We start from the raw sequence: 57,671 nt of genomic DNA, 5'->3' as shown, positions 1-57,671 counted from the left end.
GACGCCTGCCCGGGGACCCGGCCGCCGGGCGAGCCGTCACCCTGCGGACCGGTGGTACGGACCGGGCGCTCGGTCCAGACGTTCAGCTCCTCCCGGGGCTGCGGCGGAGCCTGCTGCTCCGCGCCGGCCGGCTCCTGCGCCGCCCGCAGCCGCACCGCGGCCAGCTTGGCGAGCATCGGCGCTGCCACCTCGGCCGGCACCGGCGCCACGGCCGACGCGCCGGCCTCGGGCTGCTGGGCCTGGGGCTGGGACTGTTCCACCTGAGGCTGCTGGAGCTGCTGGGCCTGCGCAGCCTGCCGAACCGGGGACTGCTGCGCCGAGGGCTGGAGCTGGGACTGCGGCTGCGGCTGCGCGGCCTCGGCGGTGGCGGCCGGCGGAATCGCGGCGGCCGCCGTCCGGTCGGCCCGCAGCTCCTTGGCCTCGCGGGCCTCGTCGTCCAGCCGGTCCAGCACCGCCGGGTCCAGCGGCACCCCGTACTTGGCCAGCTTCAGCGGCAGCAGCGCCTGGATCGGCGCCGAGCGGCGCCAGCCACGCCCGTACCGGAAGCGCAGCTGCGCCCGGTAGACCAGCCGGTTCTGCTCCAGCCGGACCACCTCGTCATAGGAGCGCAGCTCCCACAGCTTCATCCGCCGCCAGAGCCGGAAGGTCGGCACCGGGGAGAGCAGCCAGCGCATCACCCGGACCGACTCCATGTGCCGGTCGGCCGTGATCGCGGCGATCCGGCCGACGGCGTGCCGGGAGGCCTCGACGACGACCACGAAGAGCACCGGGATCACCGCGTGCATGCCCATCCCGAGCGGGTCGCCCCAGGAGGCGGCCGCGTTGAACGCGATGGTGGCGACGGTCAGCAGCCAGGCCGTCTGCCGCAGCAGCGGGAACGGGATCCGCAGCCAGGTCAGGACCAGGTCCAGCGCGAGCAGGACGACGATGCCCGCGTCCACGCCGATCGGGAAGGCGTAGGAGAAGGCGCCGAATCCTTTCTCCGAAGCCAGCTCCCGCACGGCGTTGTACGACCCCGCGAAGCCGATCCCCGAGATGAGGCAGGCTCCTGCCGCGACCAGCCCGAGCAAGCCACGATGGGCCTTGGTGAGCGATGGGCGTGCCATTACGTCTATCAACCCCTGCATGTCGGCTGCGGCCGTACGCTGCCCCGGCGTGCCGGTTCCCGCTTGTCGGGGCACCGGACGGCTGAGCGACCTCCGGGCTCGGCCCACCGGAGTTTACTCGTACACCTGTATCAGCGTTCCCGCAGCCCAGGGTGTCACTGCCTGCCCGCACCGGGGCCCGCGGCCGTGACCGGTCGGACCGTCAGCCGGCCCGCTCCACCGTGCCGTTGAGGTAGGCGAGCACGGCCAGCACCCGGCGGTTCGCGTCGTCCGCAGGGGCGAGTGCGAGCTTGGTGAAGATGTTGGCGATGTGCTTGGCCACCGCACCGTCGCTCACCACCAACCGGGCCGCGATAGCCGAGTTCGAGCAGCCCTCCGCCATCAGTTCCAGCACCTCCCGCTCGCGCGGCGACAGCCGCTGGAGCGGACCCGGGCGGCGCGCGGTGCTCTGCATCAGCTTGGCGATCACGTCCGGGTCCATCGCCGTCCCGCCGCCGGCCACCCGGCGGACCGCGTCGATGAACTGCTCGGCGTTGAACACCCGGTCCTTCAGCAGGTAGCCGACCCCGCCCGTCCCGTCCGCCAGCAGCTCCCGCGCGTACAACTGCTGCACGTGCTGCGACAGCACCAGGACCGGCAGGCCCGGGATCTCCCGTCGTGCCTGGAGCGCGGCCTGCAGCCCCTCGTCGGTGAGCGTCGGCGGCAGCCGCACGTCCACCACCGCGACGTCCGGACGGTGCGTCAGCAAGGCGTCCAGCAGGTCCGGACCGGTCTCGACCGCCGCCGCGATCGTGAAGCCGTGTGCTTCCAGCAGTCGGATCAGGCCTTCTCGAAGGAGGTAGAGGTCCTCGGCGAGGACAACTCGCACGGCAGCTCCAAGGTGATGGTGGTCGGACCGCCCGACGTGCTGTCGATGGCGAGGACACCGTCGAAGGTACCCAATCGACGCTCGATCCCGCGCAGGCCGGTACCCCTCGTCGGATCGGCCACGCCCACACCGTCGTCCGTCACCGTGACCCGCAGCATCCCGGCCCGGTACAGGATGTCCACCCAGACCTGCTCCGCGCCCGAGTGCTTCGCCGCGTTGGCCAGCAGCTCACAGATGCTGAAGTAGACGGCCGCCTCCACCGGCGCCGGCGGGCGGTCCGGCAGGCTCACGCACACCTCGGTCGGCAACGCGCTGTCCAACGCCAGCGCCCGGACGGCGTCGCCCAGCCCGCGCTCGGCGAGCACCGGGGGGTGAATGCCGCGGACCAGGTCGCGCAGCTCCTGCAAGGCCCGGGCCGAGGACTGCCGCGCCTCCGAGAGAAGCTCGCGCGCCGCTACCGGGTCGGTGTCCATCAGGTGCTCGATCGTGCCCAGCGTCATCCCGATCGCCACCAGTCGCGCCTGCGCACCGTCGTGCAAGTCCCGCTCGATCCGGCGGAGTTCGGCCGCCTGGTTGCCGACCGCGTCCGCCCGGGTCTCGGTCAGCTCCGCCACCCGCTTGGTCAGCTGCGCGCGCGAGGCCAGGCCGTCCCGGTCCAGCACCCGGCGCGCCAGCTCGGCGTACCCGCGCACCGCGAACGGCGCGACCAGCACACCGAGGGCCAGCAGCGCCAGCCCGAAGACGGCCGAGAGCAGAACGGAGGAACCACCGAACTCCATCGGGACGGGAGCCCGGGTCTCCAGCAGCGCCGCAACCGCGTAGGCCGCACCGCCCACCAGCAGACAGACCACCGGCGCCGCCAGCGCGAACGCCGCCACCGGGCTGACCACCAGCCAGGCGATCTCCGACCGCGTCGTCGTGTCCCGCGCCGCCCAGTGCAGCAGCTGCGCGAGCCGGGCGACGGAGCGGGACCGGTGGTACGAGTACCCCGTCCACCAGTGCCCGCGCTCGTCCGACTCCAGCACCGGCCGGGGCGCGTACTCGGCCGGCAGCCGAACCCCGTACCAGCGGACGAGCTGCGCACGCGTACGGTCGGCGACCCGGCGGACGAAGAGGCCGGCGGCCGCGAGGCCCGCACCGGCGCCCGCCACCAGGGCGATCAGGTCCCCTGGGTAGTAGGAGTGCAGGACCGAGGAGACCGCGCCACCGGTGAACAGCGTCACCAGCAGCGGCAGGGCCACCGCCGGGACGGCACCCAGCGCCAGCAGCGACAGCCGTGCCAGCCCGCGCACGCCCGACACGAAGGCCGCTTCGGCCTGGTCGCGCATGCTCGCGCCGCTCGTTCGACTCGCTGTTGTCACGGATGCTCCTGAGGCCGGTCCCGATCGTCCTGGTTCAGTGTTCCTGAGGCGGGCTGCAGGGGCACTGGCTGTCACACCCCATTTCCGGGGTGGACCTAGCACCACCCCGGTGGACCGGCGTGCGCCAAAAGCCATCGGGGCAGGCATAAACGCAAAGAACCCCCACCCGGATCCCGGGTGGGGGTTCTTTGTGAATGATTGTTCGGCGGCGTCCTACTCTCCCACAGGGTCCCCCCTGCAGTACCATCGGCGCTGTGAGGCTTAGCTTCCGGGTTCGGAATGTAACCGGGCGTTTCCCTCACGCTATGACCACCGAAACACTATGAAACTGTCGGCCGCACCCATACCGTGACCAGGCATGGGGGTCGTTGTTTCAGAACAACACAGTGGACGCGAGCAACTGAGGACAAGCCCTCGGCCTATTAGTACCGGTCAACTCCACCCCTCACAGGGCTTCCATATCCGGCCTATCAACCCAGTCGTCTACTGGGAGCCTTACCCTCTCAAGGAGGTGGGAGTGCTCATCTCGAAGCAGGCTTCCCGCTTAGATGCTTTCAGCGGTTATCCCTCCCGAACGTAGCCAACCAGCCATGCCCTTGGCAGGACAACTGGCACACCAGAGGTTCGTCCGTCCCGGTCCTCTCGTACTAGGGACAGCCCTTCTCAACACTCCTACGCGCACAGCGGATAGGGACCGAACTGTCTCACGACGTTCTAAACCCAGCTCGCGTACCGCTTTAATGGGCGAACAGCCCAACCCTTGGGACCTACTCCAGCCCCAGGATGCGACGAGCCGACATCGAGGTGCCAAACCATCCCGTCGATATGGACTCTTGGGGAAGATCAGCCTGTTATCCCCGGGGTACCTTTTATCCGTTGAGCGACGGCGCTTCCACAAGCCACCGCCGGATCACTAGTCCCTACTTTCGTACCTGCTCGACCCGTCAGTCTCACAGTCAAGCTCCCTTGTGCACTTACACTCAACACCTGATTGCCAACCAGGCTGAGGGAACCTTTGGGCGCCTCCGTTACCCTTTAGGAGGCAACCGCCCCAGTTAAACTACCCACCAGACACTGTCCCTGATCCGGATCACGGACCCAGGTTAGACATCCAGCACGACCAGAGTGGTATTTCAACGACGACTCCACAACAACTGGCGTTGCTGCTTCAAAGTCTCCCACCTATCCTACACAAGCCGAACCGAACACCAATATCAAGCTATAGTAAAGGTCCCGGGGTCTTTCCGTCCTGCTGCGCGAAACGAGCATCTTTACTCGTAATGCAATTTCACCGGGCCTATGGTTGAGACAGTCGAGAAGTCGTTACGCCATTCGTGCAGGTCGGAACTTACCCGACAAGGAATTTCGCTACCTTAGGATGGTTATAGTTACCACCGCCGTTTACTGGCGCTTAAGTTCTCAGCTTCGCCTGGACGAATCCAAGCTAACCGGTCCCCTTAACGTTCCAGCACCGGGCAGGCGTCAGTCCGTATACATCGCCTTACGGCTTCGCACGGACCTGTGTTTTTAGTAAACAGTCGCTTCTCGCTGGTCTCTGCGGCCACCCCCAGCTCTGGCAGCAAGTGCCGTCACCAGGAATGGCCCCCCTTCTCCCGAAGTTACGGGGGCATTTTGCCGAGTTCCTTAACCATAGTTCACCCGAACGCCTCGGTATTCTCTACCTGACCACCTGAGTCGGTTTGGGGTACGGGCCGCCATGAAACTCGCTAGAGGCTTTTCTCGACAGCATAGGATCATCCACTTCACCACAATCGGCTCGGCATCAGGTCTCAGACTATGTGAACGGCGGATTTGCCTACCGTTCGTCCTACACCCTTACCCCGGGACAACCACCGCCCGGGCTGGACTACCTTCCTGCGTCACCCCATCGCTCACCTACTGCAGACTTGGTCCGGCGGCTCCACCACGTCCCTTTGTCCGAAGACTCCGGGCCGGCTTCGCGGCCTTAGCATCACCTGGTTCAGCGTTGGCGCTTCAAAGCGGGTACGGGAATATCAACCCGTTGTCCATCGACTACGCCTGTCGGCCTCGCCTTAGGTCCCGACTTACCCTGGGCAGATCAGCTTGACCCAGGAACCCTTGGTCAATCGGCGCAAGAGTTTCTCACTCTTGTATCGCTACTCATGCCTGCATTCTCACTCGTGTACCGTCCACGACTGGTTTCCACCGCCGCTTCACCCGGCACACGACGCTCCCCTACCCATCACAGCCCCCGTTGGGGGTATTGCTGCAATGACACGACTTCGGTGATGTGCTTGAGCCCCGCTACATTGTCGGCGCGGAATCACTTGACCAGTGAGCTATTACGCACTCTTTCAAGGGTGGCTGCTTCTAAGCCAACCTCCTGGTTGTCTCTGCGACTCCACATCCTTTCCCACTTAGCACACGCTTAGGGACCTTAGTCGGTGTTCTGGGCTGTTTCCCTCTCGACCATGGAGCTTATCCCCCACAGTCTCACTGCCACGCTCTCACTTACCGGCATTCGGAGTTTGGCTAAGGTCAGTAACCCGGTGAGGCCCATCGCCTATCCAGTGCTCTACCTCCGGCAAGAAACACGTGACGCTGCACCTAAATGCATTTCGGGGAGAACCAGCTATCACGGAGTTTGATTGGCCTTTCACCCCTAACCACAGGTCATCCCCCAGGTTTTCAACCCTGGTGGGTTCGGTCCTCCACGAAGTCTTACCTCCGCTTCAACCTGCCCATGGCTAGATCACTCCGCTTCGGGTCTTGGGCGTGCAACTCAAACGCCCTATTCGGACTCGCTTTCGCTACGGCTACCCCACACGGGTTAACCTCGCTACACACCGCAAACTCGCAGGCTCATTCTTCAAAAGGCACGCAGTCACGAGACACACAGCAAGCTGCATGTCCGACGCTCCCACGGCTTGTAGGCACACGGTTTCAGGTACTATTTCACTCCGCTCCCGCGGTACTTTTCACCATTCCCTCACGGTACTATCCGCTATCGGTCACCAGGGAATATTTAGGCTTAGCGGGTGGTCCCGCCAGATTCACACGGGATTTCTCGGGCCCCGTGCTACTTGGGAGTTTCTCAAACGAGCCGCACAGATTTCGTCTACGGGGGTCTTACCCTCTACGCCGGACCTTTCGCATGTCCTTCGACTATCCATACGGTTTCTGACTCGCCGACCGGCCGGCAGACCGGTCAAGAAAAATCCCACGACCCCCAAGTGGCAACCCCTGCCGGGTCTCACACCACCTGGGTTTAGCCTCATCCGGTTTCGCTCGCCACTACTCCCGGAATCACGGTTGTTTTCTCTTCCTGCGGGTACTGAGATGTTTCACTTCCCCGCGTTCCCTCCACATACCCTATGTGTTCAGGTATGGGTGACAGCCCATGACGACTGCCGGGTTTCCCCATTCGGAAACCCCCGGATCAAAGCCTGGTTGACGGCTCCCCGGGGACTATCGTGGCCTCCCACGTCCTTCATCGGTTCCTGGTGCCAAGGCATCCACCGTGCGCCCTTAAAAACTTGGCCACAGATGCTCGCGTCCACTGTGCAGTTCTCAAACAACGACCAGTCACCCACCCCCAAGACCCGAACGGATCTCTTCAGTGGGACCGGCATCTCTGAAGCAACAGCCATACGGCCGTTCCCTCAGGACCCAACAACGTGCCCGACACAAGTCAATCGCAAGCCCGTCTTCCACGCCCGGAGGCAGTACTAACAGGTGCTCTTCACTCGTGCCGAATAGTCAACGTTCCACCCATGAGCAACCGTGCAGAACATTCGCCTGCAAGCGGCATATTGCTCCTTAGAAAGGAGGTGATCCAGCCGCACCTTCCGGTACGGCTACCTTGTTACGACTTCGTCCCAATCGCTGGTCCCACCTTCGACGGCTCCTCCCCTTACGGGTTAGGCCACCGGCTTCGGGTGTTACCGACTTTCGTGACGTGACGGGCGGTGTGTACAAGGCCCGGGAACGTATTCACCGCAGCATGCTGATCTGCGATTACTAGCAACTCCAACTTCATGGGGTCGAGTTGCAGACCCCAATCCGAACTGAGGCCGGCTTTTTGGGATTCGCTCCGCCTCGCGGCATCGCAGCCCTTTGTACCGACCATTGTAGCACGTGTGCAGCCCAAGACATAAGGGGCATGATGATTTGACGTCGTCCCCACCTTCCTCCGAGTTGACCCCGGCAGTCTCCTGTGAGTCCCCATCACCCCGAAAGGCATGCTGGCAACACAGAACAAGGGTTGCGCTCGTTGCGGGACTTAACCCAACATCTCACGACACGAGCTGACGACAACCATGCACCACCTGTATACCGACCACAAGGGGGCGACTATCTCTAGCCGTTTCCGGTATATGTCAAGCCTTGGTAAGGTTCTTCGCGTTGCGTCGAATTAAGCCACATGCTCCGCTGCTTGTGCGGGCCCCCGTCAATTCCTTTGAGTTTTAGCCTTGCGGCCGTACTCCCCAGGCGGGGAACTTAATGCGTTAGCTGCGGCACCGACGACGTGGAATGTCGCCAACACCTAGTTCCCAACGTTTACGGCGTGGACTACCAGGGTATCTAATCCTGTTCGCTCCCCACGCTTTCGCTCCTCAGCGTCAGTAATGGCCCAGAGATCCGCCTTCGCCACCGGTGTTCCTCCTGATATCTGCGCATTTCACCGCTACACCAGGAATTCCGATCTCCCCTACCACACTCTAGCCTGCCCGTATCGAATGCAGACCCGGGGTTAAGCCCCGGGCTTTCACATCCGACGCGACAGGCCGCCTACGAGCTCTTTACGCCCAATAATTCCGGACAACGCTCGCACCCTACGTATTACCGCGGCTGCTGGCACGTAGTTAGCCGGTGCTTCTTCTGCAGGTACCGTCACTTGCGCTTCTTCCCTGCTGAAAGAGGTTTACAACCCGAAGGCCGTCATCCCTCACGCGGCGTCGCTGCATCAGGCTTTCGCCCATTGTGCAATATTCCCCACTGCTGCCTCCCGTAGGAGTCTGGGCCGTGTCTCAGTCCCAGTGTGGCCGGTCGCCCTCTCAGGCCGGCTACCCGTCGTCGCCTTGGTAGGCCATTACCCCACCAACAAGCTGATAGGCCGCGGGCTCATCCTGCACCGCCGGAGCTTTACACCCAGGACCATGCGGTCCCAGGTCATATCCGGTATTAGACCCCGTTTCCAGGGCTTGTCCCAGAGTGCAGGGCAGATTGCCCACGTGTTACTCACCCGTTCGCCACTGATCCACCCCGAAGGGCTTCACCGTTCGACTTGCATGTGTTAAGCACGCCGCCAGCGTTCGTCCTGAGCCAGGATCAAACTCTCCGTGAATGTCTGCTCGTCAGTGCTCAATTAAGAGCGCGAGCCGCACTCGCGTCGAGCGGCACGGCAACCACCGGAATAGGGTGATCCCGCGCACTGCGTCCTCGCTAGTGTTTTACTTCAAAAGGAATCTCCAACCCCGGAACAAGTCCGAGGCCGGGGATGTCAACATATCTGGCGTTGACTTTTGGCACGCTGTTGAGTTCTCAAGGAACGGACACTTCCTTCGGACCGCCTTCCAGCGGGCCCTCCGGGCGCTTCGTTCTTTCGTGTTTCCAGCTTACCAGACGTTTTCCGCTCCGTTTCCGGCGCTTCATTCATCCAACTCGCTGGTGTCTTACGCGGCTTGACGCCCCGTCCGACGTTCCAAACTCTAGCCCACCCCCGCCTCGAAAGGCGAATCCGGCCGCAATCCATATAAACGGGCACGCCGAATAAGACCCGAGCCACGTCGCCGAAAACGGCAATACGCGACCCAGCCCGAACCGGGAAGTGGTGTCTCTAGGGATTGGCCGCCCCGGGACCGTCCGCGCCGATGCGTGTCCGGTGCTCCCTGCCGAGCGACTAGAGAACACTACGCCCATCTGGGGCGGGAGGCAAACCGTTGGCCCGGACGATCCGGGTGCAGAGCGAGCGGCCGGCCTTCACGTACTCGCCGTTGGGGTGATCGTTGGTGGTGACCCAGTGCCGGGCCGCGGCCTCGTCGCGGCCGCCGGCGAGGTGGCGGCGGATCAGGCGCTCCTCGCGCACGGCGTCGTCGGCGTCCACGTACCAGAGCTCGCGCAGCAGGCGGCGGGCGTCCGGCCAGGGGTGTTCGGCGGCGGCGAGGTAGTTGCCCTCGGTGATGACGAGCCGGGCGTGCGGGGGGACGACGTGACTGGCGGCGACGGGTTCGTCGAGCTCGCGGTCGAAGTCGGGGACGTAGATGTCCTGGAAACGGTCCGACGCGACCCGGCGCAGCAGGGCGACGTAGCCGTGGGTGTCGAACGTGGCGGGTGCGCCCTTGCGGTGGCCCAGGCCCACGCGGTCGAGCTGGGCGGCGGAGAGGTGGAAGCCGTCGAGCGGGAGGTAGGCGGCGCTGCCGGGGCCTTCACGGCGTTCGACCTCGGCCACCAGGTGCCGGGCAAGGGTGGACTTGCCGGCCCCGGGCGGGCCGGCAAGTCCGAGGATGGTGCGGGCGTTGCTGCCGGGGCCCCGAAGGAGACCGAGGGCGAGCGCCGCGAGATCGGAGGCGGTGAGGGTGTCCTCGTTCATGCGCGCACCCTACTGAGAAGGAGTGCCCTCCTGACCGGTTCCTCGTGCCGTCACCCCCGCGGGGCGAGTGCCGGGGTCTCCAGGGTGAGCGTGCCGGCGTCGGCGTCGAGGAGGGCTGGGACGCCGAGCGGGACGGTCAGGGTCGAGGGGCTGTGGCCGAAACCCAGCTCCCAGATCACGGGTATGCCGAGCGGGCCGAGCCGGTCGAGCATGACCTCCCTGACCCGCTCGGGCCGGCCGCAGCCCTCCCAGGAGCCGAGGGCGACGCCGGCGACGCCGTCGAGCGCGCCGGAGCGCAGGAGCTGGGTGATGAGGCGGTCGAGCTGGTACGGGTGCTCGTTGACGTCCTCCAGGACGAGGATGGTGCCGGCGTAGGAGGGCCGGGCAGACGGTGTGCCGCGCTCGGCGGTGATGACGTGGACGCAGCCGCCCGCCGTGATGCCGCGGGCGCGGCCCGGGACGAGGGTCTCGGCGGTGGCCGAGGTGAGGACCGTGGTGGCCTCGGGGTCGAAGAGGGTGCGGCGCAGGTGTTCGGCGGTCGGGCCGTCCTCGATGAAGGAGGCGCCCGCGCTCATCGGCCCGTACAGCGTGGCGATGCCGAGCCGCTGGGCGAAGGCCTCGTGCAGCGAGCTCACGTCGCTGAAACCGATCAGCACCTTGGGCGGTACGGCGCGCATGGCGTCCCAGTCGAGCAGGTCGACCATGCGGTGCACGCCGTAGCCGCCGCGGGCGCATATGACGGCGTCGACGGCGGGGTCGAGCCAGGCGGACTGGAGGTCGGCGGCCCGGTCGGCGTCGGTGCCTGCGAGGTGGCCGAGGGCGGGGTGGGTGTCGAGGACGTGGTCGCCGACCGTGACCTCCAGTCCCCAGGAGCGCAGGATCGCGGACCCGGCGGTGAGCCGCTCGGGGTCGATGGGGCTGCTGGGGGCGACCACGGCGATGCGGTCTCCGGGGAGGAGGCGGGGCGGACGGGTCAGGCCTCGGGCGGGCGCGGGAGTGCGCTGATCCATTGCCAGGTTCCTTACGGGAAGAGGTGATTCGTGTCCGGTCGGCGACGTCCGTGCGGCGCCGACCAGACAAGATATGCCCCGCAGGCTTCAGATCGACCCCATCACCGCCCTGACCTCGGCAAGGGTGGCGTCAGCGACGGCGTTGGCCCGTTCGGCACCCGCCCGCAGCACCTGCCGGACGTAGCCGCGGTCGGTGGCGAGTTCGGCGCGGCGGGCGCGGAGCGGGCGGAGGTGTTCGTTGACGGCCTCGGTCACCGTGCGCTTGAGCGCGGCGCCGCCGCCGTCGCCGATCTCCTCGGCGACCGCTTCCGGCGCGCGGTCCTGGCAGAGCGCGGCGAGCAGGACGAGGCTGGAGACCTCGGGGCGGGCGGCCGGGTCGTAGGTGATCCGGCGCTCGGTGTCGGTCTTGGCGCCCTTGATCAGCTGGGCGGTGGCGTCCTCGTCGGCGCAGAGCGAGACGGCGTTGCCGCGGCTCTTGCTCATCTTGCCGCCGTCGGTGCCGAGCAGCAGCGGGGCGGCGGAGAGGAGCGCCTCGGGGCGGGGGAAGACGCCGGAGCCGTCCGGGTGCGGGTAGCGCTCGTCGAAACGGCGGGCGACGGTCCGGGCGACTTCGAGGTGGGGCAGCTGGTCCTGGCCGACGGGGACGACGTCAGCCTTGCAGAAGAGGATGTCGGCAGCCTGGTGGACGGGGTAGGTGAACATCAGACCGTTCACCGCGGCCTGGCCCGAGTGGGCGGTCTCGTCCTTGACGGTGGGGTTGCGGCTCAGCTCGGCGACGCTGACCAGGCTGAGGAAGGGCAGCAGCAGCTGGTTGAGGGCGGGCACGGCGCTGTGGGTGAAGATCGTCGCCCGCTCGGGGTCGAGGCCGGCGGCGAGGTTGTCGAGGACGACGTTCTCGGTGTGCTCGGCGAGTCGGTCGGCGAGGTCGCGGTCGGTGATGACCTGGTAGTCGGCGACGACGACGAACATCTCGACGCCGAGGCGCTGGAGGCGGACCCGGTTCTGCAGGGTGCCGAAGTAGTGGCCGAGGTGGAGCGGGCCGGTGGGGCGGTCGCCGGTGAGGACGCGGTGGGCGCCCGGGTCCCGGCGGATGCGCTCGTCCAGGTCGGCGGCGGGAGCGGCGGTCGGATCGACGGCGGCAGCCACGGTGGGACCGGCGGCAGCGGAGACGAGAGCGGTCATGGGGTTTCTCCTCGGTACGGCGGTGGTGGCGGCCGTCCGGGGCTCGGGCCCGTCCCGTGGGGAAACGCAACAGGGCCGTCCATCCGGACGACCCTGGTCAGGCGTGACTGGTGGCCGTCCTAGGACGGCCACCAGGTGAGACCTGCGAAGCGCTTCATGCGCCGAGGATACCCGTCAGTCCTCCACGACGAGGGCCGGCGTGTCCTTGCGGAGCGTCTCGCCGCGGAAGAACTCCGGCCGGTGCGCGCCGTACCAGGTCATCAGGACGCCGCCGAGCAGCAGGATGCCGACGCCGATGACGAAGACCGAGCCGATGCCGTACTCCGGGTCCCAGGCGTCGGTGAGGGTCTGCAGGAAGACGGCGCTGAGCAGCACGCCGCCGAGGAGCGGGGCGACGCCCCGGAGGACGAGGTCGCGCAGGCTGCCCAGGATCGAGCAGGTCAAGGAGCTGGCCGTCGAGATCAGTCCGGAGCAGATCGACAAGGCCGACGCCGACTGGGTCTTCTACGGCGTCTACGGCACGCCCAGCTCCACCAACCAGGACGCCGTGCTCGACGGGCCGCTCTGGAAGACCCTCGGCGCGGTCACCTCCGGTCAGGCCCGGCCGGTTTCGGACGAGACCTGGTTCCTCGGACTCGGCGTCACCGCCGCCAACGCCGTCCTGGCCGACCTGAAGAACTTCGTCGCACCGGGTGCCTGAGGCGGACGGCGGAGCGGTGGTGAGGCGGCGGGTGGCGGCGGGCCGCGGCTGCGACCGCCTCGGGGAACGGCGGACGGGTGTCGTCGCCCACACCCGGCGGAAAGCGGCTTGGAGCTGATCACGGGGTGCGGGAGGATCGTCGGGACCGTACCCCGAAGGGCTCGTGCCGATGACCACGCTCGACCAGACCTCGACCGCTTCCGACTCACCGTCAGCCGGCCTGCCCTCCCCCGGCCTTCCCGTGGGCGACGTGTCCGGCGCCCGCCGACTCTCCGCCGACCTGTCCGCCGACCTGTCCGTCGCCCCGTCCGCCGACCTGTCCGCCTCCGCCGCTGCCCCGTCCGCCCCGGCCGCTGCCGTCTGCTCGATCGCGGTGGCGGCGTCGGAGTCCGTGGCGGCCGGCTGTGCTCGGGGCGACGCCGTTCCCCGGCCGCGAGCCGGCGACGGCGCGGAGGGGTCTGCCCAGGCCTCCGACGGGAGCCTCATACGGCTCCAGCCGCCGGTGCCGGCGACGGCGGACCAGGACGTGCCCGTTCTGAGGGCCGTGCAGGAGGACTCGCGGACCGCCCTGGCCAGGCGGCCCTCACCCTCGCGGCGGCTGCGCCGGATGCACCCCGAGGTGGCGTCGGCCGGCGAGGTCGCGGCCGCGGTCGCGGTCGCGGAGAAGCGTGGGGCGGCGGCTCCGGCGGTGTCTGCGGCCGTCCTGGTGGTCGAGCCCGCCCCGGCCGCACCCGTGATCGGAGCCGCGCCCGCCGGCGGCGCCGTGGCCTCGGTCGGAACCACGGCTTCGGTCGGAACCACGGCCGCGGTGGGAGTCGTGACCACGGCGGCCGAGACGCCGCTCGGCATCCTGATCGGCGGCAGCCCGAACCTCCCCGAGGTCGCCGGCCGCCCCGAGGAACGGCAGCCGGTCCGGGTGACGGCCGGGCTGGTGCGGATCGGCCGCGGCACCGCCCTGGTGGTGCTGCCCGCGTGGCGGCCCGCCATCGCCGTCTCGGTGCCGACCGAGCACCTGTTGGAGGCCACCGGCCTCGCCGTCGACCAGCTGGCCGGGGCGCAGCTGTCGGTGCTGATCAACCCGGGTGCGTTGCACGACCGGGAGCTGGACCTCCACGGCTGGCAATCCGGCCAGGCTGCCCGGCCGGGCCGGCGCGGCGGGCGGGCGCCGCTCCAGGATCCGGGCCGGCCGTCCACTGGGCCGGCGTGAACGCACCGCGGGTCCGACGTACCGAAGGGTCCGGTGTGCGGCGGGTTCTGCCCTGGTGCGCCTTCGGCGCCCTGTGGCCTCGGCGTGGTGCGGGGTCCGCCCGTGGTGCGGGGCCCGTGCGGTGCGGTATCGGCGGTCAGGCGGCCGGGGCCGGGGCGTTCGGGATGTAGCCCAGGTGGACGGGCACCGGTTCGCGTCGGTCGGTGAGCCAGCCGTCGCGGACATCGGCCAGCAACTCCGGGAGCCTGGGCGGCCAGAGGGCGTCGGCGTCCTCGTCGGCCAGCTCGGCCTGGGTCCACCAGCGCCAGTCGAGGATCCGGTCGACGGCGTGCACCGCGCTGACGTCGCCGACCGGGCCCCGGTGCGGCCCGCTGGTGAGATAGATGTGCTCGTGCTGGCGGACGGGCGTGCCGTGCCAGGTGAAGTCGTGCTCCCAGGTGCAGAGCAGCGGCCCGGGTTCGAGGTCCGTCCAGCCGGTCTCCTCCCAGAGCTCGCGACGGGCGCCGGCCCACGGTGTCTCACCCGCCTCGATGCCGCCGCCGGGCATCGTCCAGTGCACACCGACCTCGCTGTTGTCCGAGCGGAGCAGGAAGACGGAACCACTCCCGTCCAGCACCACCGTCCGGGCCGCTTGTCTGGGGGTCCGCCTCGCACGACGCAGCAGATTTCGCATCGGATCACTCTCGCAGGGCCGGTGCCGGGGCGTCGAGCGGATGGAGGGCGGGCTTGGCGGCGAGCGCTGAGTGCGGCCTGCCGATGTGGAGTCGGGGGTCATCGGTGCCGCACCGGCCGCGGGGCGAAGGGGTGTTGGCGGCGACGCGAACGTCCGGTGGCCGTACTCTGACGCCCATGCCCGCACCAGCGATCCTCTTCCCGGCCGACCCGCTCAACCCGCGCCGGCCCGACCCGCACTTCGCCTGGGAGGCCCGGACGCTGCGGGAGTTGGGCGGTGAGCAGCACCTGGTCGACCACGACGCGCTGCTCACCGGCGACGTCGCGGAGGCGGTACGCCGGGTGCCGAGGGACGCCGGCCCGCTCTGGTACCGGGGTTGGATGATCCCCTCCGCCGATTACGCCTCCTTCGCCCGCGCCCTGGCCGACCGCGGCGCCAACCTGCTGACCAGCGCTCCCGGTTACGCCTCGGCACACGAACTGCCCGGCTGGTACGCCGTGTTCGAGGGTGCGACACCGCCGAGCACCTGGATCCCGCTGGCGCCGGCGGCGGGCCGGCCCGGTCCCGAGCAGCTGGCGGCCGCCGTCGCCCGGCTGGGCGGGCGCGGGCCTGCGATCGTCAAGGACTACGTGAAGTCCCGCAAGCACGAGTGGCACGAGGCCTGCTACCTCCCGGAGCTCTCCGACCTGGCCGCCGTCGGGCGGGTGGTGGCGCGCTTCGTCGAGCTGCAGGGCGAGTACCTGGCGGGCGGTGTGGTGCTGCGCCGCTACGAGGAGTTCGCGCGGGCCGGGGGCGGGGGCGGCACCGGAGCGGTGGCGGAGCCGGGGGACGCGCCGGTGGACGCGCCGGTGGACGCGCCGGTGGACGGGCCTGGCGACGGACTGGGCGACGGACTGGGGGCAGGGCGTTCGGGTAGACCTTCGGGCGGGTCTTCGGATGCGCCGGGGCGCGGCGGGACCGGGGAACGGCCGATGGAGGCCCGGGTGTGGTGGCTGGACGGTGATCCCGTACTGGTCGGACCGCACCCGGACGCGCCCGGGCAGACCGCCGAACCCGATCTCACCGGGGTCCGGCCGCTGGTCCGGGCCCTCGGCTGCCGCTTCGTCACCACCGACCTCGCCAGCCGGGCCGACGGCTCCGGCTGGCGGGTGGTCGAGGTGGGCGACGGACAGGTCAGCGACCTGCCGCGCGGGATCGACGCCTCCGGGCTGCTCTCCTCGTTGCTCGCGGCGTGACCCGTTCGGCAGCCCCAGCGCGCGTTCAGCCTGAACGCCTGTGCAGTCCCGACGCACGCAGCCCCAGCGCGCGTAGCCTCAGCGCCCGTGCAGCCTCAGCGGCCGCTGGGCCACTGGTTCCGGCGCCGGGTGGCCGTCGGCGATGAACGCCTGCCAGAGCCGCGCGTAAACGCCGCCCTGTGCGACGAGTTCGGCGTGCGTGCCGTCCTCGACCACCTTGCCGTGGTCCAGGACCACGACACGGTCGGCGCGTTCGGCGGTGGTGAGGCGGTGGGCGATGACCAGCGTGGTGCGGCCCCCGCTGAGCCGGTCCGAGGCGTGGTTGACGGCCGCCTCGGTGGCGAGGTCGAGCGCGGCGGTGGCCTCGTCCAGGAGCAGGATGTCCGGATCGACCAGTTCGGCCCTGGCCAGCGCGATCAGCTGGCGCTGCCCGGCGGAGAGGTTCCGCCCCCGCCCGGTGACCTCGTGGTCGTAGCCGCCCGACAGCCGGACGATCATCTCGTGCGCGCCCACCGCCCGGGCCGCCGCCTCCACCTCGGCCGGCGAGGCCGAGGGCCGGCCGTACGCGATCGCCTCGCGCACCGTGCCCGCGAACAGGTACGCCTCCTGCGGCACCACGCCGAGCCGGTGGCGGTACCGCGCCAGGTCGTACCGGGTCAGGTCGACGCCGTCCACCCGGACGGTGCCGGCGGTCGCGTCGTAGAACCGGGCGACCAGCTTGACCAGGGTCGACTTGCCCGCCCCCGTCTCGCCGACCAGCGCCACCGTCTGGCCGGCGGGAATGTGCAGGCTGACGCCGGTGAGCACGGACGGGGCCCCGTCGGCGCCGCCGTTGTAGGCGAAGCTGACGTCCTCGAAGTCGATGTCGCCGCGGAGCCGCTTCTGCACCGGCACCGGATCGGCCGCCTCGGCGGTGGTGGTCGGCGTGCGCAGCAGCTCGCGGATCCGGCCCAGGCCCACCGCGGCCTGCTGGTAACCGTCGAAGACCTGCGAGAGCTGGTTGACCGGCGCGAAGAACAGGTCGATGTAGAGCAGGTAGGCGACCAGCGCGCCGACGGTGAGCGTCCCGGCCTCGACGCGCGAGGCGCCCACGATCAGCACCAGCGCGGCGGCGACGCTGGAGAGGAACTGCACGAACGGGAAGTACAGCGAGATGTAGAGCTGCGCCCGGACCCGGGCCTCGCGGTAGGCGATGCCCCGGGCGACGAAACGGTCGGTGTTGGCGTCCAGCCGGCGGAAGGCCTGGACGATCCGCATGCCGGCGACGTTCTCCTGGAGGTCGGCGTTGACCGTGCTGATCAGGTCGCGGGAGATCTCGTACTGCGTCTTGGACTTCTTGCGGAAGACCAGTGTCGCGACCACCAGCAGCGGCAGCACGGCGAAGACCACGAGGGCCAGGCCGGCATCGATGACCAGCAGGGCGCCGAAGATGCCGAGGAAGGTGAGCAGGCTGACCACGGCCGTGACCACGCCGGTCTGCAGGAAGGAGGTCAGCGAGTCCAGGTCGGTGGTCATCCGGGTCATGATCCGGCCGGACAGCTCGCGCTCGTAGTAGTCCAGGCCGAGCCGGTTGAGGTGGGCGAAGATCTTGAGGCGGAGCGTGTAGAGCACGCGCTCGCCGGTGCGGCCGCTGACCCGGTTCTCGGCGCCCTGCACCAGCCAGTCCAGCAGGACGATCGCCAGCGCGGTCAGGGCGGCGACGGCGACGCCCGACATCAGGGCCTTGCTCACGCCGTCGTCGATGCCGTGCCGGATCAGGATCGGCAGCACCAGGCCGGCGCCCGCGTCCAGGGCGACCAGCAGAAGGGCGAGGGCGAGCGGGCCGCGGAACGGGCGCAGCAGGCGGCGGAGGGAGAAGTCGGGGTCGCCCGCCTCGGCCTCGGCCCGGGAGATCGCCGGGTTGTCGGTGGCCGGCGGGAGGGCGGCGACCTGGGCCAGGAGGTCCGGGTCGGCGGCGCGGGCCGCCTTGGCCAGGGCCGGGGTCGGCAGCTCGGGGAGGGGCTGCGCCGCGGGGGTGTCCGCGGTGTCCGCGGTGGGCTCGCTTGGCCCGGTGGGGTCAGTGAGCTTGGTGAGCTTGGTGGGGTCGGCGTGCTGCGAGTCGGCGGGCTCGGTGGTGGTGCCCTCGGCCGGGGGGTTCTCGGCGAGCGGTCCGGTGAGCGCCTGGGCCGGTGATTCGAGGGTGGCCGGGGGCTTGGTCCTGCCGGCCTCGGGGTCGGAGATCAGGACCCGGTACTGGGGACATCGGACGTCGAGTTCCTCGTGCGTTCCGATGTCCAGCAGCCGGCCGTGGTCCAGCACGGCGATCCGGTCGGCCAGTTGGAGGGTGGAGCGGCGGTGGGCGATCAGCAGGGTGGTACGGCCGGTCATGACCGAGCGGAGGGCGTCGTGGATCTCCGCCTCGATCTGCGGGTCGACCGCCGAGGTGGCGTCGTCCAGCAGCAGGATGCTCGGGTCGGTGAGGATGGCCCGGGCCAGGGCGATGCGCTGGCGCTGGCCGCCGGAGAGCGTGAGGCCCTGCTCTCCGACCTTGGTCTCATAGCCGTTGGGCAGCTCCCGGACGAACTCGTCCGCCTGCGCCGCGCGGGCCGCCGCCACGACCTGCTCGTCGGTGGCCTCGGGCCGCCCGTACGCGATGTTGGTGCGGACCGTCTCGGAGAAGAGGAAGCTCTCCTCGGGGACGATGCCGACGGCCGCCCGGACCGAGTCGAGGGTGAGATCGCGCAGGTCGTGGCCGTAGAGGCGGACCGCTCCGGCCGCCGGGTCGTAGAAGCGGGGCACCAACTGGGCCACCGTCGACTTGCCCGAGCCGGAGGCGCCGACCAGGGCCAGCGTCTCGCCGGGGGCCAGCTTCAGGCTGAGGCCGTGCAGGACGGGTGCCGGGTGCTCGGGGTCGTAGCGGAACTCGACCTGGTCGAACTCCAGCGCCGTGTCCGGCGTGCGCGGGCCGACGGTGCGCTGCGGTCCGCCGTGCGCGGCGGTTTCGGCGGTACCTGTGGCCGCTGTGGTCTCGGGGGCCGTCGCCGTCCCGATGGCCGTCGTGCGCTCGGCGGCCGTCGGGGTCCCGGCGGCCGCGATGGCCGGGGTGGCCGTCGTGATCTCGGCAGCGGGGGAAACGGTGCCGGCGGCCGAGGCCGCGTGCCCGGCGGAGAGGTGGGCGGCGGTGAGGTCGAGGGCGACCGCGTCCGGGCGCTCCTGCACCAGCGGGCGCTCGTCGATCAGCTGGAGCACCCGCTCCACGCCCGCGCGGGCCTGCTGACCCACCGTGATGACCATGGTCAGCATCCGGACCGGACCGGTCATCTGCGCCACGTAGGTGGAGAAGGCGACGAAGGTGCCGAGCGAGACCTGGCCGTCGACCGCCAGCCAGCCGCCGAACGCCAGCACCGCGACCTGGGCCAGCGCCGGGATCGCCTGCATCGCCGGGTTGTAGCGGCTGTTGAGCCGGATCGAGCGCAGCCGGGCCGCGAAGAGGTTCCGCGAGGCCGCCTCCAGCTTGCCCAGCTCCTGGGCCTCCTGGCCGAAGCCCTTGACCACCCGGACGCCGCCGATCGCCTCGTCGACCACGCCCGCGACAGCCGCCGCCTCCTGCTGCGCCGCCCAGGTGGACGGGAACAGCCGCTTGCGGCTCAGGACCGAGACCCACCAGAGGGCCGGGCCCATGACCAGCGCGACCAGTGTGAGCGGCGGTGAGAGCCAGAGCATCACGGCCAGCGACATCACGAACATCAGCAGGTAGCCGGTCATCATCGGCAGCATCGAGAGCAGGCCGTTGATCAACTGAAGGTCGGAGGTGGCACGGCCGACCACCTGGCCGGTGTCCAGCCGGTCCTGCCGGTGCCCGTCGAGCCGCCCGAGCGAGCGGAAGAGGTCGCTGCGCATGTGGTGCTGGACGTCGAGGGCGAGCTGACCGCCGTAGTAGCGACGCACCTGGGTACAGGCGAACACCAGGGCGGCCGCCGCCAGCAGCGCCACGGCCCACGGGGCCAGCGAACGGGTGTGCTGGGTGATGACGTCGTCGATGATCAGCTTGGTGACCAGCGGGACCAGCGCGGTGACGGCCATGCCGACGAGCGACGCCCCGAAGGCCAGCAGAAGGCTGCGGCGCGAGCGCCAGCAGTAGCCGACCAGCCGCCGCAGCCAGCCCTGACCGCTGCCGTCGGGGGCCTCGGCCCCACTCGGGCTGCCGCCGCCGGCGCTCTGGTTGCCGCCGGCGCTCTGCTCGCTGTCGCTGCTCCGCGTGCCGTCGGCACCGTTCGGCGCACCCCGGGTGCCGGTTCGGGGGCCGCTCGGGGAAAGCTCCACCGTAGATCCGTGAGTCTCAGGCATATTTAGGGATGCTAACCATTCCGTCGAGTGGCCGCCATGGTTTATCCGGCCAGAGCACGCCGGGCGTCCGGCCCGGCTGAGGGGCCAACAGCCCGCAGCCAGCGGTGATTCCCGGCCGGCCGTCGGCCCGCGCCCTGCTACCAGGGTGGACGATGGCGCGCCGAACGCCCACCCTCCACCGGCGCAGCGGGCCGCCCTCCTTTGGACCTAGGCCGCCTGTCGCAGCGCACCACGAGGCAGCGCACCGGATGCCCGGCGACCGGGGGGCCGGGGCAGGAGCGCCGGAGTAGGCGCAGGGGCGCCGGGAAGGGGGGCGCCGGGACATGAACGGGCGGGCCAGGCCGGGGGCGCCGGCCGATTCAGCTGCGCGCCGCGGCGTCGGCCGCCGCGGAGAAGGCGCCGTGCGCCAGGCTGTGGAGCAGGGCGGCCATGCCGTCACGCTGCAGTGCGGCCCGGTCGCCCTGGGCGGGGTTGGGGCCGGCGCTGTGCGGGGTCGAGTTGATCAGACCGAAGACGGCGTGCACGGCGGCCCGCGCAACCGGCTCGGCGTCCGGTCCGGCCAACGGCGGGTAGGCCTGCCGGACGACATCCACCCACAGCTCGACGTAGCCGCGCTGGAGCCGGCGGACGGTCCGGCGGTCCTCCTCCTTGAGGTTCAGCAGCTCACGGTCGTGCAGGGTGATGAGGTCCCGGTCGTCGAGCGCGAAGTCGACATGCCCGCCGATCAGCGCATCGAGCGCGGCGGCCGCGCCGTCGCCCCCGCCCGCCCGGCGGCGGCCCTCCTCCAGGAGACGCTCGCTGATGCCGATCAGCAGGTCGGCGAGCATCGCGTCCTTGCCGGCGAAGTGCCGGTAGAGCCCCGGCCCGCTGATGCCGACCGCCTTGCCGATCTCGTCGACCCCCACGCCCAGGAAGCCACGCGCGGCGAACAGCCGGGCAGCCTCCTTGCGGATCTGGTCACGGCGTGGGAGCGCGGAGGCGGCTGGGACGTTCGGCATGCTGCCCATCGTAGACAGTGGGGTTATCGGCCGTTAACCTGGGCCGCACGAGTTAACGCTCATTAACGTGGGGGTCGCGGGCTCATCCGGCCCTGCTGCCCACCTGGTGCCGAGGGCAAGGGAGCTCTTGGGAATGGTCATTTCCACCGCCGGTGTACCCACCGGCGTCAACGGCAGCGCGGCAGGCGGAGCCGCGGCAGGCGCGGGCGGCTCGCCGTCCGGTACGGCCTCCGGATCCGTCGCCCCGGGAGCCGCCGCTCCCGCACCCCGGCTCGGCACCGCCGTCGACCCGGGCTCGGAGGCCTTCCGGGCCAACACCGAGGCACACCGTGCGCTTGTCGCCGAACTGCGTGAGAAGCTCGGCGCGGCCGCCCTCGGCGGCGGGGCCAAGGCCCGGGCCCGGCACACCGCGCGCGGAAAGCTGCTTCCACGCGACCGCGTCGACACCCTTCTCGACCCCGCCTCCCCCTTCCTCGAACTGGCCCCGCTGGCGGCCGACGGGATGTACGACGGGGCCGCACCGGCAGCCGGCGTGATCGCGGGCATCGGCCGGGTCGCGGGGCGCGAGGTGGTCGTCGTCGCCAACGACGCCACCGTCAAGGGCGGCACGTACTACCCGATGACGGTCAAGAAGCACCTGCGCGCCCAGGAGGTCGCGCTGGAGAACCGCCTCCCCTGCATCTATCTGGTCGACTCCGGCGGCGCCTTCCTCCCGATGCAGGACGAGGTCTTCCCGGACCGCGACCACTTCGGCCGGATCTTCTACAACCAGGCCAGGCTCTCGGCCGCCGGGATCCCGCAGATCGCCGCCGTGCTCGGCTCCTGCACGGCGGGCGGCGCGTACGTCCCGGCGATGAGCGACCAGGCCGTCATCGTCCGCAACCAGGGCACGATCTTCCTCGGCGGGCCGCCGCTGGTGAAGGCCGCCACCGGTGAGGTGGTCACCGCCGAGGAACTGGGCGGCGGTGACCTCCACTCCCGCACCTCCGGGGTGACGGACCACCTGGCCGAGGACGACGCCCACGCCCTCTCCATCGTCCGCACCATCGTCGCCGGGCTCGGCCCGCGCGCACCCCGGCCGTGGCCGCTCGCCCCGGCCGAGCCGCCCGCCGTCGACCCGGCCGGCCTGTACGGGGCCGTCCCGGTCGACCCGCGCACGCCGTACGACGTGCGCGAGGTGATCGCCCGGCTCGTCGACGGCAGCCGCTTCGCCGAGTTCAAGGCCGAGTACGGCGCGACCCTGGTGACCGGGTTCGCCCGGATCCACGGCCACCAGGTCGGCATCGTCGCCAACAACGGCGTGCTCTTCGCCGAGTCCGCGCTCAAGGGCGCCCACTTCATCGAGTTGTGCGATCAGCGGGGCATCCCCCTCCTCTTCCTCCAGAACATCACCGGGTTCATGGTCGGCCGGCAGTACGAGGCGGGCGGCATCGCCAAGCACGGCGCCAAGATGGTCAACGCCGTCGCCTGCACCCGCGTCCCGAAGCTGACCGTGGTGGTCGGCGGCTCGTACGGAGCCGGCAACTACTCGATGTGCGGACGGGCCTACTCACCCCGCTTCCTCTGGATGTGGCCGGGCGCCAAGATCTCGGTGATGGGCGGCGAGCAAGCGGCATCCGTGCTGGCCACCGTCCGCCGTGACCAGCTGGAGGCGCACGGCGAAGAGTGGCCGGCCGAGGCGGAGGACGAGTTCAAGCGCCCGGTCCGCGAACAGTACGAGCGCCAGGGCAACGCCTACTACGCCACCGCGCGCCTCTGGGACGACGGGGTGATCGACCCGATGGACACCCGCACCGTCCTCGGGCTGGCGCTCACCGCCTGCGCCAACGCCCCGCTCCCGCAGCCGGGCCCGTACGGCGTCTTCCGCATGTAGCCCCGCCGGGCGTGGCTTCCGCGCGCCGGCGGCAGGCCTGCGCCGGACGTGACCGCGCCCGGCGCCGGCCGCCCCCGCGCCGCCGTCCCGTTCCACCACCTCCTTCGTACGGCTCCCCTCGACCCGGAGGAACGCCTCCCATGTTCGACACAGTTCTGGTCGCCAACCGCGGTGAGATCGCCGTCCGGGTGATCCGCACCCTGCGGCGGCTCGGCGTGCGCTCCGTCGCCGTGTTCAGCGACGCGGACGCCGACGCACCCCACGTCCGCGAGGCCGACACCGCCGTCCGGCTCGGACCGGCCGACCGCAGCGACAGCTCCGCCGCCGAGACCTACCTGCGGACCGACCAGATCCTCGCCGCCGCCCGCCGCACCGGCGCCCAGGCCGTCCACCCCGGCTACGGCTTCCTCGCCGAGAACGCCGCCTTCGCCCGCGCCTGCGCCGACGCCGGCCTGGCCTTCATCGGACCTCCTCCCTCCGCGGTCGAGCTGATGGGCGACAAGATCAACGCCAAGGAGGCCGTCCGCGCCGCCGGCGTGCCGGTCGTCCCGGGCAGCCGGGCGACCGCGCCCACCGACGGGGAACTCGTCGCGGCCGCCGAGGAGATCGGCTACCCGGTGCTGCTCAAGCCGTCCGCCGGCGGCGGCGGCAAGGGCATGCGCCTCGTGCGGGACCCCGCCGATCTGCCGACCGAGATCGCCGCCGCACGGCGGGTCGCCCGGACCGCCTTCGGCGACGACACGCTCCTGCTGGAGCGCTGGATCGACCGGCCCCGCCACATCGAGGTGCAGGTGCTGGCCGACGCCCACGGCACCACCGTCCACCTCGGCGAGCGCGAGTGCAGTCTGCAGCGCCGCCACCAGAAGCTGATCGAAGAGGCACCCTCCGTTCTGCTCAATGCCGAGACCCGCGCCGCGATGGGCGCCGCGGCCGTCCGCGCCGCGGAGTCCTGCGGCTACACCGGGGCCGGCACCGTGGAGTTCATCGTCCCCGGCATCGCCCCGGACTCCCCCGCCCCCGCCGAGGGGGTACGGGACTTCTTCTTCATGGAGATGAACACCCGTCTCCAGGTGGAGCACCCCGTCACCGAACTCGCCGTCGCCGTCACCACCCCGGCCGCCGGACCGGCCGCCGCCCAGACCGGGCGACTGGACCTGGTCGAGTGGCAGGTGCGGATCGCCTCGGGCGAAAGCCTCAGCTTCTCCCAGCCGGACATCTCCTTCCTGGGCCACGCCATCGAGGCCCGTATCTGTGCCGAGGACCCGGAGCGCGACTTCCTGCCCACCGGCGGACGCATCCTGGTCCTGGACGAGCCGCAGGGCGAAGGCATCCGGGTGGACTCCGGTGTCACCGCAGGCACCGTCATCACCAGCGCCTACGACCCCATGCTCGCCAAGGTCATCGCGTACGGGCCCGACCGCCCGACCGCGCTGCGCCGCCTCCGTGCCGCGCTGGCCGACACCCGGATCCTCGGCGTGACCACCAACACCGGCTTCCTGCGGCGACTGCTCGCACACCCCGAGGTCACCGCAGGCCGACTCGACACCGGACTGGTGGAACAGACGGCCCAGCAGCAACCCGCTCTGCTCGCCTCGCCCTACTCGCCTGCGGGCCCCGACTCCCCCGCCGCCCACCCGGCGGAGACCGCGGACATCACCGGCTCCCGGCCCGCCGAAGCTCCGACACCCACCCACCTCCTCTACTACGCGGCCGCACTGGCGCGGCAGCTGGACCTCACCCCCGCCACCGACGGCGGCGGCTGGACCGACCCCTTCTCCCTTCCCTCCGGGTGGCGCCTGGGCGGCGAAGCCGCCTGGACCACCCACCGACTCCGCGCCCCCGGCCAGGACCCGGTGTCGGTGCGCATCCGCCCGATCACTGCGAGCAACGTAGCCGAGGGCACTGACATTCCCCCGGGCGTCACTCCCGAGGTGGACATCCGACTCGGCTCCGGACCGGCCCACCGCGCCCGGGCCGTGCGGACCGGCGACCGCCTGCACCTCACCGTCGACGGCCTGCAGACGACCTTCGCCCTGACCACCGACGACGCTCCGGGCCGGCCCGGCGGGCCCCTCGGCGGCCCGGTCACCTGGCTCGGGATCGACGGCGATGCGTGGCCGGTGCACGCCTACGACCCCGTCGGCGAGAGCACCGCCGTCGGCGCCGCCCATCACGGCGGCCTCACCGCCCCGATGCCCGGCACCGTCACGGTCGTGAAGACCACGCTCGGCGAACAGGTCCGCCGGGGCCAACCCCTGCTCGTCCTGGAGGCCATGAAGATGGAACACGTGATCGCCGCCCCGCACGACGGCACCGTGAGCGAGCTGCGGGTCGCCGCCGGGGCCACCGTGGCGATGGAGGAGCTGCTGGTCGTGGTGGCCCCGGCCGAGGACGGCCCGGCGGACGGGTCGGCCGACGGCGGGGCGGCCGGCGGGGCGCTCGGCGCGGTCGCCGCCGAGGTGCGGTCATGAGCACCGCCGCCTCCCCCGCGCACGAGCCCGACGCGCTCGACCTGGGCCTGCCGGACCCCGTCCGCTCCCCGGGCCTGCCCGCGGAGGTCCGGATCCACGAGGTCGGACCGCGCGACGGACTGCAGAACGAGAGCGCACTCGTCCCCGTCGAGGTCAAGGCCGAGTTCATCGCCCGGCTCGCGGCCGCCGGGCTGCGCACCGTCGAGACGACCAGCTTCGTTCACCCGAAATGGGTACCCCAGCTCGCCGACGCCGAGGAGTTGGTGCCCCGGCTCGCCGGACTGCCGGAGCGTCACCCTGGGCTGCGCCTGCCGGTACTGGTGCCCAACGAGCGCGGGCTGGACCGCGCGCTCGCCCACCACGCCGCCGACATCGCGGTGTTCGCCAGCGCCACCGAGACCTTCGCCCGCCGCAACCTCAACCGCTCGGCGGACGAGGCGATGGCGATGTTCCGGCCGGTGGTGGAACGGGCCACGGCGGACGGGGTCCGGGTGCGCGGCTACCTCTCGATGTGCTTCGGCGACCCGTGGGAGGGCCCCGTGCCCGCCGATCAGGTCGTCGGCTTCGGCGTGCGGCTGCTGGAGATGGGCTGCACCGAGCTGAGCCTCGGCGACACCATCGGGGTGGCCACCCCGGGCCAGGTCACGGCGCTGCTGGACGGCTTCGCCAAGGCCGGCGTGCCGGTCGGCAGGCTCGCGGTGCACTTCCACGACACCTACGGCCAGGCGCTCAGCAACACGCTCGCCGCGCTCCGCAGCGGCGTCACCACGGTCGACGCCTCGGCGGGCGGCCTCGGCGGTTGCCCCTACGCCAAGAGCGCCACCGGCAACCTGGCCACCGAGGACCTGGTGTGGATGCTGCACGGCCTCGGCATCCGGACCGGCGTCGACCTCCGCGCCCTGGTCGCCACCAGTGGCTGGATGGCCGAGCGGCTCGGCCGCCCCAGCCCGTCCCGCACCGTCCAGGCACTGCTCGGCGCGAACCGGGGCTGACGCGCCGGCGGCCCGGCTCCCAGCGCCCCCTCGTAACTCCACGCGCCCCTCTGCGACTTCCGTTGTCCCCGCGACGGTCCGGCGCCGGCCGGAGCCTTGCCCGGCCGGCGCCCGCCCCGCACCACCCCTTCTCTCTCCGCGCTCCGTACGCCGGTCACACCATCCGACCGGCGCGCGGTCATCCCGATCACGCCCGCGGCCAACCGGCCGGGGCCACAGGAGGATCACCATGCTCGATCACCGGCTGAACAGCGAGTACGAGGAACTGCGGCGCACGGTCGCCGAGTTCGCCCAGGACGTCGTCGCGCCGAAGATCGGCGAGTTCTACGAGCAGGGCGAGTTCCCCTACGAGATCGTCCGGGAGATGGGGCGGATGGGCCTCTTCGGCCTGCCGTTCTCCGAGGAGTACGGGGGCATGGGCGGCGACTACTTCGCGCTCTGCCTCGCCCTGGAGGAGCTCGCCCGGGTCGATTCCTCGGTCGCGATCACCCTGGAGGCCGCGGTCTCGCTCGGCGCGATGCCGATCTACCGGTTCGGGACCGAGGAGCAGAAGCGCGAGTGGCTGCCCCGGCTGACCTCCGGCGAGATGCTCGGGGCGTTCGGCCTGACCGAGCCCGAGGGCGGCTCCGACGCCGGCGCGACCCGCACCACGGCGCGGTACGACGAGGCCACCGACGAGTGGGTCATCAACGGCACCAAGTGCTTCATCACCAACTCCGGCACCGAGATCACCGGCCTGGTCACCGTCACCGCCCTCACCGAACCGCTCGCTCGTTCGAGTGAAGAGGGCGAATTCTCCTCGCCGCAGCGCGAAATCTCTTCCATCATCGTGCCTACCGGAACCCCGGGGTTCCAGGTGTCGAAGAAGTACTCGAAGGTCGGGTGGAACGCATCCGACACCCGCGAACTGTCCTTTACCGACTGCCGCGTCCCCGCGGCCAACCTGCTGGGCGAGCGTGGCCGCGGCTACGCCCAGTTCCTGCGGATCCTCGACGAGGGCCGCATCGCGATCGCAGCCCTGGGCACCGGCCTGGCCCAGGGGTGCGTCGACCAGTCCGTCGCCTACGCCGGTACGCGCCGCGCCTTCGGCCGGCCGATCGGCGCCAACCAGGCCATCCAGTTCAAGCTCGCCGACATGGAGATGCGCGCCCACACTTCCCGCCTGGCCTGGCGGGACGCCGCCTCCCGGCTGCTGCACGGCGAAAAGTTCAAGAAGGAGGCCGCGATCGCCAAGCTGTACTCGTCCGAGGCCGCCGTCGACAACGCCCGCGAGGCGACCCAGATCCATGGTGGGTACGGCTTCATGAACGAATTCCCGGTCGCACGTTTCTGGCGCGACTGCAAGATTCTCGAAATCGGGGAGGGCACGTCCGAGGTCCAGCGCATGCTCATCGCCCGGGAGTTGGGCATTCCCTCCTGACGCCGTTCCCATCCTGAAGAGGCTAGTTCTCCGATTCTCCGGCTGCCCGGGCTGCCGACCCCTACCTCGGCCGATTCCGGGTCCGTCGGAGAATCGGAGCGGCCCACGCGCCCACGCGCCTACGCGGCGCACCGGGCTGCACAGGCGACACAGGCCACACAAGCCGCGCGAGACCGACGGCCGCGCGAGACTGGCGGGCCGCACGTCGGGCCGTCAGGGGATCACGATCACCGGGCGGTTGGCACGCCGGGCCAGCCGGCCGGAGACCGAGCCGAAGATCTTGCCGAGCAGGCCGTGGGTACTGCCGACCACGATGGCGTCGGCGGCGTACTCGCGGCCGACCTCCTCGATCTCATGGCAGATGTCGCCACCCCGCTCGACCAGGATCCATGGGACGCCGGCGAGGAAGTCCGCACAGGCAAGCTCCAGACCGAGGACCTCGGTCCGATGGTCGGGGAGGTCGACGAAGACGGGAGGTTCACAGCCGGCCCAGACCGTGGCGGGCAGGCGGTTGGCAACATGCACGATCACCAGACCGCACTGTGAGCGACGGGCCATGCCCACCGCGTAGGCGAGGGCGCGCTCGCTCGACAGGGAGCCGTCGAAACCCACCACCACACCGTGCTGGAACGCGGGATCACAGGAACGGACCGGCGTCTCCTGGAGCTCCGGCACGCCCGGCTCACTGGGCAGGCCCAGGGGCCCCGGGTGCTCGGCACCCGGACCCAGCCGGCCCGTCACCGCCGACTCCGCAGAGTCGGCCCGGTGCTGGTCCCGTCGCTGGCGGGAGCCGGGGCGACCCCGGCGCGCGATGTTGCGAACAATGCGGGAGAGAGCCCGATCGTCCCCGGCGACCGGTTCTCCCCCCGGACCACCGCCGACACGGCCGTCACCACCGACTCCACCGGCCGCTGCGCCCATGCCACGGACAACGTCCGGCTCAACCGGTCGGGAGGACTCAATACCAGCCATGGCTCAAGGCTCTTCGAGGGAGATGGGCCGACAGGAGAGGACAACGCTGCCCAGACAGCAGGGCCGCCCACGGGACGACGTCGGTCTGCGCCGAGCACCACCGTTTGTGACCTATTTCCTTTCAGAGTACGACGAGCGGGAGCCTCAGCACAGCGGCGAAGCCTCCGACCGCCATTGTTCCCGCTAACGGAGGATGCGCCCCCAGGCCGCAGTGCGCCCCCGCCCGCGAACGATTGCGCCCCCTCTGGCAACGGGAGGTTCTCTGGAGCTTGACTGAGCGGACCGGGCGACGCAACAGGCCACCGGGACACCGTGACCGGACTGTCATGGATCGACAACGATCGGTTGCCACCCGTCACTGGCCGCTGTTCCCAAGATGGGGTTGACCCGCCGGCGCTCCGGCGGCGCCGGCATCCGTTCCAGCCAATTCGCACGGGTTCGCGACGGCGTCTGGCATTTGCCAAGTGCATACGCGCGACCGCTGGCACCATGCTCGGCATGCCCCTGCTCCTGCTCGACCTCGACAACACGCTGCTCCCCAGGGATGCCGCTTTCCGGGCCTGGGCTCAGGATTTTCTGGCCGAACGAGGGCTGCCGCCCGGCGACCTCGACTGGCTCGTCACCATCGACGGCGGCGGTTACGTGCCGCGCAGCACCGTACTGTCCGCCACGCAGCGCCGCTACGGGTTGGACGACTCCCTCGAATTCCTGCTCGCGCACTACCGACGTGGCATCAACTCCCATATCCAATGCCCTTCCAGGCACGTCGAAGCGCTGCAGGCCGCGCGCGCGGCCGGGTGGACGCTCGGCATCGTGAGCAACGGCGGCACCCGGCCCCAGCTGGAGAAGATCCGCCGGACCGGGCTCGGTCCGATGGTCGACGGCTGGGTCATCTCGGAGGAGGCGGACTGCATCAAGCCGGACCCGCTGATCTTCGAGATCGCCGCGCAGCGCTGCGGCATCGCGCCCACCGGCAACTGGGCCGCGGAGACCTGGATGATCGGGGACCACGCCCCCGCCGACATCGCGGGGGCGGAGCTGGCGGGGCTGCGCAGCGTCTGGCTGCACCACGGCCGCCCCTGGGCCGAGCCGGGCTACCGGCCGACGCTCAAGGCGGCCGGCCTGCCGGAGGCCGTCGGGCTGGTCCTGTCCGCGCGCAGCGCGCCGGGGCCGCGGCCGGGAATCCGGGCGGGCGGGGCGGACCGTCGAAGGGCCGGGGGCGCGGCACCGGGGAGCCTCTGGTCCCGGAACGGGACTGTGGCGGCGCCGCCCGGCGCGCGGTCCGGCGCACAGTTCCCGCCGTCCGCCCCGGACGGCCCGCGCGCGCCTGTTCCCGTGCACGGACCGGACGGCGGCGCTCCGGGCGCGACGGCGGAGGTCGGTGTCCGAAACCGTTCCGGCGAATTTGCGGTCACCGACTTTGCGGTCACCGACGACGGTTACTCCGCCGGCACCGGGCTGCCCGGCATCGCGGACCGGTCGGGGACGGCGGACCCGTCGGGAACGCGTTCGGACCCGTCGGGAACGCGTTCGGACCGGTCCGGACTCCATCCCGACCGCCCGATCGCGACCGGCGCCCCTGCCACGACCGTCGACGCCGCCACTGTCCAAGCGGCCGCCGAACTCCCCGCCTCCGGGCACGCCACCTCCGGCCACCCTACTCGGACGAGGTTCGTCAAGCCGCAGGCGTGGTTCGGCCCGCGTCCGGCCGTGCCTGCGGTGGAAGCCGCGGCGGTCTCGCCGTGACCCGGGACCTCCGTGGCCGGGGCTCTGGCCGGCAACCGCGGGAGCGCAGCTCGCCACCAGGCCGGACCGGCCGACCGGCCGCCTGACCGGCCCACCGGCCCGTCAACGTGCCGGCCGTCGAGCTGCCGACCCGTCGCACCCCCGCCCCCAACCCCCGCCTCACACCACCCCGCCGGCCCGCCGGCCCGTCGGCCCGTCGGCCCGTCGGCCGCGGAGTCGCTACGCGTCCGAGGGGTCGGTGAGCGTCCACCAGTGGGTGCGGCCCCACTCGATGAAGCCGAGCTTGCGGTACAGCGGTTCGCCGAGTTGGGTGGCGACCAGGGTGGCCGGGCGGTCGGGATGCGCGGCGGCCAGGGCGGTCTCCAGAACGGCGCGCGCCACGCCGCGAGAGCGGTGGTCGGGGAGCGTCGCAACCCAGTACACACCGGTGGCCCGGCCGTCGTCGTAGGTGAGGCAGGCGCCGGCCGGTGCACCGTCGATGCGGCCGAGCCAGGCCCGCAGGCCCGGCTCCCGGAGGAGTTCCGCGGGCAGCATCCCGCCCCGGGTCCAGGGCTGGTGGGCCTCGATCGGGAAGCCCTCGACCACCGCGTGCTCGACCTCGGCGAAGCCGTCGGCGTCCAGCACCTCATCGACCGTCAGAGGGCCGCCGCCCTGGTCGCCGGAGCGTGGGAGCGAGCTGGGCAGGGGTGCGTCGAGCGGACCGGGTTCGCGGACCATCACGGCCATGCCCCGGCCGTGGCCGCAGCCGTGGCGCGCCATGTCCAGGCGGCCGTAAGGGTCTTCCAGGGTGAGCCGGACGGTGGACCACTCGCGCAGGAGGGCCGCCAACTCGTCTTCGAGCGGTGCGGAATCGCCGTAGGGGCGGGTGATCACAATGCGGTGGGCGTCGTCCGGCGAACGGTCGCAGCGGACGGCGGTGAACCGGGGGTCTATGAGCTGCTGCCACCCGTGCGCACGGGCTTGGGCGAGCCAGAATGCGGCGGCGTTGTCGTTGGCCTGTTCGAGCCGGCTGATGTTGTCCACGCCTGGACGGTAACGCGGGCCGCCGATCGTCGCTCTGCCGCCCCGGCACTGGCCGGATGAAGCCAGGGAGGCGCACGGTTCGACCAACGTGCGCCCTCCTGTGCACCGCCTATTTTCAGTCAATCTCACGCGGCTCACCCGGCCTTGGGCAAAGTCGCAGCCCAGACCCGCCGGCCGGGCGCGCCGAAGCCGGACGCCCCAGGACCGGTCCCGCGACAACCAGCCACCGTTACACCGGCCCCCTTCCCAGAAGGGTCGACGGGTGCCACGCTTCGTGATCGAATGCATCACGCCAAATTGCCATGTCGACATAGCGTCGGATGGTGAACTTGTCACAACGGCAACGGTCCACCCGATAGATTCGATCTTGGCTAGCAGTGCCGCACCACCACACCACACCACCGAGGGGGCTTGAGCGCCTTGAGCAGGGTGAGCAGGAGCGACGCGGGTCCTGACAGCGGCCAGGCCGTGGCCGGTATCACGGGTCGTTCCCCGAGAGCCACCGGCGCCTCGGCCATCGCTGCCAACCCCCGTTCCTCCAGCACCTCCAGCACCGCCCCGTACCCCTCGTACACCTCTGCGGCCGCCTCCGCCCCTTCCGTATCAGCGGCCTCCGCGGCATCCGGTTCCACCGGAGCGCCGGGCTTTCCGGTGACCACGGAGCAGGGTGGACGGACCGTCAGTCGACCGGCCGTCAATCCGTCTGCCGCCCACGGCGGCGGGCCGGGCGGCCACTCCGGCCAGTCGCTTCCCGGCCATCCTGGCGCTCCGGGCCACGGCCAGAACCACGGCCAGTACGGCGCTCCGAGCCACGGTCAGGGCGGCCAGGACGCGGGGTTCCCCGTCTACTCCGGCGGCCCCGCGCCCGTCTCCCTGTCCACGGGCCTGACGCCCGGGGGCATGGCGGGCGGCGGCACGGCACCCGCCGGCGCGGCCGGTCCGCTCGGACTGGGCGGGCCGGGCCACGGCCCGGCCGGTCACGGAGTCGGCGGCGGACCAGGTGCGACCGGCTCCTCGGCCGCCGTGATGGCCGCCGCGCCCCGGAAGCTGTCCGGCCGGCGGCGACGCGAGACCGTCGCCGTACTGATCTTCGGCGGCGCCCCGATCTTCGAGAGCTCGATCCCGCTCTCCGTCTTCGGCGTCGACCGCCAGGACGCCGGGGTCCCGCGCTACCGCCTGCTGGTCTGCGCCGGGGAGGAAGGGCCGCTCGCCACCACCGGCGGCCTCACGCTCTCCGCGCCGTACGGGCTGGAGGCGCTCGCCCGGGCGGGCACGATCGTGGTGCCGGCCTGGCGCTCGATCTCGCAGCCGCCGCCGGTCGAGGCGATCACCGCACTGCGCAAGGCGCACCACGAGGGCGCGCGGATCATCGGGCTCTGCACCGGCGCGTTCGTCCTCGCGGCCGCCGGCCTGCTGGACGGCCGCCCGGCGACCACGCACTGGATGTACGCGCCCACCCTGGCCAAGCGCTACCCCCGGGTCCACGTCGACCCGCGCGAACTCTTCGTCGACGACGGTGACGTACTGACCTCGGCCGGCACCGCCGCCGGTATCGACCTCTGCCTGCACGTGGTGCGCAGCGACCACGGCGCCGAGGCGGCGAACGCGCTGGCCCGCCGGCTGGTGGTGCCCAGCCGGCGCAGCGGCGGCGGACAGGCCCAGTACATCGATCAGTCTTTACCGGAGGAGATCGGCAACGACCCGTTGGCCGAGGTGGTCACCTGGGCGCTGGAGAACCTCAACCAGCAGTTCGACGTCGAGGTGCTGGCGGCCCGTGCCTACATGAGCCGCCGGACCTTCGACCGACGGTTCCGGACGCTGACCGGCAGTGCCCCGCTGCAGTGGCTGATCACCCAGCGGGTGCTCCAGGCGCAGCGGCTGCTGGAGACGTCGGAGCTGTCCGTGGACGACGTCGCCCGCCGTTGCGGGTTCCGGTCGCCGGTGGCCCTGCGCGGGCACTTCCGGCGCCAGCTCGGGGTCTCGCCGGCCGCGTACCGGACCAGCTACCGGGCCCGTCGCCCTGGGCCGGCGTCGCCGACCCAGGCTCCGTCGCACCCGGGTGACCTCCGGCTGGCCGGGGCCGCACCGCAGTCGGCGGGAGCGCATGCGGCGGCTGCCGCTGCCGCCGCGGCGGGCGGGGCGCTGCTCGGACAGCCCGGGCAGCACGGTCCGGCGGGCCAGCCGTCCACGCATCCGCTCGGGGCCGGCAACGCCGGGCACCCGGGCCAGCACGGTCCGCTGGGGCAGCACGGGCAGCCGTCCGCCCCGGGGTACCACGCGCGCGCCGCGCAGCCGTACCCGCACCAGCAGGCGTCGCACCCCGGCCAGCCGGTGGCCGGACGCGGTCCGGGACGGCCGCCGCTGGTTCCGGCGCAGGCCGGGCCGGGGGCGGGCCGTCCGCCGCGCACGGCGGAGCACGCCGCAGCGGAGGACGGTCACCCGCAGCCGGGCGCCCGCGGTCAGGGGCAGGGGCATCGCAGTACGGCCGAGCGACCGTCGGACGAGGGCGGCGGGACCGGTGCCACCGGAGTCGGCTCCGGCGGCGCGGCCGGCAGCCGGGGTCACGGTTCGGCCGCCGGCCGGATGCCGGCGCCCTCGACTTCGGGGACGCCGGAGGGCCGGGCCCGGCAGGGCCGCGCTCCGCAGGTCCGTCCGCAGGGCGGCCGCGCCGGAACCCCGGACGGCGTCCGGGAGCCGCGCGACCCGCGGACCGCTCGGGACGGCCACCAGGCGCACCTGGCCCACCCGGTGGGCCAGGCCGACCAGGCCGCAGCGGCCCGCGAGACGCACGAGCCGGACGGCCACGGCCAGGACGAGCACGCCGCGGAGGGCTGCGCCCCGGCGCCGCGCTCGGCTCCTCCGGTGCCCGCGGCGCGTGATCGCGCCGTAGGGTGAGTGGCGTGAATGACCGTTTGGTATGGATCGACTGTGAAATGACAGGCCTCGACCTCGACCGGGACGCCCTGGTCGAGGTCGCGGCGCTGGTGACGGACTCCGAGCTGAACGTCCTCGGCGAGGGCGTGGACGTCATCATCCGCCCGCCCGCCGAGGCGCTGGCGAACATGCCCGAGGTGGTGCGCACCATGCACACCTCCTCCGGCCTGCTCGACGAACTGGAGCACGGCGTCACGCTCGCCGAGGCGGAGGCGCTGGTCCTCGCGTACGTCCGCGAGCACGCGCCGGAGGCCGGGCGGACGCCGCTCTGCGGGAACTCGGTGGCGACCGACCGCGGCTTCCTGGCCCGGGACATGCCAGCCCTGGAGGGCCACCTCCACTACCGGATCGTGGACGTCTCCTCGGTCAAGGAGCTGGCCCGCCGCTGGTACCCGAGGGCGTACTACAACAGCCCGCAGAAGGGCGGTAATCACCGGGCACTCGCCGACATCCGCGAGAGCATCGACGAACTGCGGTACTACCGCGAGGCGGTGTTCGTCCCGCAGCCCGGTCCGGACTCCGACACCGCGCGGGCGATCGCCGAGAAGTACCAGGCGCCGACGGACTGACCCCCGCGCCCGGGCCCGGCGGCGGCCTCGGTCCGGGGCCGCCGGGGGGCCGGGGAGGGGCCTCCACCGCCCGGCCGGAACCCTGGCGCGAGCACCCTCTCGGATCCTGTAGAGTTCTTCCTGTCGGAACGGGAACGCGAAGAGCGGGAACGGGCCGGACAGATGGTGGGTGTAGCTCAGTTGGTAGAGCACCTGGTTGTGGTCCAGGTGGCCGCGGGTTCGAGTCCCGTCACTCACCCCAGAGCCTGAGGGGCCGATCTCTTCAAGAGATCGGCCCCTCAGGCGTTTTCGCGTTCCCTCACATCACCCCCCACCCTCAGGGGGTCCTCGGTGCCCCGACGTCTCGGTCGGGCTCTCGGCAGGAGATCTGCCGACAGGTGTGCCACCTGAAGCTACCTGCCAGTAACATTGCCGCCATGACCACACCTTCGATCGGCCAGCTGCTCGACTCCACCGTGCCGATGGCACACACCCTCAAGCTGGAGTACCTGGAGACGACGCCGGAGCGCGCCGTCCTCCGGCTGCCCGACCAGCCCGACTACCACAACCACGTCGGCGGGCCGCACGCCGGCGCGATGTTCACGCTCGCCGAGTCCGCGAGCGGCTGCATCGTGCTGGGCGCCTTCGGTGACCAGCTCTCGCGCGCGGTGCCGCTCGCGGTCAGCGCCGAGATCGCGTACAAGAAGCTGGCCATGGGCGCCGTCACCGCCACCGCGGTGCTGGGCCGTCCGGCCGCCGACATCGTCGCCGAGCTGGACAAGGGCGAGCGGCCGGAGTTCCCCGTCACCGTCGAGATCACCCGCGCCGACGGCGCTGTGACGGGCGTCATGACCGTCATCTGGACCCTGCGCCCCAACTCCTGACCGCCACGCGGGCAACCGGCCTCGGGGTCGGCGGGTCGGCGGGTCGGCGGGTCGGCGGGTCGGCGGGTCGGCATCCGGGATGATGACTGTCCGTGACGGCGGCCGTGACCTCACGGCCCGTCCGCTCGTTCTCGATTCACGTGCGAGCCAATCACGCGAGCAAGGCCCTGGGACCCGCCCGACGCGCCGTCGGCGGCGGCGCACGGCGCGCGGGCGGCCGGTGGCTGCCCCGGCCGCGTGCCGTCGCAGCGGGCGGGGCACTCCTCGCTCAGCTCTGGGGGCTGGGAGCGCCCGGTGCGTACGCGGCGACGACCGATCCGCTGCCCGGCCCGGTGAGCCGTACGGTCGGGCGGGCGCTCGGCGACGGGCAGAACGCGGACGGGCAGAACGCGGACGGGCGGGCCACCGGGGCGCAGGCCGCCCCCGGGCAGGCCACCGACGGGGAGTCAGCCGGACGTACCGCCGGAACGGGCCGGGGGGCCGGCGACTCGCCCGCACCGGGCCCGGCGGCACACGAGGGGCAGCCGCGGCACTCCCCCGGCCAGGCCTCCTCGCCGGGACTGCTCGGCCGGCTCGCCGACGCGACCGGCGCCGTTCCCGTGCCCACACCCGTCCCCGGCCTGGACGCGGCCACCGCACCGGTCGGCAGTGCGCTCCAGGACCGGATCAGGGCGGGCGACCTGCCACTGCCGGGCCAGCGGGCCTCCGTCCCGGACGCGTTCGCGATCGCCTCCGGGCTGCTCGGGACCGCCCCCGCGCAGGATCGCACCACGTCGCCACGCGCCTCCCGGACCACCGACAGCGACTCCGCCGAAGCGTCGGCGACGGCCGACCGGTCCGGGACCGCCACGGCACGGCCCGTCCCGCCCACCGCCGGGCAGCACGGACCGGCCGCTCCGCCGCCCGCGCCCGAGGACACCGGCCTGCGGGTCCGGAGCGCCGGGCAACCCGGCCCCGGCGACGCCGAGGGCACCCGGGCCACCGCGCCGGGCCGGGCCGCCCCGCACGAGGACCTCGCGCTGACCGGCGCGCTCGCCGCTCCGGCCGGCCACGGGCTCGCGGGCACCGGGACGGCCGTCCTCGCGCCGATCGCGGCGGGGCTGCTGCTCACCGGCGCCGCGATGTGCAAGCACCGGGGCCTGCCACGAGGCCACTGAGGCCACTGAGGCCGCCGAGGTCACTGAGGTCACTGCGGCCCTTCCGTCGCTTGGAGGCCGATGCCCGGGCCCCCGGCGCCGGCCACCGCCCACCGGGAGCCGTCAGTCCGCGGCGGTGATCTCCAGGGCGAGCAGCGGCAGTTCGCGGCCCGGTATCGACTCGGACGGGGTGGTGCCGATCCGGGTGGCCCCCATGGCGAGGTAGAACGGGTCGGCGTCGATGGTGAGCCGACGGAAGCCGAGGGCCGTGGCCTGCGCCCGCAGGTGCTCGACCAGGCGCCGGCCGACGCCCCGGCCGATGGTGTCGGGCTCGACGAAGAGCATGCCCAACTCACCCTGCGGGGGCGCCCCGACGAGGGTGATGAAGCCCAGCACCCGGCCACCGCCCTCGGCCACCGCCGTCCGGCGCCGCTCGATCCCGGCGGCGTCCAGGGTCAGCTCCTCCCGGCAGGCCTCAAGGAACGCCGCGTCGTAGCCCCAGTACGCCTTGGACCGCAGGGCGAGCGCGCTGAGCTGCTCCGCCTCGTCCGGCCGAGCCGGTCTGATCCGCACGCCACACCCCTCCCGCCTGCTCCGTCCGTCCGGATTCCGGACGGACGGGCCCATTCTCGGCATCCGCCCGTCGCGCACCAAACGATTTACCGGGCGCACGGCGGGCGCCGGACGTCAGGTGGATGTGCGCCCTGGACGAGCCTGCCCGCCCGGGGCCGGCGGCCGTGCCACGCCCAGGGCGGAGCCCGTCGGGCGGAGCTCAGTGGAAGACCTCCGGCGGCGGGGCCGGGGAGGGTGCTGCGGTGGCGTCGGTGGCCGGGACGGCGCCGGCGGCGAAATCGGCCAGGGCCCGGCCGTGTTCGACCCGGCCGAGGGCGGCGTCGGAGGCCACCTTGCGGCCCAGTTCGGCGAGCGGGAGCGGGGCGTGGGCGGCGGCCAGGATCAGGTTGCCGAATCGCTTGCCGCGCAGCACCGCCGGATCGGCGACCAGGCAGACTTCGGGGAAGACCGCGCCGAGCGTGGCGATCTGCGAGCGGGCGAACGGCAGCGCCGAACCGTCGGCGATGTTCACCGCGTACCAGCCGCCGGGGGCCAGGGCCCTGGCGGCCAACGTGGTGAACTCGACGGTCGTGCAGTGCGCCGGCACCCGGGCCCCGGAGAAGACGTCGGCGATCACCAGGTCGACGGTGCCCTCCGGGGTCCGCTCCAGGACGCTGCGGGCGTCCGAGCCGCGTACCTTGATCTGCCAGCCGCGCTCCAACGGGAGTTCGGCACGGACGAGTTCGGTGAGCGCGGTGTCGATCTCGGCGACCTGCTGGCGGGAGCGCGGGCGGGTGGCCGCGACGTAGCGGGCCAGCGTGAGGGCGCCGCCGCCGAGGTGCAGGACGGTCAGCGGACGACCGGACGGGGCGACCAGGTCGATCAGGTGGCCGAGCCGGCGCTGGTACTCGAAGCCCAGATGGGTCGGGTCGGCGAGGTCGACCATGGACTGCGGGGCGCCGTCGATCAGCAACGACCAGGCGGAGGGGCGGTCGCGGTCGGGGCGGAGTTCGGCGAGCCCGGAGTCGACGGGGCGGGTGAGCGGGCCCTGGGCATGCGTCCGGCCACCGGGGCCGGTGGCCGCCGGCTCCGGCTCCGCCGCCGTACGGCCCCTGTCGGTGCTACGGCCGGCTCTGCTGCTTCGTCCCATACCGGCCATTATCGCCGGGCCGGCGGAGGGCTCCGCAGCTCGGCGGGGGTGGGGGAGGCCGGGGGCTCGGCGCCCGGTGTCAGAACGGGCCGAGGCCGCCGGCGGTCAATGTGCAGGCGGCCTCGCAGAGGGCCGACCGCAGGACCCAGGCGTCGGTGGGGCGGACAACGGGGTCGGGGCCCGCCGGTGGCATCACCCAGCGCGGGTCGGCGGCGGGGACGAGCAGCGCGCCCGCCGTACAGGAGCTGCCGGGCAGGTGCCACGTCTCCGCGGTGCCGGCGGGGACGAAGAAGGAGACGGCGCTGCCGTTGCGGCTCTGCAGCACCGCGCCGCAGGCCCGGCGCAGCCGCAGGATGTCGACCGCCTCCAGGCCGTGCCGCAGGGCGACCGTCACGGTGTCGCAGCCGGTGACGACCGCGCCGTCGCCGTTCGCGGCGAGGCGGCGGAGCGGCCCGCCGCCGCCGCACGGGCCGCGGCCGCCCTCGACGGGCCCGCGGCCCTGACCGCCGTCGTCGGCCGGTTCGGGCAGCAGGGCGGGGGCGGCGGCGAGCACTCCTCCGGCGACCAGGCGGTGGTACTGCGGTACTCCGGTGGCCATCATGGGCCCTCCTGTCACCTCGTCCGATCGGAAGCGCCGCCGCCCGGCGGGTGGGGGGCCACCGCTGCGGGCGGCGGGCCGGAGCGGTGGCCGGGGCTTCCTCGTACCAGGACAACGGCGAGGGCGCGTTCCAGGCCACGGGGCGCCTTACAGCAAGGCATGGCATTTCATGGCAGATCCCGGCAACCGCGACCGATTTGCCCGCAATTGACCCCACATCAGCCACAAACACGCTGTGGCCAGTCGGTGACTCCCGGTACTGTCGGTTGCGTGCCCGGTGGCCCATCCGGCCCCACCGGGCCCACCCGAAACCCGGGCCGGGCCCACACGCACCCCAGGCCCGCCGGCGCCGCACCCCTCGGCCCGCCCACGGCCGAACACCCTGCCCCCGACCCCCCGGCATCCACAAGGCGAAATCCCCGGCCGAACCCGCCGAACCCCGCCGAACCCGCCCGGTCCCACCGCAGTCCCAGCCGAGCCGAGTCCACCGTCCGCAGGATCGACACCCAGCACGACCACCCCGGTACGACCACGGAGCGCACCATGGCAGCCACCCCACCGGCCGAGCCGAACCGCCCGTCACCCAACACCGTGATGCGCGCACTGCGCGGCGACCGTTCGCCGGGCGAGTTCGCCATGGCCGTGCGCCGGGCCGCCCGCGAGATCGGCGAGCACGTCTCCTGCGACGCCCGCTACGTCGGACGGGTCGAGTCCGGCGAGATCCGTTGTCCCAACTACGCATACGAGCGGGTCTTCCGGCACATGTGGCCGGACCGCTCGCTGACCGAACTCGGGTTCTCCCCCCGCACCGCCGTCCGCCGCCGCTCAGCGGACGGCGGCGGGGAACCCGTGCCGCCCCCGTTCCACCCGCAGTTCCCGCCCCTGCCCGCCCCGCGCTCGCCGCTCTCCACCCAACTCCCGTACGCTGCCTCGCCGTATGCGGAACCACCCCCACCGGACGGGCCCCTGCTGTCGAGGCCCGCGGCGCCGCTTCGGGGGCCCGCTGGACCGCACCATTTCGACGAGGAGAACGACGACGTGCGTCGCCGTACGTTCCTGGCCGGCGGCTCCGCCGCGCTGGCCACCGTGATCGGGATCGACCCGCCGGCCGAAGCCGCCACCGCCCCACCCGCCCACACCGCGTCCTTCCCGGCCGCACCCGGCGCCGGGAAGAGCCCCGCAGGCGCGTTCATCCCGGCCCAACCGCGGCCCGGGGCAGGCCGGTTCGACGCCGGCCCCGCCCTGTTCGACCCCGGGTCCACCTTCGTGCCCGGCCGGCCCGGGCCGGTCCCGCCGCCGCGCAAGGTCGGTGCGGCCGAGGTTCTCGGCGTCGAGCAGGCCGTCCGGGAGATCCGGCTGGCCGACGACGCCCACGGCGCCGACGCCCTGTACGAACGGGCCGGGCAGTCGCTGCGCACCGCGTACGTGCTGCTCAACGAGGGCGACTACAACGCCGAGACGGAGCGAAGACTCCAGGCCGGCGCCGGCGAACTGGCCATCTCGGTGGGCTGGTTGGCGCACGACTCGAACCGGCTGGCGGACGCCCGCTCGCTCTATGCCGAGGCGCTCGCCACCGCCCGGATGGCGGGCGACGCCGCCCTGGAGGCGCACGTCTTCTGCAACAGCGCCTTCCTCGCCCGGGACGCCGGCCGTCCGCGCGAGGCGCTGCGCGCCGCGCAGGCCGGGCAGGCCGCCGCCCGGAACCTGGACTCCGACCGGCTGCTCTCCCTGCTCGCCATGCGCGAGGCCGGCGGCTGGGCGCTGCTGCAGGACCGGTCCGGCTGCGAACGGGCGCTCGCCCGGGCGTACCGGCTGTTCGACCGCGGCCCCTCCGAGGCCGACCCGGAGTGGATGTCCTTCTTCGGCGAGGCCGAGATCGCCGGGCTGCAGTCCCAGTGCTGGTCCGCCCTCGGCGACTGGGACCGCGCCAGCGAGCAGGCCGGGCTGGCCATAACGCTCCAGGAGCCGCGCTTCGTACGCAACCGCGTGCTGTACACCGCCGAACTCGCCCACGACCGGCTCGGCCGGGGGGACTTGGCCGGTGCGGCCCACCACGGCACGGCCGCCGTGGCGCTGTTCGGCGAGGTCCGCTCGGCCCGGATCAGGAGCATGCTGGCGGACACCGCCGACCGGTTGCGCCCGCACCGGGGCGTCCCGGAGGTCGGCCGGTTCCTGGTCGACTACGACCTGGCGGCGGCGGCCTGAGCCCGCACGTCCGGGCGGGACCTCCCGGCCCCAGCGCATCCGGACCAGGAACGCCCGGACCAGGAACGCCCTGGGCCTTCCCCGGCGAGTCGTCAGGGAAGGCCCAGGGCGTCAGTGGTGCAGCGGCCGTGAATCAGGCCGAGGCGCTCCATGCCTCGGCCCTTCAAACCTCAGTGCTTCAGGCCCTCCAGGTGGCCGAGGTCGTTCCAGACCTCGACCGCCGGCGCACCGTACTCCCACGAGAGGACGCAAAGCGCGGCCGTGCCGAGCTTGAAGCGCTGGGCGTACTCGGGCGGCAGGCCGAGCCAGCGGGCGGTCAGGATGCGCAGCAGGTGGCCGTGGGCGAAGAGCACCACGTCGCGGTCGGCGCAGTGCATGACGGTGGTGTCCGCTTCGGGTACACCGTGCTCGTCGTTGAGGTCGGCGAGGAAGGCGTCCACGCGGGCGGCCACGTCGGACAGCTTCTCGCCGCCGGGCACGCCGTCCCGCCAGATCAGCCAGCCGGGGTGGTCGGTGGCGCGGATGTCCTGGCCGGTCCGGCCCTCGTACTGGCCGTAGTCCCACTCCAGCAGTTCCGGCCGGTCCACGGCGCGGTCGCCGAAGCCCGCCAGGGCGCAGGTCTCCTTGGCCCGGTCGAGCGGGCTGGTGTAGACGAGGGCGTCCGGCAGGCCGTTCCAGGGCGCCTTGGCGAGGCGGGTACCGAGGGCCCGGGCCATCGCGCGGCCCTCCTCGGTCAGCGGGATGTCGGTTCGGCCGGTGTGACGGCCGGTGGCCGACCACTCGGTCTCGCCGTGGCGGACCAGCACGATTCGGGCGGGCATGGAGGCTCCTCGCAGCGGGGCGGCGGCAACGGTCGGTCTCACCATTGAGCACCGGGCTCCATGATCCCTCACCCGTGCGCCGCCCACGATCCCGGGCCGCCCACGATCCCGGGCCGTCCACGATCCCGGGCCGGGTGCCGCCCCGGGGCGGCTGCCACCCCGGACACCACCTCACCGGCCGGCCGTCAGCGACCCGCCTGCGCCAACCCGCAGCCACCAGCGCCCACCTGCACCCACCCGCGTGCCGCGAGCGCACCACCACTGACGTCCCGATACCGCCCGGAATCGTCACGCATGGCCGCGGATGGACGCCGATGGCCACGGATGGCCCGGGCCGGACCGGATTGTCGGACCCTGATGCGACACTGGGCCGCACCATGAACGTCTCGACGAACGTCCCGCCCAGCGGGCACTCTGAGCCGCTCGCCCAGCGGCTCGCCGAGCTGCGCGGTCCGGCGCCGCAGCGCAGCCTGACCGCCCGCGCCCTCGCCGCGCTCGCCGCCAATCCGGGCTGTCAGCGCCGCGCGGTGCTCGACGCCGCCGGGGTCGACAAGTCGGCCCTGGCCGCCCGGCTCGGTCGCCCCGCACCGTTCGGGCAGTCGCCGTTCGCCATCGCGCGCGGCGTGATCTTCGAGTCCCGGTTGAAGGAGGACGGCTACGCGGCCCTCCTGGAGCCGCTCCGCCGCCATCTCGGTCTCCCGGTGGAGGGCGGCGCCCCGCTCACCGTGCCCGACCTGCTGCGCCGCTCCGGCCCGGCGGTCCGGGCCGAGCGTACGACGGCCGCGCTGGCCGAGGCGGCCGCCGCCCCGGAGGCCTGGACGCTGCTGGACCACCCGCTGCTCCGGCTCGACGTGGCCGGCAGCACCGCCTACCTGGAGCCGGACGCCGTCGTGGTGCACGGCGGGCGGTGCACCGTGGTCGAGATCAAGTCGTTCCCGGTGCTCGACGGCAGCGCGGACCCGGCCAAGGTCGGTGCCGCCGCCCGTCAGGCCGCCGTCTACGTACTGGCGCTCCAGGAGACGGCCGCCGCGCTGGCCGGCCGCCCGGTGGACGCGGACCCGTACGCCGAGCAGCGGCTGCCCGGCAGCCCGTGGCTGAGCGTGCTGCTGGTCTGTCCGAAGGACTTCAGCAACCGGCCGACCGCCGTCCCGGTGGACATCCGCCGCGAGCTGGCCACCACCCGCCGCCAGCTGAGCCGGATGACCGGCATCGGCCGGCTGCTGGACGCACTGCCGCCGGGCGTCGGCTTCGACCTCGCGCCCGGCGAGGACGGCGTGCCCGCCCGTTCCGGCGAGGAGCTGGCCACGTCGGTCGAGGCGGTGCCCGCCGCGTACAGTCCGGACTGCCTCTCCGCCTGCGAGCTGGGCTTCCACTGCCGCTCCGAGGCGCGCTGCGGGGACCGGGTCGAGCAGCTGGGCCGGGGGGTTCGCGGTGAACTGGGCACCATCCGGACGGTGACCGCGGCACTGGCCGCCGCCGAGGGCACGGCCGGCACCGGTCACGGCAGCGACCACAGCACCGGAGCCGACGCGAACGACGCCGAAGCCGACGAGGCCGCGGCCCGGCTGGCCTACGCCGCCGCGCTCCGTGCCGAGGCCCTGGGGCGCACCACCGCCCCGGCGACGCCGGCCCCGCCGACCGGGCCGGCGGCACCTCCCGGTGCGGCCATGGCCCTCACCCCGGCCGCACCCGGAGGTGCCGGATGAGCCTGCTCGGCACCCTCGCCCGGCTGGAGGCCGTCCGCAGCGGCCGGGCCGAGCCCCTGGCCACCGTCCGCCACCGTTACCTCTCCGAACGTCCGATGGTGCTCGTCCCGCTGACCGCCGCGGGCGAGGCGGGCGCGCCGCTGGCCGTGATGCTCGGCACCGACCGGTCCGCGCCCCGGCTGCACTTCGTCCCGCAGCCGCTCAACCGCACGCTGCGCTTCGACTACCTGGCCGAGGTGGCCGCGGACCTGCTGCCCTACCTGGAGTCCTTCGCCACCGGGGTGGAGCAGATCGAGGGTTCCGAGAAGGACCCGGAGACCGGCGAGAAGACGCAGGTCTTCCGCGAGCTGTGCACCGACGCGCCGCAGCTGATCGTGCCGAACAGCGCAGGCGTGCACCACCTGTCCCTGATCGGCCGCTCCACCCGGTTCCGCCGCACGATCGAGGACGACGAGCCGGGCCCGTACCCGGCGCCGGCCCGGGTGCCGCTGCTCGGCCGCTGGCTGACCCACCTCACCGATCGGGCCCAGGTGCCCGGCTCCAGCCTGCTGCTGCCGATGACCGGTCTGCTCGCCCGGCACTGGGCGACCGGACAGAGCCACCTGGAGGACCAGCACCTGGCCGCCCGGCTGGCCTGGCACGCGCCGCCGCCCGGCCTGTCCGGCGCCGAGGCCGCCAAGCTGGCCGAGTCCGCCCGGGACGACCACGGCCGGCTGCTCCACCCGCCGGCCGGTCCGGCCACCGACCCGCGCTTCGACGAGCTGGTGCTGGGCCCGGCGATCGCCCGCTACGACACCGCCGCCGCAACCCTGCTGCACGATGCCGAAGGGCGGAGCGCCGCGGCCGCCGCGCAGGCGAGGGCCGCCGTCCGCACCGCCGTCGAGCAGCTGCGCACGGTGCTGGAGCAGGTGCTGCTGCCCACCTGGCACGACGTCTGGACCGGCCTGGACCTGCTCCGCACGCTGCCACCCGCCGGTCATCTGGAGGAGCGGTGGACGGGCGACCGCTGGTCCTACACCGGCCACCGGGACCGGCTGGCGGCCGGCGAGCCGCCGCAGCCCCGGCAGGACGACGCCGTGACGGCGGCCCGGAAGCTGGCGCAGCGCGAGCGCGAGCAGGCCCGGCTGGACGTCCAGGAGGCGCTGGACGACCCGCTGGCGATGGCCGAGCACCGGCTGGCCGGCGAGGCGTTCTCGGGCGTGGTGACGGAGGTGGTGCCGGACTACGACACGTCGGGCCGCTCGCCGAAGCCGCGCCCGCTGGTGACGGTCCGCACCACCGACCGGCCGCACGCCGACCTCGGCCGGGAGGCGCACCGCGTCCACGGGCCGAGCGCGCAGAAGGCGGTGATCGCGGCCGTCGACGAGGCCGAGGGCACCGTCACGCTGCGCGTGCTCTCCGGGATGGGCCGCAAGAAGGAGCCCGAGCCGGGGAGCCTGCCCGAGCCGGGCGAGCGGATCACCTTCACGCTCTTCGAGCTGACGGTCCGCCAGTCCGCGCCGTTGCCCGAGCCGGACGACACCCCGTGGACGCACGGCGGCCCGCCCGGCACCCCCGCGCCCGCCGTCGTGCCGGCCACCCCGCCGGCGGCCGGTCCGGCCGCGGCCACGGCGGCCGCCGGCGCGTCCGCAGTCTTCGAAGAGTGGGAGTGATCCGGCAGATGAGCAGCGAGCAGGCCCCCGGCGCGGCGGCCGACGCGGCGGTGGCCCGGATCCTGGAGGCCACCGTCCGCCCGGTCGTCGGCGCCCCGCGCGGCGTGGTGGTGGACTCCCCGCCCGGCGCCGGCAAGTCGACCCTGGTGGTGCGTGCCGCCCGGGAGCTGGTCGGGGCCGGCGAACGGCTGATGATCGTGGCCCAGACCAACGGCCAGGTGGACGACCTGGTGGGCCGACTGGCCGAGAAGGCACCGGATCTGACGATCGGACGCCTGCACGCGGCCGACTCCCGCCCCGGGCCCGAGGTGCTGCGTCACGCCAATGTGACGCCCTCGGACAAGGTGGCCGACCTCGCCGAGCTCGACGTGGTGATCTCGACCGCGGCGAAGTGGCAGTGGGTGAGGGCCGAGGCGCCGTGGCGGCACGCGATCGTCGACGAGGCGTACCAGATGCGCTCGGACGCGCTGCTCGCGGTGGCCCGACTGTTCGAGCGGGCCCTGTTCGTCGGGGATCCGGGCCAGCTGGACCCGTTCACGGTGGTCGGCACCGAGCAGTGGTCGGGTCTGTCGTACGACCCGTCGAGCAGTGCTGTCGTGACGTTGCTGGCGCACAACCCGCAGATCGAGCCGCACCGGCTGCCGGTCTCCTGGCGGCTGCCGGCCAGTGCGGCACCGCTGATCTCCGGCGCGTTCTACCCGTACACGCCGTTCCGCTCCGGCACCGGGCCGCAGGAGCGCCGGCTCACCGCCGCGGTGCGGCCGGACGGCACGGCCCTGGACGCCGCGATCGACCGGGCGGCCGAGCACGGCTGGGCGCTGCTGGAGCTGCCTGCCCGCCACACCGTCCGGACCGATCCGCAGGCCGTGGCCGCGGTGGCCGCCACCGTCCGGCGGCTGCTGGAACGCGGGCTGACGGCGCACTCCGAGCAGGGATCCGCGCCGCTCACGCCGAGCCGGATCGCGGTCGGAACGGCGCACCGGGACCAGGCGGCGGCGGTCCGGGCAGCGCTGGTCAAGGCCGGGGTCCCGGTCGATCCGACCGCCGGGCCGGCCGTGACGGTGGACACCGCCAACCGGCTGCAGGGGCGCGAGTACGACGTCACGGTTGTGCTGCACCCGCTCTCCGGGCGGCCGGACGCGACCGCCTTCCACCTGGAGACCGGCCGGCTCTGCGTGCTCGCCTCCCGGCACCGGCATGCCTGCATCGTGGTGGCCCGGGCCGGGATCGCCGAGCTGCTGGACGAGCATCCGTCCACCGAGCCGGTGCAGTTGGGCGTCTCGGTCAAGTTCCCCGACGGCTGGGAGGCCAATCACCAGGTACTGCACCACCTCGCCGGGCACCGCGTCCGGCTGTGAGGCGGCCGGCGCGGCCACGCCTGCGGACCACTGCCGGGACATCCGGCCCGGGCGCGCGGCCGGAGCACAGGGCCAGAGCGCAGGGCCCAAGCAGGCGGCCCAAGCAGACGGCCCAAAGCGCAGGGCCGAAGCGCACGGCCCTGAGCACAGGGCCGAAACAGAGGCCGGTGGCCGGCGGCGGGCGGTACCGGACGGCGCTGGAGTCACTCCCCCGGCGCGCGGGGAGGGAATAGCGCTCGGACTCGCACCGTTCCGTTACCCGCCATCGTCGCGAGACAATGGACGACGGCCACGACCGGGCGGCGCCGTTCCCGGCGGCCGTCGTCCGCCCCCACCGAGCACCCGGAGGTGTCCGTCCATGCCCGACTCCCACGCCCAGGCTTCCGACCCGAGCGGTTCGACCGCGCCGGCCGGTCCGGGCGCAGGCGCCGGTGAAGCGCCCGCCCCCCGGCGACGCCCCGTGCAGCTGCTGTTCGAGCCGCAGGCCGCCGAGCCGGAGTCGGAGCGCTTCTTCGACCTGGAGTCGATCGACGACCCGGCGGAGCTGCTGCGCCGCTCCACCGAGCTGGCGCTGGCGTTCCGCGCGGCCGCCGACCGGGCCACCGACTTCCAGGCGGTCGCCGCCGCGCAGCTGGCGGACACCCGCCGCTTCGACAGGCTCTCGGACGCCGAGATCGCGGAGCGGGCGGACTGGACTCCGGACTACGCGGCCAAGATGATCGAGTACGGCCGCGGCCTTCTCCAGCCCCGCCGCCACGACGGCTGACGCCCACCCCGCCGCCACGACGGCTGACGCCCACCCCGCCGTCACAACGGCTGACGCCCACCCGGCCGCGATTCCCGGGCCGGCAACCTCACCAGTGGCATATGCGCCGGGGAAGGGTACGCCGCTCCCCGCCGCGCTGTCCGGCAAACCGCCCTTTCCCTCACGATCACCCTCCGGACGCTCCACGCTGCTCTCTGTGGACATCTGGACGTATCAGTCGGTGGAGTACGTCACCGTGGCCGGGGAGGCCTGGCTGGCCTCCGCCAGTGAGTACCCGCGCAGTATGCGCGCCCTCTGGGAGTCACGCCCGTGGTCGCCCTCGGTGCTGCCCTGCGGGCGCGCCTTCGACGTGATCAGCATGCCGTCGCTGTTCGGCCGCCGGGTGCTGGACGAGCTGTGGGCCTCCGGGCCGGGCTGCGGGCCGGTCGCCGCCTACCGCGGGCGGACGCTGCTCTTCGTCCAGCCCGGCACGGCGCCCCGCCTGCGCCGGCTGCTGGCCTGGGAGGAGTGGGCCCGGGACGTGCCGCCGCTGCTCTGCCACGGCCGCGGCGACGCGGTGACGGTCCCGCCGGTGCAGCGGATGGTGAACAGCCCGGACTCCCCCGGGCTGGGCGCCGGGCGGTGGATCGTCGCGCCGGAGAGCCGGGAGCCGTGGCTGCCGGGCGCCTCGGTGGTGCTCTGGGCCTGCGTCCGGGCGACCCGTGAGCCGGTCGGCCGGGCCGAGCCGGTGGCCCTGCCGATGGCCTGAGCGACCGGGTGCGCCGGGCCGCCCCGGGCCGCGGATATTCGATTTTGGCCGGGCCGCGCCCCGCTGCTAAAGTCTTCTCTGTCAGCAGGCGCCGCTAGCTCAGTTGGTTAGAGCAGCTGACTCTTAATCAGCGGGTCCGGGGTTCGAGTCCCTGGCGGCGCACAGACAGCCGGAAGGCCCCTCGCGAGAGCGAGGGGCCTTCCGGCGTTTCCGCGTGCTCGGACCGGACACCGGCGGCCGGCCGGGGAAGGCCCCGGCCGGCCGTCGTCCGCCTCAGCGGCCGCGCAGCGCGCGGTAGCGGGCGACCAGCTCCGCGGTGGAGCTGTCCAGCGCGTCGGTGCCCTCGCCGGTCAGCAGCACCGGCTCGATCCGCTTGGCGAGCACCTTGCCGAGCTCGACGCCCCACTGGTCGAAGGAGTCGATGTTCCAGATGGCGCCCTGGACGAACACCTTGTGCTCGTAGAGCGCGACCAGCTGGCCGAGCACCGACGGGGTCAGCCGGCCGGCCAGGATGGTGGTGGTCGGGTGGTTGCCCTTGAAGGTCTTGTGCGGGACCAGCTCGGCCGGCACGCCCTCCGCCGCCACCTCCTCCGGGGTCTTGCCGAAGGCCAGCGCCTGGGTCTGGGCGAAGAAGTTGGCGAGCAGCAGGTCGTGCTGCGCCACCAGGCCGGGCAGCAGGTCGGCGACCGGCTCGGCGAAGCCGATGAAGTCGGCCGGGATGACCTTCGTCCCCTGGTGCAGCAGCTGGTAGTAGGCATGCTGGCCGTTGGTGCCGGGGGTGCCCCAGACCACCGGGCCGGTCTGCCAGCCGACCGGGTTGCCGTCGCGGTCCACCGACTTGCCGTTGGACTCCATGTCCAGCTGCTGGAGGTAGGCGGTGAACTTCGACAGGTAGTGCGAGTAGGGCAGCACAGCGTGTGCCTGGGCGTCGAAGAAGGCGCCGTACCAGACCCCGAGCAGGCCGAGCAGCAGCGGGACGTTCTCCTCCGGGGGCGCGGTGCGGAAGTGCTCGTCGACCAGGTGGAATCCGTCCAGCATCTCGCGGAAGGCGTCCGGGCCGATGGCGATCATCAGCGAGAGGCCGATCGCCGAGTCGTAGGAGTAGCGGCCGCCCACCCAGTCCCAGAACTCGAACATGTTGGCGGTGTCGATGCCGAAGTCGGCTACGCCCTCGGCGTTGGTGGAGAGCGCGACGAAGTGCTTGGCCACCGCCTCGCTGCCGGCGCCGAGGCCGGTCAGCAGCCAGTCGCGGGCGGAGACCGCGTTGGTGATCGTCTCGATCGTGGTGAAGGTCTTGGAGGCGACGATGAACAGCGTCTCGGCCGGGTCCAGGTCTCGGACGGCCTCGTGCAGGTCGGCGCCGTCGACGTTGGAGACGAAGCGGACGTCGAGGTCGCGCTGCGTGTAGGAGCGGAGCACCTCGTAGGCCATGGCGGGGCCGAGGTCGGAGCCGCCGATGCCGATGTTGACGACCGCCCTGATCCGCTTGCCGGTGTGGCCGCGCCACTGCCCGCCGCGGACCTGCTCGGCGAAGGCCGCCATCTTGTCGAGCACGGCGTGCACGGCGGGCACCACGTTCTCGCCGTCGACCTCGATGACGGCGCCGCGCGGGGCGCGCAGTGCGGTGTGCAGGACGGCGCGGTGCTCGGTGGTGTTGATCTTCTCGCCGCGGAACATGGCGTCCCGCAGCGTGGCGACGCCGGTGGCCTCGGCGAGCTCGCGCAGCAGGGTCAGCGTCTCGTCCGTGACCAGCTGCTTGGCGTAGTCCACGTGCAGGTCGCCGACCTGGAGGGTGTAGCGGCGACCGCGCTCCGGGTCGGCGGCGAACAGCTCGCGCAGGTGCGTCTCGCCCAGCTCCGCGCGGTGCTTGCCGAGGGCGGCCCACTGCGGGGTGCGGTCCAGCGGGGTACGGGCGTCGGCACGGGTCTCCGACATCGGTGGCTCCTCGATTCATCTGGGTGCAGATACCGGCAGGGCCAGGCGGGAGGGTTTCGCGAGGTCGTGCGGGTACTGGTGGTGCGCCGACTCCGTTGACGGCCTGCCCGGGACCAGCCTATGCAACGCCGGGACCACCCGCGCACATTCCGTTCGCCGACGCTCCACCGGCGCCCGCCGAGGTCACCGCCCGGGCCGCCGGCCCGTGTCCCTGCCGCGCGCCCGGCCGACGCGGTCCCGCCACCGGGGCGCCGCCGACGCGACGCCGTCCCGACGCCGCGACGGAACCTCCGGACGCCGCGTCACTTCCGTTCGGAGCGCAGGTCGAGCCCGCGCAGCACCTGGTCGACCAGCTCGGGGTCGGCGCCGAGCTCGCTGCGGGCGGCCACCATCTCGCGCCGGGAGGCGGCGATCATCTCCTGCTCGACGGCGTACGCGGCGCGCCACTGGCTGAGCCGCTGCCTCGCCTCGGCGGCGTCCTCCTCGGCGTACTTCTCCGGGCAGAGCCGGGCCAGCCGGTCGTGCTGACGGTCCCGCAGCCGGTCGGCGACCTCGGCGGGCAGCCCGTCCTGCTCCTCGAGTTCGCCGAGCCGCGTGAGCCCGGCCTTGGCGGCCCGCCACCAGAGCTGGCGCACCGCCTGTTCGTGCCGGTCCTGGCCGATGTCCAGGTGCAGCCGCTTGGCCAGCCAGGGCAGGGTGAGGCCCTGCACCAGCAGGGTGAACAGGACGACGCTGAAGGCGATGAAGACCAGCCGGCCGCGTTCGGGGAAGGCCGCGCCGGAGTCGACGGTGAGCGGGACGGCCAGGGCCAGGGCGACGGTCGCCACCCCGCGCATCCCGGACCACCAGAGCACCACGCTCTCCTGCCAGCTGATCGGGATGTCCTCCTCGGCCCCGCCGCGCAGCTGCTTGGTGAGCCAGCCGGCGGGCAGCAGCCAGAGCAGCCGGACCACCACGACGACGGCGATCACCACGGCCGCGTCGCCGAGCATGCCGGTCCACCCGTTGCCGGCCTCCTTGAGGACGGTGGCCAGCTCCAGGCCGATCAGGCCGAAGGCGACGCCGGTGATCAGGATCTCGACGATCTCCCAGAAGGCGTTGCCGACCAGCCGGTAGGAGACGGCGTCGGCGTCGGCGGCCCGCTCGGCGAGGTAGAGCCCGCAGACCACGACGGCGAGCACCCCGGAGCCGTGGATCTCCTCGGCCAGGCTGTACGCGGCGAACGGCACCAGCAGGTTGAGCGCGACCTGCTGGGTCGGGTCCTCCAGGAGGGCGGCGAGCTTGGCGTTGGCCCAGCCGAGCGCGACGCCGATGACCACGGCGAGGACCGCCGAGAGCACGAAGCGGAGCACCGCGTGGCCGGCCGAGAAGTCCCCGCCGACGACCGCGTCGATGGCCAGCGAGTAGATGACGATCGCGGTGACGTCGTTGAACAGGCCCTCGCTCTCCAGGACCGCCACCAGCCGGCGTGGCAGGCCGACGCTGCCGGCCACCGCGACCGCGGCGACCGGGTCGGGCGGGGAGACCAGCGCGCCGACGGCGATGGCGGCCGCGACCGGGAGCGCAGGCAGCAGCCAGTGCACGGCGCCGGCCACCGCCGCCGTGGTGACCACGACGAGGGCGACGGCGAGCAGCAGGATGGAGCGGATGTTGGCCCGGAAGTAGCGGACCGAGGAGCGCCGGGCGACGGCGAAGATCAGCGGTGGCAGGACGAGCGGGAGGATCAGCTCGGGGTCGAGGGAGATGTCCGGGATCTGCGGCACGATCGCCATGACGATGCCGAGCAGGGTCATCAGCACGGGTTGGGGCACGCCGGTCCTGCGCGCGAGCGGCATGGTCACCACGGAGGCGAGCAGCACCAGGAAGAGCAGGGGCAGCTGGCCCACGGGGGGTTCCTCTCGGCGACGGACGAGCGGGGCGGCCCGGACCACGCGGCGCGGGCCGCCGTTCAGGATAAATCTGACAATGCACCCAACTGCCGCAACACGCCGGACAGGCTTGACCTCAAGCGCACTTGAAGTCTGATCATCGGAGGAGCGCGCATCCGAGGACCGACCATGCGTCCGAGGACCGACTGTGCGTCCGAGGACTGACAGAGAGGCAGGCTCCGCATGAAGGCAGTCACCGTTCCCCGGTTCGGCGGTCCCGAAGTGCTGCGGGTGGCCGAGGTGCCCACCCCCAGCGCCGGGCCGGGCGAGGTACGGGTCCGGGTGTACGCGGCCGGGGTGCAGCCCGTCGACCTCGCCGTCCGGGAGGGCTGGTCGCCCCCGGGGACGCGGACCGAGCCGCCGGTGGTGCCGGGCAACGAGTTCGCCGGGGTGGTCGACCAGCTCGGTGCGGGCAGCTACGGCTGGGAGGTCGGCGACGAGGTGCTGGGCTTCCGGTTGCTGCGGAGCCACGCCGAGTTCGTCACCGTGGACACCTCCCAGCTGGTCGCCAAGCCGGCCGCGATGCCCTGGGAGCAGGCGGGTTCGCTCTCCGCCTCCGGGCAGACCGCGCACGTCGGGCTCACCGAGCTGAAGGTCGGCCCGGGCGAGACGGTGCTGGTGCACGGCGCCTCCGGCGGGGTCGGGACGGTGGCCGTCCAGCTGGCCCGTGCCTGGGGCGCCACCGTGATCGGCACGGCGAGCGAGCGCAACCACGACTACCTGCGCGAGCTGGGCGCGATCCCGGTCGGCTACGGCGAGGGACTGGTCGAGCGGGTGCGGGCGGTGGCGCCGCAGGGTGTGGACGCCGCCTTCGACGCGGCCGGGCGCGGCGCGCTGGAGGCCTCCGTCGAGCTGGTCGCCGACAGGGACCGGATCGGCACCATCGTCGACCACGCCACCGCCGAGCGGCTCGGGCTCCGCTCGCTGCGGGCGCAGCGGACGGCCGCCCGGCTGGCCGAGCTGGTCGAGCTCTGGGAGGCGGGCGGGCTGCGGCTGGAGATCGCCGACGCCTTCCCCCTGGGGCGGGCCGCCGACGCGCACCGGCTGGTCGGCACCGGGCACGTCCGGGGGAAGGTCGTCCTCACCCCGTGAGGGCCCGGCGGGCGGTCGGGCGGGCCGGCCCGATTGGAAGTTTCGGCCGCTGACCAGGTAATGTTCTCCACGTCAGCAGGCGCCGCTAGCTCAGTTGGTTAGAGCAGCTGACTCTTAATCAGCGGGTCCGGGGTTCGAGTCCCTGGCGGCGCACAGACAGCCGGAAGGCCCCTTGCGAGAGCGAGGGGCCTTCCGGCGTTCCGGCGTCCACCCGCCCGGCCGTCCAACCGGCCCGACGGCCGACCGCCTGTCCACCCGGTCGGCCCCGGCCGCCCGCTCAGTGCGAGATGGCGGCGATCAGCCCGGACGCCCCCTGCCGCTTGAGCGCCAGGGCCGTCGCGGTGCCGAGGTCCTCGGGGGTGAGCGAGCCGGCCCACTCGTGGGCGTCCAGCACCTGCTTGCCGTCCGGGGAGAAGACCCGCCCGCGCAGCGAGAGGCGGCCGTCCGGCTCGGCCTTGGCGTAGCCGGCGATCGGCGAGTTGCAGTGGCCCTGGAGGACGTGCAGGAACATCCGCTCGGCGCTCGCCTCGCGCCAGGTCAGGTGGTCGCCGAGGCCGGTCACCGCCTCGATGGTCGCGGTGTCCTCCTCGCGGCACTGCAGGGCGAGGATGCCGGCGCCGATCGGGGGGCACATCGACTCCGGCGGAAGGATCTCGCTGATCCGGGCCTCCTCGCCGATCCGCTCCAGCCCGGAGACCGCGAGCAGCAGCGCGTCGGCCTCGCCGGCCGCCAGCTTGGCGAGTCGGCTGTTGGCGTTACCGCGCATCGGCACGCAGACCAGGTGCGGGTGGGAGGCGGCGAGCTGGGCCCGGCGCCGGACCGAGGAGGTGCCGATCCGCGCCCCGGGCGGCAGCTCGTCGAGGGTGCGGCCGCCGGGGTGGACGACGGCGTCGCGGATGTCGTCGCGGCGCAGGTAGGCAGCGAAGACGGTGCCGGCCGGCAGCGGACGGTCGGCCGGCACGTCCTTGAGGCAGTGCACGGCGAGGTCCGCCTCGCCGGCGAGCAGGGCCTCGTCCACCTCCTTGGTGAAGGCACCCTTGCCGCCGAGCCGCGCGAGGTCCCCCATCCAGCGGTCCCCGGAGGTGGTCACCGGGACCACCTCCGTCCGCACCTGCGGGTGCAGGGCGGCGAGCTCGGCCCGGACCCGCTCGACCTGGGCGAGCGCCATCGGCGAGGAACGGGAGACGATACGGATCAACTCTGCGGTGGGCATGCGCCGATGATAGGCCGTCACTTCCGCGTCGGGCGCCGCGACTCAGGGCCGCCTGGCCGGGAACCCGTGGACGCGGGAGCCGGCCGCCACGACCAGCACCGGCACGAGCAGGGCGAACGCGCTCCACGGGAGGGAGCCGGCGCCGTAGCGGTCCAGCAGGATCCCGCCGACCACGCCGCCGGCGGCCATCGCGGCGTTCCAGAGTGTGACCAGCATCGCCTGCGCCGCGTCCGCCTGCTCGCCGCCGGCGTTGCCCGCCGCGGTCTGCAGGAGGGTCGGGGCGCCGCCCCAGCCGAGGCCCCAGAGAGCTGCGGCCGCGTACACCATGGCCGGGCTGTCCGACAGGACGGCCAGCACCCCGGCCGCCAGGGCGACCAGCAGGGCGGCGGCGATGGTCAGCGCGCGCAGCCTCCGGTGGATCTGCGCCCCGGTGATCCAGATGCTCAGCAGGGACGCGCCGCCGAAGACCAGCAGGACGAGGTCGGTCGAGCCGCCCATGCCGAGCCGGTCCAGGAACGGCGCGACGTACGCGTACAGGACGGTGTGGGCCAGCACGAAGACCAGGGTGACGAAGAGGACCGGCACCACGCCGGGGACGGCCAGCGCCCGCAGCACTGGCGCACGGCTCGCCGCCCGCTGCCCGGGGTGGTCGGCGACGGTGGCGGCGATCCAGCCGATCACGGTCACGGCGAGGGCCGTCATCAGCAGGAAGGCCACCCACCAGCCGAGCGCCCGCCCCAGGAAGGTCCCGGCGGGTACGCCCAGGGAGAGGGCGACCGGGATGCCCGTCATCACGATCGCGATCGCCCGGCCCTGGAGGTGCTCGGGCGCCAGCCGCCGTGCGTACCCGGCGAGCAGCGCCCAGGCCAGGCCGGCCGCCACGCCGGCGACGAACCGGGCGGCCATGGTCAGCGGGTAGGTGCCGGAGAGGGCGGTGACGGTGTTGGCGGCGGCGAACCCGGCCATCGCGGTGAGCAGCAGCCGCTTGCGCCGCCAGCCGGCGGTGGCCGAGGTGAGCGGGATGGCGGTGAGGGCCGTCCCGATCGCGTAGACGGTGACCGACTGGCCCATGGCGGACTCGCTGACGCCCAGGTCGGCGCTCATCGCGGGCAGGACGCCGGCCGGCAGGGTCTCGGTGAGGGCGGTGACGAAGACGGCGGTGGCCAGCGCCAGCAGGGCGGGCACGGGAAGTTTCCGCTGTTCCACGGCTGTTGGACGTTCGATGGTCGACATGACGGCTATGCTCGAACCCTCACACTGATGTGAAGGTCAAGCCCGGTCACGAGGTGGATTCGGATGCGCATCGGAGAACTGTCGGAGCGGACCAACACGTCCCGGAGACTGCTGCGCTACTACGAGGAACAGGGCCTCATCCTCGCCGAGCGCTGCGCCAACGGCTACCGCTCCTACGACGGTTCCTCCGTCGACCGGGTGCTGCAGATCAGGGGCCTGCTCGACGCCGGGCTGCCGACCAGGATCATCAAGCAGATCCTGCCCTGCCTGAACAAGCCCCGGGTCATCCACTTCCCGGACGCCACCCCGGAGATGATCGCCACCCTGGAGGGCGAGCTCACGGGCATGACCCGGCGGATCGAGTTCCTGACCCGCAACCGGGACGCCATCGCCGAGTACCTGGAGGTGGTCCGGGTCGGGCCGTGAGGGCCCCGGGCACCGGTCGGCGGGCCTCCGCGGGTGCCCGGTCGGCGGACACCGGCGGATGCCGGACGGCGGGGAGGGCCGTCCGGCGTCCGCCGGAGGCCGGTCAGCGGCGGAAGTAGCCGTCGAAGTTCTTCGAGAACTCCCGTCCGCCGAACTGGTCCCAGTTGATGGACCAGGTCATCAGGCCCCGCAGGTTCGGCTGGGCGCCGGCCCTGGGGACGTAGGTGCCGCAGTCGGAGAGCCTGGTGAGGCAGTCGAGGGCCCTGTTCACCCCGGCGGGGGCGACGTAGCCGTTGCCCGCGTCGGTGGTGGCCGGCATGCCGATGGCGAGCTTGTTCGCCGGCAGCGCCGGGAACACGTTGGCGGTATTGCCCGCCACCGGGAAGCCCTTGAGCAGCATGTCGGTCATCGCGACGTGGAAGTCGGCGCCGCCCATCGAGTGGTACTGGCCGTCCAGGCCCATGATGGAGCCCGAGTTGTAGTCCTGGACGTGCAGCAGGGTGAGGTCGTCGCGCAGGGCGTGGATCACCGGCAGGTAGGCGCCGGCACGCGGGTCCTGGCCGCCCCAGGGGCCGGAGCCGTAGTACTGGTAGCCGAGCTGGACGAAGAAGGTCTCCGGCGCCAGCACTCGGTCGTGCCAGTGGGGGTTCGGCCCGACCGCGCACCCTTGTTGGACTAGACCACTGAAGTGGATCCGCCGGTGCGGTGTCAATGGTCCAGACCGGTACGGCCTTGCCCCGGGGTCGCCCCGGCGCGGTGTCCGGTTGCCGGGCGTGACACCCCGTCGAACCATGGAGAGGTGACGTCACCCGGCTATCTCCGCTACCCCCACCTGCGCGGGCGCCTGCTGGCGTTCACCGCCGAGGACGACGTCTGGGTGGCGCCGCTCGACCCGGACGGCACCGTCGGCCGCGCCTGGCGGGTCAGCTGCGACCGCACCCGGGTCAGCCATCCCCGCCTCTCCCCCGACGGCCGCACCCTCGGCTGGACCGGCTGGCAGGCCCTGACCCCCGAGGTCTGGACCGCCCCCGTGGCCGGCGGCGAGGCCG

The 57,671-nt window shown here is 72.6% G+C and carries 41 protein-coding genes, 3 tRNA genes, 3 rRNA genes and 2 pseudogenes (2 of these 49 running past the window's edge); 24 read left to right on the top strand and 25 right to left on the bottom strand.

The genetic code is table 11. The features are described 5' to 3' along the window. The 10 genes from OG286_RS25915 to OG286_RS25870 form a co-directional block, all read right to left on the bottom strand. Nucleotides 1–1,106 carry the 5' portion of a DUF2637 domain-containing protein gene (locus OG286_RS25915; protein WP_396325622.1) on the bottom strand. 514 nt of this gene lie to the left of the window's left edge, so only the first 1,106 of its 1,620 coding nucleotides appear in the window; it begins with the start codon at nucleotides 1,104–1,106; the stop codon falls past the left edge of the window. Between the two features lie 202 nt (nucleotides 1,107–1,308). Continuing rightward, a complete protein-coding gene (locus OG286_RS25910) occupies nucleotides 1,309–1,974 on the bottom strand; it encodes a LuxR C-terminal-related transcriptional regulator (protein ID WP_396325623.1) in 666 nt (221 codons plus the stop codon). Beyond that, nucleotides 1,926–3,335 carry a sensor histidine kinase gene (locus OG286_RS25905; RefSeq protein ID WP_405359901.1) on the bottom strand — a complete coding sequence of 470 codons (1,410 nt, stop codon included), beginning with the start codon at nucleotides 3,333–3,335 and terminating at the stop codon, nucleotides 1,926–1,928. The genes OG286_RS25910 and OG286_RS25905 overlap by 49 nt, the downstream gene beginning before the upstream one ends. Before the next feature lie 200 nt (nucleotides 3,336–3,535). Continuing rightward, nucleotides 3,536–3,652 (bottom strand): 5S ribosomal RNA (gene rrf / locus OG286_RS25900). A gap of 85 nt (nucleotides 3,653–3,737) precedes the next feature. After that, nucleotides 3,738–6,859, bottom strand: a 23S ribosomal RNA gene (locus tag OG286_RS25895). Between the two features lie 281 nt (nucleotides 6,860–7,140). Further along, a 16S ribosomal RNA gene (locus OG286_RS25890) occupies nucleotides 7,141–8,664 on the bottom strand. The 16S, 23S and 5S rRNA genes sit together here, the layout of an rRNA operon. Nucleotides 8,665–9,219: 555 nt before the next feature. Next, nucleotides 9,220–9,909, bottom strand: coding sequence for a nucleoside/nucleotide kinase family protein (locus OG286_RS25885; RefSeq protein ID WP_405359903.1), 690 nt, complete (start codon nucleotides 9,907–9,909; stop codon nucleotides 9,220–9,222). 50 nt (nucleotides 9,910–9,959) lie between these two features. Beyond that, nucleotides 9,960–10,919, bottom strand: a complete 960-nt coding sequence (locus OG286_RS25880) for an LD-carboxypeptidase (RefSeq protein ID WP_396322606.1) — start codon at nucleotides 10,917–10,919, stop codon at nucleotides 9,960–9,962. 87 nt (nucleotides 10,920–11,006) lie between these two features. Continuing rightward, nucleotides 11,007–12,101, bottom strand: coding sequence for a tryptophan--tRNA ligase (trpS, locus tag OG286_RS25875; protein ID WP_396322607.1), 1,095 nt, complete (start codon nucleotides 12,099–12,101; stop codon nucleotides 11,007–11,009). Between the two features lie 174 nt (nucleotides 12,102–12,275). After that, nucleotides 12,276–12,476, bottom strand: coding sequence for a hypothetical protein (locus OG286_RS25870; protein WP_396322608.1), 201 nt, complete (start codon nucleotides 12,474–12,476; stop codon nucleotides 12,276–12,278). Here OG286_RS25870 and OG286_RS25865 point away from each other — a divergent pair. Continuing rightward, a complete protein-coding gene (locus OG286_RS25865) occupies nucleotides 12,442–12,801 on the top strand; it encodes a hypothetical protein (RefSeq protein WP_396322609.1) in 360 nt (119 codons plus the stop codon). The two genes, OG286_RS25870 and OG286_RS25865, sit on opposite strands and share 35 nt — an antisense overlap. 169 nt (nucleotides 12,802–12,970) lie before the next feature. Beyond that, on the top strand, nucleotides 12,971–14,008 hold the full coding sequence (locus OG286_RS25860) for a hypothetical protein (RefSeq protein ID WP_405359906.1): 1,038 nt from the start codon (nucleotides 12,971–12,973) through the stop codon (nucleotides 14,006–14,008). 136 nt (nucleotides 14,009–14,144) lie between these two features. Here OG286_RS25860 and OG286_RS25855 read toward each other — a convergent pair whose 3' ends face one another. Beyond that, complete coding sequence (locus tag OG286_RS25855; protein ID WP_396322611.1) at nucleotides 14,145–14,681, bottom strand: NUDIX hydrolase; 537 nt, start codon at nucleotides 14,679–14,681, stop codon at nucleotides 14,145–14,147. 176 nt (nucleotides 14,682–14,857) lie between these two features. Here OG286_RS25855 and OG286_RS25850 point away from each other — a divergent pair, with 176 nt between their 5' ends. Continuing rightward, nucleotides 14,858–15,916, top strand: coding sequence for an ATP-grasp domain-containing protein (locus tag OG286_RS25850; RefSeq protein ID WP_405359908.1), 1,059 nt, complete (start codon nucleotides 14,858–14,860; stop codon nucleotides 15,914–15,916). Between the two features lie 78 nt (nucleotides 15,917–15,994). Here the strand turns inward: OG286_RS25850 and OG286_RS25845 are convergent, their stop codons facing one another. Beyond that, on the bottom strand, nucleotides 15,995–20,242 hold the full coding sequence (locus OG286_RS25845) for an ABC transporter transmembrane domain-containing protein (RefSeq protein ID WP_396322613.1): 4,248 nt from the start codon (nucleotides 20,240–20,242) through the stop codon (nucleotides 15,995–15,997). A 359-nt stretch (nucleotides 20,243–20,601) separates the two neighbouring features. Further along, a complete protein-coding gene (locus OG286_RS25840; RefSeq protein WP_396322614.1) occupies nucleotides 20,602–21,240 on the bottom strand; it encodes a TetR/AcrR family transcriptional regulator in 639 nt (212 codons plus the stop codon). Between the two features lie 133 nt (nucleotides 21,241–21,373). Here OG286_RS25840 and OG286_RS25835 point away from each other — a divergent pair, with 133 nt between their 5' ends. The 4 genes from OG286_RS25835 to OG286_RS25820 all read left to right on the top strand — a co-directional run bounded on the left by OG286_RS25835 (nucleotide 21,374) and on the right by OG286_RS25820 (nucleotide 27,996). Next, nucleotides 21,374–23,113, top strand: coding sequence for a carboxyl transferase domain-containing protein (locus OG286_RS25835; protein ID WP_396322615.1), 1,740 nt, complete (start codon nucleotides 21,374–21,376; stop codon nucleotides 23,111–23,113). 140 nt (nucleotides 23,114–23,253) lie between these two features. Further along, nucleotides 23,254–25,584, top strand: coding sequence for an acetyl/propionyl/methylcrotonyl-CoA carboxylase subunit alpha (locus tag OG286_RS25830; protein WP_405359911.1), 2,331 nt, complete (start codon nucleotides 23,254–23,256; stop codon nucleotides 25,582–25,584). After that, complete coding sequence (locus OG286_RS25825) at nucleotides 25,581–26,576, top strand: hydroxymethylglutaryl-CoA lyase (RefSeq protein ID WP_405359913.1); 996 nt, start codon at nucleotides 25,581–25,583, stop codon at nucleotides 26,574–26,576. Before OG286_RS25830 ends, OG286_RS25825 begins: the two co-directional genes overlap by 4 nt. A 229-nt stretch (nucleotides 26,577–26,805) precedes the next feature. Continuing rightward, nucleotides 26,806–27,996: an acyl-CoA dehydrogenase family protein gene (locus OG286_RS25820; protein WP_405359915.1), complete on the top strand. Its 1,191-nt coding sequence runs from the start codon at nucleotides 26,806–26,808 to the stop codon at nucleotides 27,994–27,996. Between the two features lie 213 nt (nucleotides 27,997–28,209). Here the strand turns inward: OG286_RS25820 and OG286_RS25815 are convergent, their stop codons facing one another. Beyond that, the gene (locus tag OG286_RS25815) at nucleotides 28,210–28,695 is read right to left on the bottom strand and encodes a universal stress protein (RefSeq protein WP_396322786.1); all 486 of its coding nucleotides are present in this window, start codon (nucleotides 28,693–28,695) and stop codon (nucleotides 28,210–28,212) included. A gap of 585 nt (nucleotides 28,696–29,280) precedes the next feature. Between OG286_RS25815 and OG286_RS25810 the strand changes: the two genes are divergently transcribed. Further along, complete coding sequence (locus OG286_RS25810) at nucleotides 29,281–30,714, top strand: HAD-IA family hydrolase (protein WP_405365806.1); 1,434 nt, start codon at nucleotides 29,281–29,283, stop codon at nucleotides 30,712–30,714. A 219-nt stretch (nucleotides 30,715–30,933) separates the two neighbouring features. Here OG286_RS25810 and OG286_RS25805 read toward each other — a convergent pair whose 3' ends face one another. Both OG286_RS25805 and OG286_RS25800 read right to left on the bottom strand, forming a co-directional pair. Next, nucleotides 30,934–31,737: a GNAT family N-acetyltransferase gene (locus OG286_RS25805; RefSeq protein ID WP_396322620.1), complete on the bottom strand. Its 804-nt coding sequence runs from the start codon at nucleotides 31,735–31,737 to the stop codon at nucleotides 30,934–30,936. A 371-nt stretch (nucleotides 31,738–32,108) separates the two neighbouring features. After that, complete coding sequence (locus OG286_RS25800) at nucleotides 32,109–32,396, bottom strand: hypothetical protein (RefSeq protein WP_396322621.1); 288 nt, start codon at nucleotides 32,394–32,396, stop codon at nucleotides 32,109–32,111. A 367-nt stretch (nucleotides 32,397–32,763) separates the two neighbouring features. Here OG286_RS25800 and OG286_RS25795 point away from each other — a divergent pair. The 5 genes and pseudogenes from OG286_RS25795 to OG286_RS25775 all read left to right on the top strand — a co-directional run. Further along, nucleotides 32,764–33,763: pseudogene (locus tag OG286_RS25795) on the top strand (helix-turn-helix domain-containing protein); the annotation flags it as partial. An 874-nt stretch (nucleotides 33,764–34,637) separates the two neighbouring features. Continuing rightward, entirely contained in the window at nucleotides 34,638–35,240 is a 603-nt protein-coding gene (gene orn / locus OG286_RS25790; RefSeq protein ID WP_405359920.1) for an oligoribonuclease, read from the top strand. 165 nt (nucleotides 35,241–35,405) lie between these two features. Then, nucleotides 35,406–35,481, top strand: a tRNA-His gene (locus tag OG286_RS25785). A 175-nt stretch (nucleotides 35,482–35,656) separates the two neighbouring features. Then, nucleotides 35,657–36,103, top strand: a complete 447-nt coding sequence (locus OG286_RS25780) for a DUF4442 domain-containing protein (RefSeq protein WP_396322623.1) — start codon at nucleotides 35,657–35,659, stop codon at nucleotides 36,101–36,103. A gap of 140 nt (nucleotides 36,104–36,243) precedes the next feature. After that, complete coding sequence (locus OG286_RS25775) at nucleotides 36,244–37,260, top strand: hypothetical protein (protein WP_396322624.1); 1,017 nt, start codon at nucleotides 36,244–36,246, stop codon at nucleotides 37,258–37,260. 102 nt (nucleotides 37,261–37,362) lie between these two features. Here the strand turns inward: OG286_RS25775 and OG286_RS25770 are convergent, their stop codons facing one another. The 3 genes from OG286_RS25770 to OG286_RS25760 all read right to left on the bottom strand — a co-directional run bounded on the left by OG286_RS25770 (nucleotide 37,363) and on the right by OG286_RS25760 (nucleotide 39,542). Continuing rightward, nucleotides 37,363–37,812, bottom strand: a complete 450-nt coding sequence (locus tag OG286_RS25770) for a GNAT family N-acetyltransferase (protein ID WP_396322625.1) — start codon at nucleotides 37,810–37,812, stop codon at nucleotides 37,363–37,365. Between the two features lie 199 nt (nucleotides 37,813–38,011). Beyond that, the gene (locus tag OG286_RS25765; RefSeq protein ID WP_396322626.1) at nucleotides 38,012–38,941 is read right to left on the bottom strand and encodes a spermidine synthase; all 930 of its coding nucleotides are present in this window, start codon (nucleotides 38,939–38,941) and stop codon (nucleotides 38,012–38,014) included. A 79-nt stretch (nucleotides 38,942–39,020) separates the two neighbouring features. Then, nucleotides 39,021–39,542: a hypothetical protein gene (locus OG286_RS25760; RefSeq protein ID WP_396322627.1), complete on the bottom strand. Its 522-nt coding sequence runs from the start codon at nucleotides 39,540–39,542 to the stop codon at nucleotides 39,021–39,023. A gap of 540 nt (nucleotides 39,543–40,082) precedes the next feature. On the opposite strand from OG286_RS25760, the gene OG286_RS25755 reads away from it, so the two are divergent. Further along, the gene (locus tag OG286_RS25755) at nucleotides 40,083–41,744 is read left to right on the top strand and encodes a tetratricopeptide repeat protein (protein WP_396322628.1); all 1,662 of its coding nucleotides are present in this window, start codon (nucleotides 40,083–40,085) and stop codon (nucleotides 41,742–41,744) included. Nucleotides 41,745–41,914: 170 nt separating this feature from the next. Here OG286_RS25755 and OG286_RS25750 read toward each other — a convergent pair whose 3' ends face one another. Beyond that, nucleotides 41,915–42,565: a histidine phosphatase family protein gene (locus OG286_RS25750; protein ID WP_396322629.1), complete on the bottom strand. Its 651-nt coding sequence runs from the start codon at nucleotides 42,563–42,565 to the stop codon at nucleotides 41,915–41,917. Nucleotides 42,566–42,942: 377 nt separating this feature from the next. Here OG286_RS25750 and OG286_RS25745 point away from each other — a divergent pair, with 377 nt between their 5' ends. The 6 genes from OG286_RS25745 (at nucleotide 42,943) to OG286_RS25720 (ending at nucleotide 48,957) form a co-directional block, all read left to right on the top strand. Next, nucleotides 42,943–44,271: a hypothetical protein gene (locus OG286_RS25745; protein ID WP_396322630.1), complete on the top strand. Its 1,329-nt coding sequence runs from the start codon at nucleotides 42,943–42,945 to the stop codon at nucleotides 44,269–44,271. Next, entirely contained in the window at nucleotides 44,268–45,923 is a 1,656-nt protein-coding gene (locus tag OG286_RS25740; RefSeq protein WP_405365805.1) for a hypothetical protein, read from the top strand. Before OG286_RS25745 ends, OG286_RS25740 begins: the two co-directional genes overlap by 4 nt. Nucleotides 45,924–45,931: 8 nt before the next feature. Beyond that, on the top strand, nucleotides 45,932–47,281 hold the full coding sequence (locus OG286_RS25735) for an AAA domain-containing protein (protein WP_396322632.1): 1,350 nt from the start codon (nucleotides 45,932–45,934) through the stop codon (nucleotides 47,279–47,281). Between the two features lie 358 nt (nucleotides 47,282–47,639). Then, nucleotides 47,640–48,047, top strand: a complete 408-nt coding sequence (locus tag OG286_RS25730; protein ID WP_396322633.1) for a hypothetical protein — start codon at nucleotides 47,640–47,642, stop codon at nucleotides 48,045–48,047. A gap of 196 nt (nucleotides 48,048–48,243) precedes the next feature. Next, entirely contained in the window at nucleotides 48,244–48,795 is a 552-nt protein-coding gene (locus OG286_RS25725; RefSeq protein ID WP_396322634.1) for a bifunctional DNA primase/polymerase, read from the top strand. Nucleotides 48,796–48,883: 88 nt separating this feature from the next. Beyond that, a tRNA-Lys gene (locus OG286_RS25720) sits at nucleotides 48,884–48,957 on the top strand. A gap of 111 nt (nucleotides 48,958–49,068) precedes the next feature. Here the strand turns inward: OG286_RS25720 and pgi are convergent. Both pgi and OG286_RS25710 read right to left on the bottom strand, forming a co-directional pair. After that, nucleotides 49,069–50,730 (bottom strand): glucose-6-phosphate isomerase, encoded by a 1,662-nt coding sequence (gene pgi / locus OG286_RS25715; protein WP_396322635.1) that lies wholly within the window; start codon nucleotides 50,728–50,730, stop codon nucleotides 49,069–49,071. Nucleotides 50,731–51,032: 302 nt separating this feature from the next. Then, on the bottom strand, nucleotides 51,033–52,616 hold the full coding sequence (locus OG286_RS25710; RefSeq protein WP_405365804.1) for a Na+/H+ antiporter: 1,584 nt from the start codon (nucleotides 52,614–52,616) through the stop codon (nucleotides 51,033–51,035). Nucleotides 52,617–52,841: 225 nt separating this feature from the next. On the opposite strand from OG286_RS25710, the gene OG286_RS25705 reads away from it, so the two are divergent. Together OG286_RS25705 and OG286_RS25700 are read left to right on the top strand one after the other, a co-directional pair. Further along, on the top strand, nucleotides 52,842–53,750 hold the full coding sequence (locus OG286_RS25705; protein ID WP_405365803.1) for an NADP-dependent oxidoreductase: 909 nt from the start codon (nucleotides 52,842–52,844) through the stop codon (nucleotides 53,748–53,750). A gap of 79 nt (nucleotides 53,751–53,829) precedes the next feature. Beyond that, a tRNA-Lys gene (locus tag OG286_RS25700) sits at nucleotides 53,830–53,903 on the top strand. Nucleotides 53,904–54,027: 124 nt separating this feature from the next. Here the strand turns inward: OG286_RS25700 and hemC are convergent. Both hemC and OG286_RS25690 read right to left on the bottom strand, forming a co-directional pair. Continuing rightward, nucleotides 54,028–54,963: a hydroxymethylbilane synthase gene (gene hemC, locus OG286_RS25695; RefSeq protein ID WP_396322638.1), complete on the bottom strand. Its 936-nt coding sequence runs from the start codon at nucleotides 54,961–54,963 to the stop codon at nucleotides 54,028–54,030. 42 nt (nucleotides 54,964–55,005) lie between these two features. Then, nucleotides 55,006–56,196, bottom strand: a complete 1,191-nt coding sequence (locus OG286_RS25690; RefSeq protein WP_396322639.1) for an MFS transporter — start codon at nucleotides 56,194–56,196, stop codon at nucleotides 55,006–55,008. A 63-nt stretch (nucleotides 56,197–56,259) separates the two neighbouring features. Here OG286_RS25690 and OG286_RS25685 point away from each other — a divergent pair, with 63 nt between their 5' ends. Further along, nucleotides 56,260–56,622 carry a MerR family transcriptional regulator gene (locus OG286_RS25685; RefSeq protein ID WP_396322640.1) on the top strand — a complete coding sequence of 121 codons (363 nt, stop codon included), beginning with the start codon at nucleotides 56,260–56,262 and terminating at the stop codon, nucleotides 56,620–56,622. Between the two features lie 103 nt (nucleotides 56,623–56,725). Here the strand turns inward: OG286_RS25685 and OG286_RS25680 are convergent. Then, a pseudogene (locus OG286_RS25680) lies at nucleotides 56,726–57,247 on the bottom strand (chitinase); the annotation flags it as partial. A gap of 174 nt (nucleotides 57,248–57,421) precedes the next feature. Between OG286_RS25680 and OG286_RS25675 the strand changes: the two are divergent. Then, nucleotides 57,422–57,671: the start of a S41 family peptidase gene (locus tag OG286_RS25675; protein ID WP_396322641.1), read on the top strand. The gene runs 2,969 nt beyond the window's last position; the window shows 250 of its 3,219 coding nt (coding positions 1–250); its start codon is at nucleotides 57,422–57,424; its stop codon lies beyond the right edge, outside the window.

This window comes from Kitasatospora sp. NBC_00039 (assembly GCF_045160625.1).
In the GTDB taxonomy this organism is placed as follows: Bacteria; Actinomycetota; Actinomycetes; order Streptomycetales; family Streptomycetaceae; genus Kitasatospora.
This window is presented reverse-complemented; position numbering and strand designations above follow the sequence as displayed.

What these genes read in the sequence shown, in the direction of transcription:
- OG286_RS25885 (WP_405359903.1), bottom strand. Translation starts at nt 9,909, where the DNA reads ATGAACGAGGACACCCTCACCGCCTCCGATCTCGCGGCGCTCGCCCTC.
- OG286_RS25880 (WP_396322606.1), bottom strand. Translation starts at nt 10,919, where the DNA reads ATGGATCAGCGCACTCCCGCGCCCGCCCGAGGCCTGACCCGTCCGCCC.
- trpS (WP_396322607.1), bottom strand. Translation starts at nt 12,101, where the DNA reads ATGACCGCTCTCGTCTCCGCTGCCGCCGGTCCCACCGTGGCTGCCGCC.
- OG286_RS25860 (WP_405359906.1), top strand. Translation starts at nt 12,971, where the DNA reads ATGACCACGCTCGACCAGACCTCGACCGCTTCCGACTCACCGTCAGCC.
- OG286_RS25855 (WP_396322611.1), bottom strand. Translation starts at nt 14,681, where the DNA reads ATGCGAAATCTGCTGCGTCGTGCGAGGCGGACCCCCAGACAAGCGGCC.
- OG286_RS25850 (WP_405359908.1), top strand. Translation starts at nt 14,858, where the DNA reads ATGCCCGCACCAGCGATCCTCTTCCCGGCCGACCCGCTCAACCCGCGC.
- OG286_RS25845 (WP_396322613.1), bottom strand. Translation starts at nt 20,242, where the DNA reads ATGCCTGAGACTCACGGATCTACGGTGGAGCTTTCCCCGAGCGGCCCC.
- OG286_RS25840 (WP_396322614.1), bottom strand. Translation starts at nt 21,240, where the DNA reads ATGCCGAACGTCCCAGCCGCCTCCGCGCTCCCACGCCGTGACCAGATC.
- OG286_RS25835 (WP_396322615.1), top strand. Translation starts at nt 21,374, where the DNA reads ATGGTCATTTCCACCGCCGGTGTACCCACCGGCGTCAACGGCAGCGCG.
- OG286_RS25830 (WP_405359911.1), top strand. Translation starts at nt 23,254, where the DNA reads ATGTTCGACACAGTTCTGGTCGCCAACCGCGGTGAGATCGCCGTCCGG.
- OG286_RS25825 (WP_405359913.1), top strand. Translation starts at nt 25,581, where the DNA reads ATGAGCACCGCCGCCTCCCCCGCGCACGAGCCCGACGCGCTCGACCTG.
- OG286_RS25820 (WP_405359915.1), top strand. Translation starts at nt 26,806, where the DNA reads ATGCTCGATCACCGGCTGAACAGCGAGTACGAGGAACTGCGGCGCACG.
- OG286_RS25780 (WP_396322623.1), top strand. Translation starts at nt 35,657, where the DNA reads ATGACCACACCTTCGATCGGCCAGCTGCTCGACTCCACCGTGCCGATG.
- OG286_RS25765 (WP_396322626.1), bottom strand. Translation starts at nt 38,941, where the DNA reads ATGGGACGAAGCAGCAGAGCCGGCCGTAGCACCGACAGGGGCCGTACG.
- OG286_RS25760 (WP_396322627.1), bottom strand. Translation starts at nt 39,542, where the DNA reads ATGATGGCCACCGGAGTACCGCAGTACCACCGCCTGGTCGCCGGAGGA.
- OG286_RS25755 (WP_396322628.1), top strand. Translation starts at nt 40,083, where the DNA reads ATGGCAGCCACCCCACCGGCCGAGCCGAACCGCCCGTCACCCAACACC.
- OG286_RS25750 (WP_396322629.1), bottom strand. Translation starts at nt 42,565, where the DNA reads ATGCCCGCCCGAATCGTGCTGGTCCGCCACGGCGAGACCGAGTGGTCG.
- OG286_RS25745 (WP_396322630.1), top strand. Translation starts at nt 42,943, where the DNA reads ATGAACGTCTCGACGAACGTCCCGCCCAGCGGGCACTCTGAGCCGCTC.
- OG286_RS25740 (WP_405365805.1), top strand. Translation starts at nt 44,268, where the DNA reads ATGAGCCTGCTCGGCACCCTCGCCCGGCTGGAGGCCGTCCGCAGCGGC.
- OG286_RS25735 (WP_396322632.1), top strand. Translation starts at nt 45,932, where the DNA reads ATGAGCAGCGAGCAGGCCCCCGGCGCGGCGGCCGACGCGGCGGTGGCC.
- OG286_RS25730 (WP_396322633.1), top strand. Translation starts at nt 47,640, where the DNA reads ATGCCCGACTCCCACGCCCAGGCTTCCGACCCGAGCGGTTCGACCGCG.
- pgi (WP_396322635.1), bottom strand. Translation starts at nt 50,730, where the DNA reads ATGTCGGAGACCCGTGCCGACGCCCGTACCCCGCTGGACCGCACCCCG.
- OG286_RS25705 (WP_405365803.1), top strand. Translation starts at nt 52,842, where the DNA reads ATGAAGGCAGTCACCGTTCCCCGGTTCGGCGGTCCCGAAGTGCTGCGG.
- hemC (WP_396322638.1), bottom strand. Translation starts at nt 54,963, where the DNA reads ATGCCCACCGCAGAGTTGATCCGTATCGTCTCCCGTTCCTCGCCGATG.
- OG286_RS25690 (WP_396322639.1), bottom strand. Translation starts at nt 56,196, where the DNA reads ATGTCGACCATCGAACGTCCAACAGCCGTGGAACAGCGGAAACTTCCC.
- OG286_RS25685 (WP_396322640.1), top strand. Translation starts at nt 56,260, where the DNA reads ATGCGCATCGGAGAACTGTCGGAGCGGACCAACACGTCCCGGAGACTG.